Origin of the sequence: Streptomyces sp. NTH33, from assembly GCF_003236365.1 — a bacterium.
Classification (GTDB): domain Bacteria; phylum Actinomycetota; class Actinomycetes; order Streptomycetales; family Streptomycetaceae; genus Streptomyces.
In genome coordinates this window covers 1-40,815 of record NZ_POTZ01000007.1, presented here as the reverse complement: position 1 = coordinate 40,815, position 40,815 = coordinate 1, and the positions used below count along the sequence as shown (strand labels likewise).

Sequence of the window (40,815 nt, the reverse complement as noted above, 5' to 3'; positions counted from 1 at the left end):
ATCTGATGACGCAGGGCCAGGATCTCGACATCCTTCTCCCGGTCGCTCATCGGCAGCAGTCGCAGCATCGCGAAGGCGTTCGTCATACCCAGGTACACCAGTCTCAACAGCACGGCCGATCATCATGCCGCCTCCACCGTCCCCCGAGCGAGAGCACCGACGCGGGTGACCACGGTCGGCGCCGAAACCCACTCCCACCTGCATGGATGAGGTTATCGGCAGGGGCAGGCCGCAAACGCTGGACTATGCGCTGGTTGAGCCGACACGGAGCGCGGCGCCGGTGCTGCCACCGGTCCGTTTCTCCGGGCCGCTCGCCGAACCCGGCTACGCCTCTCGACGTACCGGGCTCTCCACGACCTCTGCTCACCGAAGACCGTACAGTCCCTCAGCCGGGCAGCGTTCTCCACCTCAGCTGGTTGATCTTCGGTGGCACCAGGCTGGCCGCAACCTTCCGGCGTCGCCGGCGTCTGTCGGCCGGGGCTACGGCTGGATGGCGTAGGCCTCGATCTCGGGCCGCACTGTCACCCACTGGGTCTCGGTGAAGGCCTCGATGTTCGCGCCCGGACCGCCGAAGCGGACACCGTTTCCCGATGCGCCGACGCCGCCGAACGGTGCGTTCGCCTCGTCGTTGACCGTCTGCTCGTTGATGTGTACCTTGCCGCTGTCAATACGGTCCGCGATCGAGAGCGCGGTGCCTACATCACCGAGCAGGCCGACCGACAGGCCGTACTTCGAGGAGTTCACCAGGTCCACCGCCTCGTCGAGGGTGCGGTACGGCACCACCGGCGCGACCGGGCCGAAGATCTCCTCCCGCCACGCACGCATCGAGGTCGACACCGCGCCGAGTACGGTCGGCCGGACGAAACGCCCGGTCACGTCGCCGCCGGCGAGAACCCTGGCGCCGTCCCGAACCGCATCGGCGACGATCGACCGGATCTGGGCTGTCTGGGTGTCGTCGATGATCGCGCCGAGCTGGACCTCCTCGCGGTAGGGATCTCCCACCGTGAGCGACGTCGCGATCCGGGCGAGCTCCGTCACGTAGGCGTCGTACTGCGACTCGTGCACCAGATGGCGGCCGGCCGTCTGACAGATCTGGCCCTGGTGGAGGAACGAGGCGTACGCGCCTGCTGCGGCCGCCCGCTCGATGTCGGCGCCGGGCAGGACCAGGATCGCGTTGTTGCCGCCGAGTTCGAGATGAGCCCGCTTCAGCAGCCGGGCGGCGGCCTCTCCCACCCGGCGTCCGGCCGCCGTCGAGCCGGTGAAGGAGACGACTCGGACCTCGGGAGCCTCGACGACGGCCGCGCCGACCTCCGCGCCGCCGGGAAGGAACTGCAGAACGCCGGCCGGCAGCCCCGCCTCCTCGAAGACGCGCTGCAGGACGACCCCGCCGCACACCGAAGTACGGGGATCTGGCTTGAGCAGCACTGCGTTGCCGAGTGCGAGCGCGGGCGCCACGGACCGGATGGCCAGCGTCAACGGGTAGTTGAACGGCGAGATAACCGCGACCACACCGGCCGGCACCCGTCGCGCGAGAGACCACCGCTCCTTGTTGCTCGGCAGCACCTGACCGTGGGGGTGACTCGGCAGCGCCGCTGCCTCCCGGCATTCCGCGACGGCGGCCAGTATCTCGCTTCGTGCCTTCGTCCAGGATCCGCCGGACTCACGCACGATCCACGGGGTGATCTTTTCGGTCTCCCGCTCGAACACGTCGGCCGCTGCCCGGAGGACCGACGACCGCGTCGCCGGCGGCAGCGCCGCCCAGGAGCGCTGCGCCGACCGCGCCCCGGTGGCCGCCGCCGCGACCTGGTCGACGGACGCGGTGCCCAGTGTTCCGAGTTGATCGCCGGTCGTGGCCTCGCGAGCGGCGAGGGCGGCACCCTCGCCGGGTTTCCACCCGTCCACACCGATCCGGCCAGTCCACATCTCGGGGTCGAGCAGGTCCACCGTTCCTCCTACCGGTTCTTCCATTGGGGCGCGCGCTTCTCCAGGAATGCGCGGACGCCCTCCGCGCGGTCCTCGCTCGTGTACGGATTCGGGCCGGCGTTCAGCCGCAGGGCCGACGGCATCGGAAGCCCCCAGCTCTTGGTCGCCATCTCCTTGTAACGCCGCAGGGACACCGGGGAGTTGGCGACGATCTCCTGGACATACGCCTCGACGGCGTCGGTGAACGTCTCACGCGGCACGACCCGGTTGATCAGCCCAAGGTCCCGCGCCTCCTCCACCGGAATCGTGCGGGCCGTGTACAGCAGGTCCATCGCCACGGCACGCGGGACAAGCCGGGGCAGTACGACCGAGCCGAAGTTGGCGCCCATGCCCCGCCGGGCCTCGGTCAGCCCGATGGTGGCTCCCTCCACGGCGATCCGCACGTCGGAGGCGAGCACGATCTCGCACCCTCCGGCGATCGCATGGCCGTTGACGGCGGCGATCACGGGTTTGTAGGTCTCGAGCATCACCTCCAGAAGGGCTCGGTAGGTGCCGGTCATCGGCGTGTGGACCTGGCGGCCCGCACGCGCGATGTCGTCCATCTCCTTCATGTCGCCGCCGGCGCAGAACGCCTTGTCGCCGGTGCCGGTGATGACGACCGCCCACACGTCAGGGTCCTCCCCCGCTTCGACGAACGCCTCGGTGAGCAGCCGTACCGTGTTCCGGCTCATCGCGTTACGGCGGTGCGGCCGGTTGATCGTGATCCGGGCGACCCGGTCGCGCACCTCGTAGAGGACCTCGTTCTCCTCGGCCGGTGTGAGTCCGTCGGTCATGGCCGGTCTCCTTCCCGCGCGGCCTGGATGACACCGGCCTCGATCAGCGCGTCGATCTCTTCAGTGGCAAGGCCGAGCGAACCGAGCACGTCCCCGGTGTCGGCGCCCAGCTCGGGTGCGTGGCTGCGGTGTGCGAGGTACTCGCCGTCGAACGTGATGGGAGTGTTCACCACCGTCATGTTCCGCAGTGCCGGGTGTTCGACGGCCATGACCTGGCCCAGGGCCTGGACCTGAGGATCCGTGAGTACCTGGTCGAGCGTGTGCACCGCGGAGTGCGGCACACCGGCCACCTCGAGCCGCTTCACCAGCTCGTCCGTCGTGAACCGCGAGGTCGCGGCGCCCAGCCGCTCGTTGACCAGGCGCCGGTTCTTCACCCGGGCCAGGTTGTCCTCGAAGTCTGGCTCGCCGACGAGTTCCGTCGCCTCGATGGCGTCGAGGAGCCGGTGGAAGGTGTCGTTGTTGCCCGCCGACAGGAAGATGTAGCCGTCCGACGTCGGGAATGCCCCGTTGGGTACGTTTCCCCTGAAGCCCGAGCCCAGGCGCTCCGGCACCGGCTCACCGGCCGCCACGCCCATCAGCGGGGCCGCTACCCAGGCGAGTGCGGACTGCAGCAGTGACACCTCGATGTGCACGCCCTCCCCGGTCCGCTCCCGGCGGCGCAGCGCCTCGAACACGCCGAGCGCCAGCCACATGCCCGTGCTCATGTCCATCATCGACAACGGCACACGGGCCGGCGGTCCGTCGTCGGAGCCGGTCATCGCCACGACGCCGGAGTAGGCCTGCAGCATCGCGTCGTAGGCCGGCTGCAGGTGGCGCGGTCCGGTCCGGCCGTAGCCGGTCATCTCGACGTAGATCAGCCGCGGGTTGAGCTCGTGGAGCCAGTCCCAGTCGAACCCGGCGGCGGCGAGGGCGCCCGGCCGGAGGTTCTGCACGAGGACGTCGGCCGACGCGATCAGGTTCTCGAGGACCTTCTTGCCCCGCGTGTCCTTGTAGTCGACGACGACGGACTTCTTGTTCCGGTTGAACGCGAGGAAGGTCACCGACACGCCGTCGCGTACCGGGGCCCAGCGCCGCGCCTCGTCGCCGCCGCCCCGCCGCTCGACCTTGATGACCTCGGCGCCGAAGTCGCCGAGTATCTGGCAGCCGTACGGTACGGCGATGCTGGTCCCGATCTCGACGACGCGGATGTCGTCCAGCGAATGCGCGGTCACGCCCGCACCCCTTCCCGCGCGGTGAGCCGCGCCTCGTACTCGTCCCGGGCCGCCGACCGCACCGGCTCCCGCCACGGTGACAGCGCACCCTCGTACACCGACGGCCCACACCGGAAGTGCTGGGCCTGTTCGAACGTCTCCACGAACGGCATGTCCATGGGGTACACTTCGCGGCCGGTCGGGCGCGGTCCCGCCGCCGTCACCTTCGACCACAGTTCGTGCCCGACGACTTCCTGCGCGATCACGCCGGCCTCGACCAGGGCGGGCACGGACAGGCCCGTCTCGATGCCCTCGGCCTCCATGAGGTGGGCGAAGTCCTCGGTCGGGATCATCCGGGTGGCACGGCCGTTGCCGCAGTAAGGGCAGCCGCCCATGCCGCCGACGGAGGTGTCGACCAGCACAGTGTGCCGGTCGTCCAGCTCCTGGATCGCGGTGTAGGCCGAGAGCATGGCCATCCCCCGGGCGTCGTGCAGGTGCAGGTGGAAGTCGCGGATCTCGGGCCAGGTCGCGAGGATGCGGCGGAACATCGACCGGACGGCTGCGGGGGTGTTCCAGCTCATCGGGTCGCCGAGGTGGATCCGGGTGACCGGGACTCCGGCCGCCGACCATGCGTCGTACTGCAGCTGGAGGAGCCGCATCCGCTCGTCCTCGTCGAACTCGCCGAGCCAGTTGGAGCCCCACGCCGCGTTGATCGAGATCTCCGCGTGGGTCGCCCCGGCCGCCCGCGCCGCTTCGATCATCTTGGGGATGGCGGCGATCTCGTCGGCCTGGCTGCGATTGATATTCCGCCGCACGAAGACGTCGCACAGGTGCACCTTGGTCCGGCCAAGCGACGGGTCCGGGAGGGTGAGCTTGTCCGCGTATGCCGCCCGGCGTTCGGCGCCTTTGGGATTCAGCGCGAGCGCGGTGTAGCGCACCCCGTCGACCGGGGTGAATCCCTTGATGACCTCCTCGACCTGGGCCATCTGCGGGACCCACTTGGGGCTGACGAACGCGCCGACGACGATGTGCCGGAGGCCGGTTTTCGACAGCGCGTCGAGGAGGCGGATCTTGTCGGCGACGGAAATGTCCGCGCTCTCGATCTGCATGCCCTCGCGCATGCCCTCCTCCTGCACGACGACGGTCGGTCGGCCGGTGGTCATCGGTACTCCTTCCTCGGGATGGATGCGGTGAACGCCGCACCGGGCAGGCCGGCGAGCGCATCGAACAGTCGGTCGGCTTCCGCGGCGCGCAGAGCGCCGGCCGCGCAGCAGTCGTCGAACTTCGCGCGCATCTCGGTGTCGGTGAGGGGGTCAGCCGACTGACCGTGTGTGACGTCGACCCGTTCCGACGTGGTCGTTCCGTCGTCGAAGGCGAGTTCCACGACGGTGTATCCGGTGGAGAATCCGGCCGGCCCCGTCGGCGGCACGGCGCTTTCCCGCACGGTCACCGAGCCCATCAGCGCCCGTACCGCGGGGTCGTTGAATCCCTCGTCCGTGAAGGCGCCGAGCGTCACGTCGCCGCGCAGACAGGCCGCCGCCAGTGTGTACTCGAGGCTGAACTTCGCCTGCGTCGGCGTCGTCGGTGCGCTGTCCCGCAGCGGCTTAGTGCCGCGTGGGTGGAGTGTCGCGGTGATCCGTGCGGGCGTCCGTCCGGCCGAGTGCTCCCGCAGTTGCAGGATCGCGTCGATGCCGCGATGGGTCGCGTAGCAGCTGGGGTACCGCTTGATTCCCCAGTCGCCGACCCAGGCGTCCGTCCAGTACTCGAGCCGCTCGAGGAGCGTGTCGGCCACGGAGCCCACCGGCGAGAGGTCGGGGTCGCCGTAGCGCTCGAGGAAACCGCCCGGGGCCTCGAGCTCGGAGGTGTTCGCGGTGAATCCGGCCTCGGCGAGTTCGAAGGCCATGACACCGTCGCGGGCGGCCGTGCCGGCGTGCAGCGGTTTGGTCATCGAGCCGAAGTTCGGGCGGCTGCCCGCCACCAGTGACGCGGCGATGCCGAGCGCGTTGCGGGCGACATCCACGTGCGCGCCGGTCAGCCGTACGAGGGCGGCCACCACGGCGAGCCGGCCGACGGTCGAGGTGGTGTGCCATCCGCGTGCGTAATGCACGTGCTGGGGCAGTACCTCGGCGACGGCGCGGAATGTCGCGGCGCCGACGTCGTAGGCCGCGACGAAGCGGTCGGCGGGCACGGCGCGCGACTCGGCCACCGCGACCAGAGCGGGCAGGAGCACGGCACTCGGGTGCAGCGGCATGCTGGGCGAGATGTCGTCGTAGTCGAGGAGGTGCGCGGCGGTGCCGTTCACCAGAGCCGCGAGGGAGACCGATGTGGCGGTTCCGGACGTCCAGAGGGTCGCGGGTCCGGTGCCGGCCTCGTTCTCGGCCCAGGTCCTGAGGATGCGCTCGCCCTCCGTGCCCGCGGCCCCGATCGACACGGCAACCGTGTCGACGAGAGCCCGGGACACCTCGGCGGTGTGGTCGCCGCGGGCGGTGTCCGCGCCCACGGCGAAGCCGGCCAGCACCTCGGTGACGCCCGTCTCCCCGAGTCGATGGGAAATGGCAGGTGTCGGTGTCATGGCGGTCAGAAGGACTTCGGCAGGCCGAGCGTGCCGTGGGCGATGCCGGCCAGCACGATGTTGTTGCTGATGGGCGCCGTCGACGGCAGTCGGGCCTCACGGAACTTACGCTCGATGCCGTACTCCTCCGCCGCCGCGTAGCCGCCGAAGGTGTCGAACGCGGCGTTGGCGGCCTGCCACAGTGCCTGCGAGGCCAGCAGCTTGGCCGCGTTGACCTCGAACCGGGGGTTGTCGCCGGCCGCGTACATCTCCGCCGCCCGCCAGCGCATCAGCGACGCGGCCTGGAGGTTGGTGTAGGCCTGGGCGATCGGGAACTGCACTCCCTGGTTCATGCCGATCTTGCGGCCGAACACCTCACGCTCGTTGGCGTATTCGACGGCGCGCCCGATGAGGTAGAAGCCGGCGCCGATGTACTCGCTGGTGACGATCACCCGTTCGGAGTTCATCCCGGAGAGGATGACGCGGAATCCCTTGCCCTCCTCACCGATGCGGTTGGCGACTGGGACCCGGAGGTTCTCGATCGCGAGCTCGTTGGTCTCGTGGTTGACCATGGTCTTGATCGGGGTGGCGCGGATCGTGCCGTCGGCCAGCGCCTTGCGGAGGTCCACGAGGAGCACGGTGAAGCCGTCGGTCGGCTTGGCGGCGTCCTCGCGCCTGGTGGTGCGGGTCAGCAGGAGCAGCAGGTCCGAGTGCTGCACGCGGGAGATGAAGATCTTGTTGCCGTTCACGACGTACTCGTCGCCCTCGCGGCGGGCGAAGGTACGGATGCGGGTGGTGTCGCTGCCGGCGTCGGGCTCGGTCACGCCGAACGACTGCAGGCGGAGCTCACCGGACGCGATCCGCGGGAGCCACTCGGCCTTCTGCTCCGGGGATCCGTGCCGAAGGATCGCCCCCATGGTGTACATGCCGGCGCGGGCGGCGCCGGCGTGGCAGCCGCGCCGTTCGAGCTGTTCCAGCACGACCGCCGCGTCGCGGATGTCCGCGCCGCCGCCGCCGTGCTCCTCGGGGATCAGCATGCTCATCCAGCCGGCCTCGTAGAGCGCGTTGACGAACTCCTCCGGGTACCGGCGTTCCTCGTCCAGGGTGCGCCAGTAGTCGTTGTCGAACGGCTTGCACAGGGCGTCGATCGCCTCGCGGATCGCGATCTGCTCCTCGGTCAGGCTGAACGCCGAGGACTCGATGAGGTCTGTCATGGGGCGCCCCTTCCGGTCTGTTGTCCCGCTCGTCAGCAAACCGGACCGTGGGAGGGCGGGGTAGCGAAGCTTTCACCGAGTGGAATTTGGCCGCGGCCGGACCCGTCGCTCGCATGCGGAAGGTGTGATCCCCGGGCCCGAACGCGCCGGCCGTGGAGAAGCGGGCATGGCACGGCCCCGCCGGCCCGGTTGCGCCGGGCCGGCGGGGCCGTGCGTCAGGAATGGTCAGCGGCCGAAGGCGGTCTTCCAGATCTCGGCGTCGGCCTCACCGTGCTTGACCTCCGCCTCGGCGGGCATGAGCCACACCTGGTCGGAGTCCAGAGCCGGCAGTTTGTGTCCGGTGGCCACCGGCGGGGCGACGTCCGCACGGACGGAATAGTCACCGACCTGGCTGATGACCTTCTGGCCACGCTTGGAGAGCGCGTAGTTGAGGAACACCTTCGCCGCCTCCGGGTTCTTCGCCGTCGCCGCCTTTCCGGCGAAGAAGCTGAACAGGACCAGGCCTTCCTTCGGCACGACGTACTGAATGGGCGCGCCGTCCTTGGTGACCGCCACGTTGACGGCCGCCGTCCCGGCCGTGGCCACCGCCAGCTCACCGCGGGCCAGCGCCTGTTGGCGCTCACCACCGCTGTCGAAGATCGTGGGCTTCAGCTCCGCGAGCTTCTTCCAGTAGTCGGGGTCGACCTTCTCCTGGATGAAACGGTTCAGCGCGATCGACGACCCGCCGGCGGTGCCGGTGACGAGACCGACCTTGCCGGAGTACTTCGGGTCCAGCAGGTCCTTCCAGGACCTCGGGGCGTCCTTCTTCGCCACCTGTTGCGTGTTGTACGCGAAGGTCACCACGACGTTGGCGAACTTGACGAAGGCGGCATCGTTCAGCAGCAGACCGTCCTGGCCCTTAACGGGCGCCGGTGTGTACGACGCCCAGATGCCCTCCTTGTCGAAGGTGTCGGCGACCGCGTAGTCGGAGGTGATGATGACGTCGGCCGGGAGTCGGCCGGCGCCGGCCTCGGAGCGTATGCGCTCGGACAGCTTGTTCGTGACGTCGCGGACGATCTTCACCTCGATACCGGTGTCGGCGGTGAAGGCGTCGTTGAACGCCTTCTGGTTCGCCTCCTGGTAGGAGGTGTACAGGGTGAGTGTCTGCTTCTTCGCCGCCTCGTAGGTCTTCTTGTCGGCGATGGTCTCTCCGTCGATGACGAGGCCGTTGCTGGAGTCGACCTTGGCGTCGTCACTGACGACAGCGCTGGTGCCGTCGCCGGCACCGCAGGCGGCGAGCCCGGCTGTCAGAGCGAGCGTGATCGCAGAGGCGAGCGCACCGTTACGGATTCGCATGGATCTGCCTTTCTTCGGGTTGGGTGGTGGGGATGCTCTATTCGTCGGATCAGGCGCCTGCACCGTTGAAGCGCCGCTCTCTGGCCGCGGCCAGCTGTGCGGAGACGGCGATCACGGCGATGACGACGACGAAGACGAGACTGATCGCCGCCGAGAAGCTGAGGCTGCCGTTCTCGAAACTTTGGAAGACAAGGATCGACAGCACCCGCGTGTCGGAGGTGTAGAGGAACAGCACGGCGCTCATCTCCCGCATGCCGAGCATGAGCAGGAGCAGAAGCGTCGACACGATGCCGGTGCGCATCAGCGGCACGGTGACGTTCCGGATGGCCCGGAACCGGCGGGCGCCCAGGAGGACGGCACTGTTCTCGAGGTCGGGATCCAGTTGCAGCATCGACGAGGACACGCTCCGGTACGCCTGCGGCATCGTCACCGCGACGGTGGCGACGGCCAGGAGCGCGATCGTCCCGTACAAGGAGACCGGGAGGATCAGCCAGGCCCACAGGATGCCCATGCCGAGCACGACCTGAGGGATGGCCAGCGGTGACATGCTGACCTGTTCCAGCAGTTGACCGAGCCGCGATGTCGTCCGGTAGCGGATGTACGATGTGGAGAACGCGATCGTCGTGCCCAGGACCGCGGCGACGACGGCCACCACGACCGAGTTGACGGTCGACGTGAGGAAGTCCTGCTGGCCGATGGCCTCGGACAGCCGTTCCAGCGTGAACCCGCGGCTGAACATGTCGGCGATGTGGTTGACGTACACCGATCCCGATGTCGAGGTGACGATCAGCGCGAGCACCGGCAGCACGACGGAGACCACGAAATACAGCACCGCGAATCCCGTCGCGACCCGGCGTCCCCACCGCAGTGGCACCGGACGCGGCCGGTTCCCCTTTCCGGAGAGCGTGGTGAACCGCTTCCGGTTGACCACCCGCTGCTGCAGGTAGGTCGCGACCAGCAGGGCGGCCGTGAGCGCGACGGCGATGCCCGCGGCGGCGTTGGCCCGCACGGGTGAGGCGGCCATCAGGTGGTAGATGTACGTCGGGAGGGTCTCGATGCCACCGGGGTTCCCGAGTATGGCGTTGACCGGGAAGTTCTCCAACGACAGGGCGAACGACAGGATCGCCGCGCCAGCGAGGGCCGGGACCGCCAGCGGCAGCGTCACGGTGCGCAGCATGCTCCACAGGCTCGCGCCGTGGACCGCGGACGCTTCCTCCAGATCGGCGTTCATCATGGAGAACGAGCTGTGCGTGAGCATGAACGTGTACGGCGCGTAGTAGACGCCGAGAACGAAGACGAGCCCGCCGTACGAGTAGACGTCGAACGTGACCGGGACGCCGAGGTCACGCAGGGCGATGTTGAGGTAGCCAGCGGTGGGACTGGCCAGGAGGGACCACGCCAGCGAGCCGACAATGGACGGCAGGAACATGGGCGCCATGCCCGCGATGAAGATGAAGCGCCGCCACGGGGCGTCGGTGCGCGCCGCGATGAACGCGAGGCTTGCGCCGATGACGAGCGACACGACCGCCGCGCCCGCGCCGATCCCCACCGAGTTCAGCAGGCTCCGTACCCCGTTCTGCGTCGCCAGGATCCCGAAGTTGCCGGACGTGAACGAGCCGATTCCCGCGTTTCCGGGACGGGGCACCTCGGTCGTCAGGGCTGCGACGACGATGAACGCCACCGGCAGCACGATCAGCAGCGCCAGCACCACGGCGATGATGCCGCCGGGGATCTCGCGACGGGCGCGCGTCAGCGCCGAGCGGGCCGAGGTCATGAGCCCACTCTTTCCAGGGTCGCGGCGGGCCGCGTCGCACCGGGAGCCGCGGGAGCCACAGCCGTCTCCGGCAGGACCTGGACCGCGGCGGGATCGATCGAGACCCACACCCGCGCTCCGACCTCGAACCGGGTGTTGCCGCGGGCCGAGGCGAGTACGTCGAGCTCGAGCTTCCCATCGATGCTCACCGCGTAGCGTGTGCTCGCGCCCTGAAAGCCGGCCACGAGGACGGTGGCGGGATACACGTTGCGGCCGGCCGGCCGCTCCGCGGACAGGCGCACGTCCTCGCTGTGCACGCACGCCTTGAGCCCGCCCTTCCCGCGGCCGGGTTCGGGAGCCGTCGACGTGATCGGCAGGCCGCTGCCGGCCAGGGTCCAGGTCCCGGTCCCGGTGCTGGCGACGTCGACGTCGAGCACGTTCGCCACACCGAGGAAGTGCGCGATGGAGGCGCTCGCCGGCGAGTTGTACATCGCGTCGGGTGCGTCCATCTGCACGATCACGCCGTCCTGCATGAGCGCGATGCGATCGGCCAGTGCGAACGCCTCGAGCTGGTCGTGGGTCACATAGACAGTGGTCAGGCCCAGCCGGAGCTGGATCTCGCGCAGTTCGACCCGGAGCCGATCGCGCAGCCGCGCGTCCAGGTTGGACAACGGCTCGTCGAGCAGCAGCACCGAAGGCCGCATGACCAGGCTCCGGGCGAGCGCGACCCGCTGCATCTGGCCACCGGACAGCAGGCTCGCCCCACGGTCCGCGAAGCTTTCCAGGCCGACGAGCTCCAGGGCCTCGGCCACCCGCTGCTTGATCTCGGCCTTGGCGACCTTCTGCAGTTTCAGGGAATAGGCGACGTTCTCGAACACCGTCATGTGCGGCCAGACGGCGTATGACTGAAAGACCATGCCCACGTTGCGCTTGTTCGGCGGGAGGTTGATCCCGGCCTCGGCGTCGAACACCACGGTGTCGCCGATGGTGATACGTCCCGCCGTCGGTTCCTCCAGCCCCGCGATGCACCGCATCGTGCTCGTCTTGCCACAGCCGGACTTGCCGAGCAGCACGACGGACTCACGGTCACCGATCTCAAGATCCATGTTCTTGATCGCAGCGACGCCGCCGTACCGCAGCTGAAGGTTCTCTATGGTGATCTTCATCCTGATGGGGAGGCCTCTCTACGCGTAGAACGTCTGGGCTTCGATGAGCACCGGCTCATCGGCGGCGAACGCCTTCGTCAGCGCGTCGCGGAAGTCCGCCTCCGTGGAGACGGACTCGGCCGCGACGCCGTAGCCGTTCGCGAGCCTGACGAAGTCGATGTCGGGCAGCTCGAAGCCGGGGAGTCCGGTGGCTGAAAGCCGTCGTCCGAATCCCTCGAGGGCACCGTACGTGCCGTTCCGGAGGATGACGAAGGTGACCGGAATCCGGTACCGGGCCGCCGTCCACAGACCGACCAGCCCGAAGTTCGCTGAGCCGTCGCCGATGGACGCGACCACGTGTCGTCCGGGCTGTGCGAGCTGCACACCGACAGCAGCCGGCAGCCCGAACCCGAGGCCGCCGGCGGCCGCCGAGTAGAACGAGCCCTGGTGCCGTATCGCGACGTTGGACCAGAACGCTTCTGCCGTCGACGTGGATTCGACCACGTGGATCGCGTCTTCGGGGGCCAGCGCGGAGATCGTGCGGAACACCGTGTCCGGGTGCATGCGGTCCGGGCAGTCGAGCCCGGCGGTGCGGTCGGCGCGCGTCGGAGGAGGCGTGCTCCGGGGTGCGACCGAGTCGGCGAGGCGGGCCACGGCATCGTCGACCGGGGCCAGGTAGGCGTCCCCGAACGGTGCGCGGGTCACCTCCGACGGGTCGTCCGAGATGTGGATCAGCCGCGAACTGTCGGCCAGATACCGGCCCGGGTGCTGGTGGTGGTACCGGAACACCGGAGCGCCGAGGACGAGCACCACGTCGTGGCCGGCCAGCAGTTTCGCGATCCCGGTGACGTTCGCCGGCAGGACGCCCTGGAACAGTGGGTGCGTCGTGGGGAACGGGCAGCGCGCCGGGGACGGCGCGATCCAGACCGGCGCGCCAAGACGCTCGGCCAGCCGCACGGCGTCACCGTTGGCATGTCGCGCGTCGACCTCCGGCCCAAGGACGAGCACCGGACTGCGGGCGGCGTCGAGACTCGCGGTGATCTCGGCGAGGTGCCGGTCGGCGAGCGCCGTCGCGTCGGTGACGGCGCGCCGGACGACGAAGTCGGGGTTCTCGCCGGCGTCCTGGTCCCAGTCGTCGTAGGGAACAGAGATGTGAGTTGGGCCCTTCGGAGCGAGGTTGGCGAGGTGAATCGCCTGGGCGAGGGACCGGACGACATCGCCGGAACTGAGCGGCTCGGTGCTCCACTTCGACAGCGGCCTCGGCAACTGGGCGGCGTCATGACTCGCGACCATGACCTCCTGGCCGACCGTGTCCCGCACCTGCTGCCCGGACAGCACCACGACCGGCGACTTCGAATAGACAGTGTTGGACAGCACGCCCATCGAACTGCCCGTGCCGGCAGCCGAGTGCAGACTCACCAGGGGCGCCCGGCCGCTCGCCTGGGCGTAGCCGTCGGCCATCGCCATCACGGCGCCTTCGTGCAGACCGAGGATGTAGCGGAAGTCGCTCGGGAAGTCCTGGAGGAAGCGCAGCTCGTTCGAGCCCGGGTTACCGAACATCATGGTCATGCCGTGACGGCGGAGCAGACTGAACGCCGCGTCCCGAATGGTCGTCATTGATCTCCCTCTCACACGGGCCTGGTGCGCCTCGTTTCGGCAAGGTTAAGAGCGCGTCATATCCGGCCCAACAACGAAATCTTGAACCCTGCATAGATGACATCTATGTTGCATGCCATGGCCAGCTACGACCTCGGGATGGTCCGCGCCTTCGTGCTCATCTATGAGACCGCCAGCGTCACCGCCACAGCCGAGCGCATGTACATCAGTCAGCCGTCGGTGAGCTACGCCCTGCGGCGGCTGAGGAACCTGTTCAATGACCCGTTGTTCCTGCGGCGCGGACACCGGCTGGAACCGACCGCCGTCGCCGAGGACCTCTACCCCCGGCTGCGGCAGCTCATCGAGTCCATGGACGACGTGATGTCTCATGCGTCCCGCTTCCGGCCCGAGAACTCGACGAGGACCTTCCGCCTGCGCCTGACCGATGTGGGGGTGACCGGGCTTCTGCCGCGGATCCTGCACCGGATCCGGGCCGAGGCGCCGCAGGTGGTGATCGATGTTGGAGCGCTGACCATCTCGACCGTGGTCCAGGAGCTACGGTCCGGACAGGCCGACGCGGTCATCTGCGCCACCCGGATCGACGCCCCCGACCTGCTGCGCGAACCGCTGTTCACCCAGGCCTACGTCGGCGTCTGCGCCCCCGACCACCCCCGGATCAGCGCTGCCCCCACCCTCGCGGAATTCGAGGCGGAGAAGCACGTCGGCGTGGCCGCGGAAACCGGCCATCGCTCCTACGACCTGCGGATCAGTGAGCTCGGGATCGCCCGGTCGGTCTCGGTCGTCGTGCCGTCGTTCCCCGGGCTGCCGGCCGTCCTGGCCGACACCGAGCTGCTGTCGTTCGCACCCGAGATCGTGGCGCAGCGCTTCGAGTCCAACGGCCTGCTACGGAAGTTCAAGCTTCCGTTCGACGTGCCGATCAGCGAGTCGGCGCTCTACACGGTCCGCCGGCAACTGCCCTCCGCGGAGTTCGACTGGTTCCGTACGTCGCTCATCGAAGCGTTGCGGTGACACCGGGAGACGCGGCGTGGCCGTACCGATGCGCCAGGTCCGCGCTGATGGCACGTGCGGCGCCGAGCACGCGCGGCACAACCGTCCGCGGGTCCGGGATCCGCGTCTCGGGGAACGAGACCGCAACACTGGCGGCGACGCCGCCGTCTTCACCGAAGACCGGCGCTGCCACCGAGGTGCGTCCGGGCAGGCCGTCGTCGCGGGAGACACCGAAGCCCTGACGGCGGATCTCGTCAAGGAGGCCCCGCAGGCCGGGCAGCGTGGCGGCGAGCTGATCGGAGTGCGCCGCCGCGTCGCACAACTCCCCCCAGGCGTCGTCGCTGTAGGCGAGCAGCACCAGCCCGCAGCCGGTTGCCTGCAGCGGCATCCTCCGGGTCGCCCGGGACGAGCCGGGCGTGGATTTCACCCGGGTGATGCGGTCGGCGAACATCGCGTTCGCTCCGTCGCGCACGCCGAGGTACGCGGTGCCCCGCGTCACGAGGTGCAATTCCACGAGGTAGGGCTGGGCGAGCTCCCGCAGCCGCCGCGGTTGCGGGGCGCCGATGCCGAGCCGCCAGATACGCGGCCCGAGGCGGTATTGCCCGCGCGCCACGCGCTCGGCGGCTTCCCACTCCACGAGAGCGGACAGCAGCCGGTGCACGGTCGCGGGAGGCAGCCCGGTGTCCGCGCAGATCCCCGCCACCGTCATCTCATGACCGCCGGCAAGACAGTCCAGGATCTCGAACGCGCGGCCGAGGACGGTCCGCTTGGCATCGTCGTGTTCCACTGCGTGATGGGCCATCAACTCACTCCTGTGGTGAACGTTCCGTCCTGCGGGTCAGGGCCGGCTGTCCTTCGCGGGGCGGTCTGCCGCCTCGGCGACGAGGCCGGGTATCAGGCCGCCGGACCGTAGCCAGCCGGCCTCCGTGGGTGTGTCGATCCGGGCTCGGGCGATCACCTCGTCCACCACACCGTTGCCCCGGTGGATGCGTACCGTTACTGTGCCGCCCGGGACGGAACCGGCGTCCATGCCGATGAGATCGAGCGTCTCGGAGCCGCTCAGTGACGTGACCGTCTGCGGGTCGATCTGCAGGGGAAGGACGCCCAGGGCCACGAGGTTGGTGCGGTGGATCCTCTCGAAGCCCGCGGCGAGCACGGCGCGCACGCCCAGGAGACGGGTGACCTTCGCCGCCCAGTCACGTGCGGAGCCCGCCCCGTAGGACGCGCCCGCCACGACCACGACGGGCTCGCCCCGACGACGGTAGCGGGCGGCGGCCTCGTGCACCGGGACGATGTTTCCCTCGGGGAAGACGCGGGTGAGTCCACCGGGGTGACCGGGTGTGAGTCTGTTGTTCAGCCGGTGGTTGGCGAAACCGCCGCGGAGCATGACGTCATGGTTGAGGCGCCGGCTGCTGAAGCTGCCGAGCTGGTCCGGAGCCACGTTGCGCTCGAGCAGCCAGCGTCCGGCCGCGGAGTCGGGGGCGATGCGTGAGACGGGGGAGATGTCGTCCGTCGTCACACCGTCGCCCAGCAGGAGCAGCTGCCGGGCGCCGAGCAGGTCGCCGTGGACCGTGCCGACCTGCCCGAATCCCGCGGCCGCCAGGTCGGCGAACGGCGGGCGACGGATGCTGCCGCTCACGTCGCCCCAGAGGCGGCCCCTCTCACCGGTGGAGTCGGCGGAGTGCAGGGATTCGGTGAAGTGGGGGGAGTCGGTGGGGACGTGTGGGGCGACCGGCAGCAGTCGTGCGGCGGCGCCCAGTGCCGCACGCGCCACGGGGCTTTCCACGAGGCTGTCGATCTCCTGGGCGGAGGGCCACAGTTCGTGGAGGTGGACCGGTCGTCCGGCAGCGTCGAATCCGAGAGGATCTCTCTCGAGGTCGACCAGGACGGATCCGGCGAGCGCCGCGGCCACCACCAGCGGTGGTGAGGCCAGATAGGCTGCCGGCACGCGGGGATGGACGCGGCCGGGGAAGTTCCGATTGCCGGACAGGACGGCGGCGACGGCCACGTCCCGTGCCACGATCTCTTCCTCGGTGTCGCCGGACAGGGGACCGGAATTCCCCATGCAGGTGGCGCAGCCGTGCCCCACCACATGGAAGCCGAGCCGGTCCAGGGCCTCCTGCAGCCCGGTGCCGGCCAGCATGCGGGAAGCGGAGTGCGAACCGGGCGCCAGGGAGGTCTTGACCCATGGCGGCACCGCCATTCCGCGTGCCACGGCGTTGCGGGCCAGCAGCCCGGCGGCCGCCATGGCACGGGGGTTGGACGTGTTGGTGCAACTGGTGATCGCGGCGATCACGATGTCGCCGTCGCGCAGCCGCGTGCGGGCCCTGGCTGCGTCCGTCCGCGGGGATCCCGTACCGGCCGGCACCTGGTCCAGGCGGAGCCGCTGATGGGGCCGGGCCGGGCCGGCCATGGAACGGCCCACCGAGCTCAGGTCCAGGTCGACGGTTGTGGCGAACCGCGGCTCCGGAGCGCCGGGCGTGGCGAGCATGCCCTGCGCGGTAAGGAACGCCTCGGCCAAGGCGACATGTTGCTCGGGGCGTCCGGTCGCGCGGAGGTAGGCCAGGGTCGCGCGGTCGGACGGAAAAAACGCCATGGTGGCACCGTATTCCGGCGCCATGTTGGCGATGGTCGCCCGGTCGCCCACGGTGAGGGTTCCGACCGCGGGGCCGGTGAACTCTACAACACGGCCCACGACGCCGATCGCGCGTAGCATCTCGGCCAGGCGGAGCGCGATATCGGTGGCGAGCGCCCCCTCACCGAGCCGGCCCGACAGACGTACGCCCACCACCTGCGGGGCGGGGAACGTGACCGGCTGACCCAGCACGGCGGCGGTGGCCTCGATGCCCCCGACGCCCCAGCCCGCCACGCCCAGCGCGTTGATCATGGTGGTGTGGCTGTCGGTGCCGAGCACGGAGTCGAATCCGGCGAGCCGGCGCCCGTTCGCCGGCTCGCCGAGGCACACCACTTGCGCCAATACCTCGAGATTGAGCTGATGGCAGATGCCGAGCCCGGGCGGGACGACCCGCAGGCGGGGAATCCGTTCGGCGACCTGGTCGAGGAATTGGTACCGGTCGGCATGCCGTTCCCGCTCGAGCCGCAGATTCCGCGCGGCGGCGCCGGCATGACCGTACTCGTCGACCTCCAGTGCGTGGTCAACCACCAGGTCCATGCCGATGCGGGGTGCGACCAGGGCCGGATCGCCTCCCGCCGCGGCGACGGTCTCTCGCAGGACGACAAGGTCCGCGAGGACCGGTATGCCGGAGGCGTCCTGCAACAGCACCCGCTGGGGGCGCAGCGCGACGGTGCCCGGCAGGGTGGTGATGTCCGTCGCGGCGGCGACGAGGTGGCGTAGTTGTTCCCGTGCTTCGGCGGGGGACTCGGTCCGCAGGATGTGCTCCGCCAGGATCCGCGACGAGTAGGGCAGCTTGCTCAGCGGACCGGCTCCGGCCTCCTGCGCGGCGGGCAGGGAGACGAAGTCCACCTCCGGGTGGCCGGGGAGCGGCCTGCGCAGAGTGGTGGTGTCCACGACCGGGCCGACGGTTCGGGTGTCAGCGTTCACTTGTGCCGCTCCCTGGAGGTGGACTTCGGTTCACGTGGCGCAGGGCCTGTGTACGTGGGCAGCAGCGGCGGCGGGATTGGGCCCTTGATACGGCGTCCGGCGCCGTGTTCCTCCCAGGCGTGCGCGAGGATACCGACCGAGCGGGAGAGGACGAACAGACCGCGGGCGAGCTCGGGTTCGAAGCCCAGCTCCGCGTGGACGACAGCGGTCGCTCCGTCGATGTTCATCGGGACGGGGCGGGGCCGTCCGGTGGCGAGTTGTGCCTCCAGCTCCAGCGCGACCTCCAGGTGGCCGCCGTCCACCGTACCCGCGTCCGCCTCGGCCCGTACGGCCTCGAGGAGGGGGTCCCGGCGGGGGTCGCGCGGATGGAAGCGGTGGCCGAAGCCCGGCACGAAGCGGCCGGCCGCCTTGTACTCGGCGAGAAGTTCCGCCACCGCCTCGGGGACGCTGGTACGGCCGCTGTCGCAGGACCGCCGCAGTGACACCAGGATCTCCAGGCACTGCTGGCCGGCACCACCGTGCACGTCACCGAGGAGGTTGACACCGGTGGCCACCGCGCCGTTCAGCCCGACACCGCAGGTCGCCGCCATCCGGGCGGCGGCGATGGACGGGGCCTGCGGGCCGTGGTCGACCGCGGCCACCAGCGTCATTTCGAGAAGCCGAGCCTGGTGGGGAGCGGGCAGCTCGCCGCGGAGCATCAGCCAGATCATTTCGGCGAAGGAGACCTCGCCGATCAGCGACTCGACCGGGTAGCCGCGTAGGCGGACGACACCCGGCTCGATGTCGGACACGGAGGTCGACCACCAGTCGGTCACCGCCCGGCTGTCGACCGCGGCCCGGGCGGTCGCGCGTGCGTCGTTCATACGGCCCTCTCCTCGCGGAGCCGGGCGATGCCCGCGTCGTCGTAGCCGAGGTCGCGCAGCACCTCGGCGGTGTGCTCGCCGAGCAGGGGAGGTGGTCCGGCCGGCCGGACTGCGGCACCGTCGATCTGCGTCGGCAGGCCGACGACCCTGAGCGGGTCCTGGCGGGCCTGCTCGTCGGCCTCTGTGCCGGCCTGCGGCAGGGGGAGCTCGGTGACCAGACCCCGGTGGGCGATTTGCGCGGAGCGCAGCGCCTGGGGCACGGTGACGACCGGGGCGGCGGGCACACCGGTGGGCAGCAGGATCTCGTCCCATTCCTGGGCGGTGCGGCTCTTGAGCGTGATCTCCAGTTCGGCGCGGAGGGCGTGCCGGTTGCGCTTACGGTCGTCCCTGGTAGCGAACCGCGGGTCGGTGCGGAGTTCCTCCCTCTCCAGGACCCGGCACAAGGTCTCGAACTGTTCCTGCTTGTTGGCCGCGATGTTGAGGGCGCCGTCCGCCGTCCGGAACGTCCCTGAGGGGGCTGACGTGACGTTCTCGTTGCCCATCGGCCCAGGCTCCCGGCCCGCGACGAGATGGTCCGAGACGACCCAGCCCATTGCCGTCAGTGCGGCGTCGAGCATGGAGACGTCGAGGTAGGCACCTTCTCCCGTACGGCGCTGCCGCAGCAGTGCGGAGGCGACCGCGAACGCCGCGGCCAGCCCGCCGAAGCTGTCGCAGACCGGGAACCCGACCCGCAGGGGGGCGGATTCCGGTGTCCCGGTGATGCTCATGATCCCGGACATGCCCTGGATGACCTGGTCGTAGGCCGGACGCTGGGCCAGGGGCCCGGTCGCCCCGAAGCCGGAGACGGCGCAGTAGACCAGACCGGGCTTCAGCTCGTGGAGCCGCTGCCTGCCGAAGCCGAGACGCTCAAGCACACCGGGGCGGAAGTTCTCAAGCAGGACGTCCGCCCGGTCGAGCAGGCGGGTGAAGACCTCCTTTCCGGCCTCGCTCTTGAGGTTCACGGTGACCGAGCGCTTGCCCGCGTTCTGCGCGAGGAAGGAGACACCCAGGTTCTCCCGGCTCAGGTCCGGATCGGCGCCGAGCTGGCGGGCGAGGTCACCTGTCCCGGGCACCTCGACCTTGATGACGTCGGCCCCCATCAGAGCCAGCTGATAACCGGCGAAGGGACCGGCCAGGACGTTCGTCATGTCAAGTACCGTGACGCCGGCGAGCAGCCCTTCGGCCATGACTGATCAACTCCTCACAAAGCATGGTTGGTTCTGGTGCTGGCCCGGGTCGTCAGTGGATGACGGCCGAGAGGAACTGACGAGTCCGCTCCTCACGCGGTGAGCCGATCACCTGGTCGGCGGGACCGCTCTCGACGATGACGCCGTCGGCCATGAAGACGATGCGGTCGGCGACCTCGCGGGCGAAGCCGATCTCGTGGGTGACGACCATCATGGCGCGGCCTGTGTGGGCCAGCTTCTTCAGGACGTCGAGGACTTCGCCGACCAGCTCGGGGTCGAGCGCGGAAGTGGGCTCGTCGCACAGCATGAGCGGCGGGTCCATGGCGAGTGCCCGTGCGATGGCCACCCGCTGCTGCTGACCGCCCGAAAGCTGGGACGGGTAGCGGTCCTGGAAACCGTCCATTCCCACACGCTGCAGGACGTCGACCGCGATCCGGCGGGCCTCGTCGGGCGCCGTCCTCTTAACCCGCACCGGTCCTTCGACCACGTTCTCCAGAACGGTCATGTGGGGGAAGAGGTTGAAGCGCTGGAAGACCATACCGATGTCTCTCCGCTGAGCGGCACGTTCGGACTCCTTGAGAGCCTTCCAGCCGCCCTTGGTCTTCTTGACGCCGATGTACTGGCCTTCGTAGGTGATCGATCCCTCGTCGACCAGTTCGAGCTGGTTGATGCACCGCAGGACGGTGGACTTGCCCGAGCCGGACGGGCCGAGCAGGCACACCACCTCGCCCGCACGGACCTCCAGGTCGATGCCCTTGAGAACGTGGTTCTGCTCGTAGCGCTTGTGGACGTCCCGCATGACGAGCAGCGGCTCTTCGGTTCTGGGAAGGGCGTCGGACGTGGTGGTGGAGCTCATCGACGGCTTCCCTTCGCGAGGCGGCGCTCGAGGTAGCGCTGCAGGACGGTCATGACGGAGACGATGACCAGGTACCAGAAGGTGGCGACGGTCAGCATCTCCAGGGTCTTGTAGCTGACCGAGCCGATGTCGTTGGCCACGGTCATCAGCTCGCCGCCGGCGATCACCGACACCATCGCGCTGGCCTTGAGCAGCGAGATGAGCTGGTTGCCGGTGGGCGGAATGATCGTACGGAGCGCCTGCGGGAGGACGACGCGCCGCAGGATCTGGCGACGGGTCATGCCGATGGCCTTGGCCGCTTCCTCCTGGCCGCTGTCGACAGCCTGGATGCCGCCCCGGACGACCTCCGCCATGTAGGCCGCCTCGTGCAGGGACAGTGCCAGGACGGAGGCGGTGAACACGGTGATGGCCGAATTGGTCGGCACGGAGAACAGCATGACGTCCGTGAACGGGACACCCAGGCCCAGCCGAGGGAAGAGAAGGGCGAAATTGCCCCAGATCATGATCTGGACCAGCAGCGGAACGCCGCGGAAGAACCAGATGTAGAACTCCGCCAGTGCCGTCAGCACGCGGTTGCCGGACATCTTGGCGATCGCGATGCCGACGCCGAGCACGGTCCCGATCACCATGCTGACGAAGGTCAGCTCGAAGGTCTTGAGGAGGCCCTTCAGGATCATCGAGTTGGAGATGTTCTTGACGATCAGCCCGTAATCGATGTTCTTGTTGTCTGCCAGCAGGGCGAGGATCCAGGCGGCGACGACGAGGCCGACGACGACGAAGACGATCTGGCCCGGTGACCGGACCGGTTTGTACTCGCTGCGAGGCGGCACGGGCTGTGTCCGCACCGACTTGAGAACTTGTGTGCTCAAGACTGTGTCCCGTTTCGGAGATGGAGTGGATGCGGAATCGGGGGGTCTCGAAGGCGCGGCGGCCGACCGGTTCGCGTCGGGCGGTCGGTCCATGGCGACGGAGGCGCGCGGTCAGACGGGGTAGCTGCGCGTCGCGGGCGCCCGGTCGACCGGCATGAACATCCAGTCGAGGTGGGTGTAGTCCTCGGGGTCGTGGTCCTTGAAGAAGTGGTTGCGCAGGTGGCGTCCCACGCCCTCGAAGTGGAACAGCTCACCGGCCGTACGAGCCAGTCGCTGCACGTTGCCGGCATGTGCCAGACGACGCTCCTCGTAGCGCACGAAGGCGTCCTCGGGAGTGTCGGCCCGGACGTACTCCTCGGCCATGACCAGGGCGTCGTCCAGCGACTGCGCGCCGCCCTGTGCCAGGTACTGCAGCATCGCGTGGGCCGCGTCCCCGATCAGGGCCACATTGCCGTCGACCCAGCGGTCCGCGGGCTCACGGTCGTACATCGGCCAGCGGATGGACCGGTTGAGGTACTGGCCCGCCGCGCGGACATGGTCACAGCATGCGCCGAAACGCTCATCGAGCTCTTCCTCGGTGCCCCAGTCGTCGTGGTCCGGCGAGTAACGGTCGGAACGGAAGACCGCGACGTTGTTGTAGAGCTTGCCGCCCCGCAAGGGGTACTGGATGAGGTGCATCGCCGGCCCCAGCCAGCAGAGCACTGTCGGCGACTCGGCGGCCTCCTCACCCACGACCTCAATCGGCACGGTACCGCGGTAGGCGACGTACTTCGACGGAACCAGTTCGTCGGGGACGATGGACGGCCGGACCGCGGAGCGCACCCCGTCGGCGCCCACCAGCGCCTTCGCCAGATAGGTCGAGCCGTCCGAGCAGACCACCCGCACCCGGCCGTCCGTCACCTTGTGCACGGACTCGACGCCCCGGTTCGTTTCCAGCGTCACCGAAGGTTGCTCCTGGCAGGCCTGCAGCAGGCAACCGTGCAGGTCGGCGCGGTGGGTGACGATGTACGGGTATCCGTAGTGCTCGACGAACCGCGGGCCCAGGTCGATCGACGCGATCCGCTGCCCGGTGACTGCGTCCATGTACAGCTTGCGCTGCGGGAAGACGGCGTCCTTCATCACGGCGTCCAGGACACCCAGCCGGTCCAGAACCGCCATCGCGTTGGGAGCGAGCTGGATGCCGGCGCCGACCTCCCCGAACTCCGCGGCGCGCTCAAGCACATGGACGGCCTTGCCCGCCCGGCCCAGGCCCAGGGCGGCCGCCAGACCGGCGATTCCCCCGCCGACGACCAGGGTCTCGACCTCGATGGCCGCTGCGTCCTCACTCACTTGCACACTCCTCGTCCACGGCCCCGGGCTCGGACGAGCGTTTCAGGGTCGTTCTGCATAGTGGAAGCTGATTCTGCAACTGAGCTAAGCATGGGCGGCCCGTGTCGTCAACGGTGAAGTTGGCGGAGACCTGCAAGTCCTTGAGGCGAGAGCACAGGAAAAGGGGCCCCCGGAGCCGAGTTGGCGCCGAAAGGCCCCGCGGTCCTGCTGCCGGGGAGAAGGCGGCCCGCTACCGGGGAAGCAAAGCGGTGATCGCCGCGGAGGCGGCCTGCAGCTTCGTCACAGCAGAAGGCAGCAGTTCAGCGGGGACGCGAGAAGTCGGATAGGTCATGCCGATCGCGTACTCGACCGTGCCGAGCGTTCCCCGCACCGGTACCGCGGCGACGCTCACGCCCGGCTCGACCACCCCGTCGTGATGGGCGAAACCGTGCTCCCGGTCGGAGTGCAGCTGTTCGATGAGCGCGTCGGCCATGGGCGCGCCACCAGGGCCTCTCAGGCCGCTTGGCAGCAGCTCCCGCACGGCCGCGTCGTCGTGGTCGAACAGCAGGCAGCGGCCCATGGCGCCCATCCATACCGGAATCGCATGCCCGGACCGGTCGCCCACGCGCAGCATGTGGGGGCCTTCCGCGGTGAACAGGGTGACTGAGAACGATTGTTCGAGCACGGAGAGGTGCACGGTCTCCTGCGTCTCGTCGGCCAGGTCGCGCAGCACGGGGCGGGCGCGTTCGACACACTGTTCGCGGGAATTGCCGATCTTCAACAAGGCCGGCCCGGGTAGGTAGGCCTTGGTGTCCGGGTCCTGAACCGCCAGGCCGTGGTGGGTGATCATCTGAAGCAGGCGGTGCGCCGTGGAGGGGGCCACACCCAGTTCGGCGCTGGCCTCGTTCACCCGCACGCCAGTGGGGCGCGCGCTCACGAGGAGGAGAAGGCGCAGGGCCTTGTCCACGGAACCGATGGGATAGGCCGGGGCGGCGGGGGACGTGTCCTGAGAAGGCGACATGGAACCTTTATAGAGGACGCGGCACCCTCTTGACACACCTCGAGGCGCCTGAAATTCTCCGCTCCAGAACACGAGGCCATTTCGCAGAATGCTTGGAGTGGTTGTGACAACCCATACCGTTGGGCCGGAGTCACCGGCCACGCCGGAGGAGCGCTTCTATACCGAACTGAAGGAGAACCACCTCTCTCCCCTCTGGCAGCTCATGGGGGGAATCGGCGAGAAGCCCAGCACCACCATGCGTCCTCACCTGTGGCGATACGCCGACGCCAGGGACCACCTCATGAAGGCTGGCGAGATCGTCTCCATGGAGGACGCCGCGCGCCGCGTCCTCGGCTTCCGCAACCCCGGCTGCCCGCCGGGGCAGCGCACCGCCGCCACGGACAGCCTCTGGGCGGCCCTGCAGCTCGTGCTGCCGGGAGAGATCGCGCCGCCGCACCGCCACACTCCGTCCGCCCTGCGCTTCATCATCGAAGGCGAAGGCGCTTACACCGTGGTCAACGGGCAGCGTGTGCCCATGGAGGAGGGCGACTTCCTCCTGACGCCGGGCGGCCACTGGCACGAGCACGGTCACACCGGCGAGGGTCCGATGATCTGGCTGGACGGCCTGGACTCACCCCTGGTGAACAAGCTCAGCCTCTACACCATCCAGGAGACCGAAACCCTGCAGCCGGTGCAGCGGCCGGTGCCGGAGCAACTCCTCAACGGGACCGTCGCGCCCGCCTGGGACGCGGCACCGGCCGACGTCGCCCAGCCGCTGATGTTCAAGCTCAGGGACGCTCTCGAAGCCATCGACCACCTGCGCGCCCTCCCAGGCGACCCGTACGACGACATTGTCGTCGAGTACCGCAACCCCCGCACCGACGGGCCGGTGATGACGAACATCGCGGCCTACCTGCAGCTCATCCGCCCGAGGGTCGACACCAAGTCCCACCGCCACACCCACGGAACCGTGTATCACGTGGTGCGCGGCTCGGGACACTCCGTGATCGACGGAGAGCGGTACGAATGGACCAAGGGCGACACCTTCGCCGTTCCGCTCTGGAGCGAGCACAGCCATCACAACCCGGAGGGCGAGGACGCCCTTCTCTTCTCCTACACAGACAGGCCCGCTGTCGAGGCGCTCGGCCTCGGGCGGACGGAGGCGAGCGCGTGAAGCTCTACGTATTCGATGACTACCGTCTCGGGGTCGAGGCACACGACCAGACCCTGGTCGACATCACTGGCCTCGTCTCCGAGCACACGGCGCCCAAGGAGCGGATGAACGCCCTCATCGAGGCATGGCCCGAGGTGAAGGGCGAGGCCGCACGGCGCGCGGCCGCCGGCGGCGGCACGCCGCTGTCCGACGCAAGGATCCGCGCCCCTCAGCCCCAGCCCCGCGACCTGTTCGCCGCTCCCGTCAACTACCACAAGCACCAGGCGGAGATGGGTGGCGAAAAGGGCGTCTACCAGGACCGCAAGATCCTGACCGTCGAGGTCCGCAAGGGCTTCCTGAAGGCGGTGACCTCCATTGTGGGGCCGGACGGAGCGATCGAACTGCCCTGGCCGGACCGGCGGTTCGACCATGAGGCGGAGATCGGCGCGGTTATCGGCCGGGAGGCGAAGGGTGTGTTGGAGGAGGATGCCCTGGACTACGTCTTCGGCTACACGCCCCTGATGGACATCACACTGCGCGGCGACGAGGACCGCTCGTTCCGCAAGTCCATGGACACCTTCACCCCGATCGGCCCGTACATCCTGACCGCCGACGAGGTGGAGGACCCGGAGGACCTGGACTTCTGGCTCACCGTCAACGGAGAGCTCCGGCAGAAGTCGAACACCTCCTACCTGATCTGGTCCATCGCCAAGCTCATCGCCGCCTATTCCGAGGTCATGACCCTCCAGCCCGGCGACATCATCGCCACCGGCACCCCGGAGGGCGTGGGCCCCATCGTGCCCGGGGACACGGTGGTCCTCACCATCCCGGCGATAGGCGAGCTGACGATGGAGGTCAAGGCCCGCTGACGCAGGCCAAGGCCCGCCCGGGCAGGCACGGGCCTCAGGGTCCGGCGGGGGCACTGTGCCCGCTGGTCCTTCTACGAACACAGGACACCACACCCACCAAGAGTCGACGGACTTCTTCGACGGCGAGGAGCCACCGCAATGACCACCGCCCCCAAGAGTCGTGCCACCGCACGTTCTCACCTTGCCCTTGGCGCTCTGCTCGCAGCCTGCGCCCTCCTTGCGACCGGCTGCGGCGGAAGCAGCGAAGCCGCGGGCGCGTCGACCGACAAGGCGACCGACCCCGCACTGCACGAGCGTCTGCCCTCGTCCGTCAAAGACTCGGGTGTCCTGAAGATAGGAACCGTGACCTCGACCTCCCCGCTGACCGAGAAGCCCGGCAGTGAGGTGACGGGTCTCATCCCGGACCTCGCCCATGCAATGGCCGCACGCCTGGGCGTGCGGGTGGAGTTCGTCGAGTCGCCCATGGCTAACCAGGTCTCGGCACTGAAGTCCCACCGTGTGGATGTCACCTGGAGCGCGATGACCCCGACCAAGGAGCGGGAGGAATCGGTGCACATGGTGCCATTCATCCGCACCGCCAGCGCACCGATCGTCCAGAAGGGGAACCCGGCCGGCATCAAGGACGCCACCGACCTGTGCGGCAAATCCGTGGGCATCGTCCGGGGCGGCAACAGCCACATGGCACTCAACGCCTTCCAGAAGAACGTGTGTGAGAGCAAGGGCCTCAAGCCCATCAAGCCGAAGCTGTACGACAAGAGCGCGGACGGGCTGCTGCAGCTCCAGAGCGGCAAGATCGACGCCTTTGTTGGCATCGGCATTCAGCTCAAGCACGTCGCCGAGACCGCGAACGGAGGTTCCACCTTCGACTTCGTCGACAAGGCGATCGACCGGTCCGTGCTGACCATCTGCGTCGACAAGAACGACACCGAGCTGGCGAACCTGCTGCGGGACACGCTGCGCAAGGTGATAGCGTCCGGAGAATACCAGAACATCCTCAAGAAGTACGGCGGTGAGGGCGACGCCCTCACCGAGAAGGAGACCGAGCTCGACCCTGCCGTGAACTCCTGAGTCCGGCTCTGCCGTGAACTCCTGAGAGGCTGTTGTCTTTCCGGGCTTGAGGACGGCGTTTTCGCTGGTCGGGCATAGCGGCGGCGGTCTGGTGGGAGTGGTGGCCTGTCGTGTCGTCGTTCCCGTGGAGGTCGTGGATGCCGTCGGTGGTGGGGTTGCTGGAACAGCACGAGCTCGCTGCCCGTCGTCGTGTGGACGAGCTGCGGGAGGAGGCCGACCGCATCCAGGCCGAGTTGGCCGCGGCCGAGCAGGAGTGGCAGGAGTGGGCGATCGCCCGCAGGCGGGTCGATACGGTGCTGGCCCCGGACCGCGGCAACACCATCGACATGGAGGTCACCGGGGGTCTGCGGGACGCGGACACGCGGTCGGCGGCCGGGGATGCGGCGAAGCCGAAGTCGCAGGTGCCGGTGTGGCGTGAGGGGCTGGCCTGGTCGGTGCTGTCGGTGGACTACCAGCGCATCCTGCAGGTCCTCGCCGATCGGGTCCGGCTCCATCAAGGGCCGCTGTCCTGCCAGGAGATGGCCGCCGCGTTCGGTATGGACGTGGTGCCGGCGCGGGTGGAGGCGCTGCGGTCGAAGGCGAAGCGCCTGGTCGCGCGCGGCTGGCTGGCCGAGCCGGCGCCGGGCCGGTTCACGCTGGCTGCGGGCGTGTCCGGGCCAGGCGGCGGGTCATGAGCAGGGTCATCGACCAGTAGACCATCGCCTCGGCGCTGGTGGTGCGGCGTTCGACGTCGCGGACCAGGCGGCGACTGCGCATCAGGTGGGCGAAGAGGCGCTCGACGATCCACCGCTTGGGCAGCACCACGAACCCCTTGACGTCGTCGCTGCGCTTGACGATCGCCAGGACCAGGGCGAGCCTGGCCAGGCAGTGCTCGACGAGGTTGCCGGTGTAGCCGCCGTCGGCCCAGATGAGGGCGAGGCGGTGGTGGGTGTCGGCGACCTGCCGCAGCAGGTCCTGGGCGGCGGTGCGGTCGCCGATGTCCGCGGCGGTGACCATGACGCCCAGCAGCAGGCCAAGGGTGTCGACCACGACGTGCCGCTTGCGGCCGTTGACCAGTTTGCCGCCGTCGAAGCCGCGGCTGTCCGCGCCGACGACGGCGTCCGCCTTGACGGACTGCGAGTCGATCACCCCGGCCGTCGGCTCCGCATCCCGCCCCAGCATCGTGCGGACCTGCGCGCGCAGCCGGTCGTGGAACTCCTTGATCAGGGTGTGGTCGCGCCAGCGGCGGAAGAATGCGTACACCCGGTCCCACGGCGGGAAGTCGGCGGGCATGGCCCGCCATTTGATTCCGTTGTCCACGAGATAGCGGATCGCATCCAGCATCGTCCGGTGGCAGTACCCCTCGGGCCGGCCGCCCCGGCCTTGCATCCAGCCCGGCACCGGCAGCAGCGGCCGGACCTCGGCCCACTCCGCGTCCGTCATGTCCGTCGGATACCGGCGCTGCCGCTCGGGCGGCCCGTCGGCCGCGTTGCCGTACACGTGCGCGAGGCAATCACACGATGGAGCAGCCGAGTTGGACTGCCCGGCCATCGGCACGGAAGACTGCGGCATCGGGGCCTCCTGTTGCTCTATGGATTCGACACCCACGAGCTGTTCAGGAGGCCCCGTCTTCATGCGCTGGCCACGGCAGGATCACCCAACCGGGAACCCGCGTTCGACCGCCACCGCTCAAGATCGAAAAGACAACAGCTTCATAGACCGCGAGACAGCCCTCGCCCTGGCCCTGGACCTCTCCCGCCGCAGTACCCCCGCCGACGGGGGATTCTGCACCTACCAACCCGTCGTCGACGGCGGATCCTGCCCCTGGAAACTCGACTGCGAGAACTGCGACAACTTCGTCCTCTCCGGCGCAGACCTCCTCTACTGGCGACGCAAAGCCGAACAGTGGCGCTCCATCGCCGAGAACGCCCCAGACGACGCAACCGCCGACTACCTCCACACCGTCTTCGAGCCCACCGCCCAGGCCATCAAAGGACTCGAGCAGGCCCTGGCCGCCCTCGGCATCCTCGACGAAGCCCTCACCCTGGACCTGCGGCGCCCCCAGGACTACCTCCACCGCACCTGGAGCACCGCCTTCCGCGCCCGAGACCTTGCCGCACTGCAGGCCCCCGACCACGCCACAGGACAGCCATGAGCAGTTCCCGCACCGACGCGGCCGTCCAAGCCCGCCGCCAAGCCACCCAGGAGATGCTCGAACGCCTCCAGACCGCCCTGGCGGGCGCAGCACGCGACCATACGCCTGTCACCGTCGCAGCCCTTGCCCGTACCGCCCGCGTCTCACGCACCTTCCTCTATCAAAACCAGCAGGCCAGAGCCCTGATCGAGCAGGCCAACCGAGCAAGCAGACCCCATCCCGGAGTCTCCAACAGCGGCAGCCGCGCACAGTCCGCCTGGAAGGAACGTGCACTCAACGCCGAAGACGCACTCACCCAAGCCCAGCGCGAAATCCGCACCCAGCGCACCCGCATCGCAGAACTCCTCGGCAAGATCCGCGACCTCGAACACGATCTCCCCGAAGGCTCACTTCAGCGCATCGTCACGGAGAACACCACGCTGAAGCAGCACGTACGACAACTCACCCAGGACAACCAGCAGATCCAAGAACGACTGACCAGCGCCCGCCAGAACAACCGCTTCATGGACAAACGCATCGCCGACCTTGAAGCCCAACTCGCTCCGTACCTCACCACCCCGCCCCCGCGCCCCTGACCCAGCCTCGGATCATTGCCAAACGAGAGGGTCCTCGCCGACGACCGTCAGATCCAGTCGATGCCCAGCTTCCGCAGTGCGTCGCACTGTTCCTGTGTGAGTTTGCCGCGGCGCTGCTTGGTGTTGGAGATCCATACGCCCAGCTTCACGAGCATCGGCTCCGCCTCGCCGTCGACCGTGATCTCTTCGCTGTGGCCACGCGGGACCGACCGCTGGCCCTCCCTCTCGACCCACTGCGCGAGGGCCGCCAGGCCGCGCTGGAATGCCTGCTGCGCCTTGCTCGGCTTTGCCGAGCGCTTGGCCTTCGGGGCCGGAGACGGAACCTCAACGGGCTTCAAGCCCAGCTTTGACAGCCGCTCCTGCTGCTCGCTCGACAGCTGCGCCCAGGCGGTCGGCTGGGTCTGCCGCTGGAGCCATCGTCCGATGTCGTCGCCGTCGAAGGTCACGCCAGGTGCGATGTCGGGAAGGTGGCCGTCGGCGTCGACGAGGTCGGCGAGGACGCGGTAATGCCGTTGCCAGTCGAGCGGCCACGGGCAGTCCCAGTCCTCATCGATGGCGGTCAACTGCGCGGACCGCACCGCGGCGCGCTCGGGGTCCTTCCCGAGGCCGCCTTTCCGGCGGAGGTTGGCCATGTGCTGGCCGACCGGGACGAGGCCCTCGGCTTCGCTCTCACCCCAGACGGCGTCCTGCCGGGGGGCGAGGTGGCCTGTGGCCTGCCGGTAGGAGCGCAGCGCGGCGAGCTTGGTCTCCCACGCCTCTTCGCCCGGCTCCCAGACCATGCCGGCCTCCGGCGCGTCCAGCAGGGTCTTGCGCCGCTCCTCCAGCTCGCCCGCCCGCAGCGCTTTGCGCTGCTGGTGGACCCATCGCCCAAGTGGAAACGCCTTCGTCGCCCCGACTTCGACCTCAACGTCGTAGGGGACGGCGTAGAGCCCGGTGATCTCGTTCTCCGCACGCCAGCGCAGCAGGGCCTGGTAGCCCTCCAGCCACACCAGGGACTCCGGCCGGTACACCCGCGTGCGCAGGAAGGCCGCGATGGTCGCCGCGTCCCTGGGGGAGGAGAAGTGCAGCAGCGCCGACTCGACCGCACCGTCGGTGTCGTCCTGCTCCTGGTCCGCGCCCACCGCGCCGCCGGCCTCGACGATCCGTCCTTCCTCATCGCGCCGGATGTGTACCTTGCGCTTGCCGCTGGTGAGCGCGCGGGAGGCGAGCTGCTCGACGAGTCGTTCGTCATGACTGCGCAGGCCCTGGAGGACGGCTACAAGGGGGCGGAACGAGGCGCTGGCGACCATGTCGGTCGGGTCCTCGCCGGGCTCCAGGAACACCGGCACGATGATCCGCGCGACTTTGGTGGAGCCGTCCTTGTTGAGGCGGAGCGCGCGGCCGATGTTCTGCACGATCTCTACCTGCGAGCCGCGGGTGTCGGCGAAGCAGACGGCCTCGACTCCCCGTTCGCCGGTGATGTCCACGCCTTCCCCGAGGACGCGAACGCTGGCGAGGAAGGCGCGGTGGACTCGGCGGCCGGCCGCGTCGATGCCGTTGGCGAACTGGCGCAGGACCTCGCGCCGCTCGGACACGAGGTGGTCGCCGCACAGCCACGCCGACCACACCCGGTCCGGGGGTACGTGGCGTCCGGCCTCCAGCTCGTAGAACTCCGCGTCGATTGACGATGCGGGGAGCCGGTCCGCGGCCGCCAGGTCGTCGTGGGAGGCGTCGTTGATGTACAGCTCCGCAGCCGTCTGGGGCAGTTTCTCCGCGAACACGGCGGCCTCTTCCACCTTCTGGTGGAACGTCATGACGGTGCGCAGGTTCCACCTTGCGGCGTGCTCCAGGAGCGCCGTCTGCAGCAGAGCGAGGCGCCGGCCTCGCTGTGCTTCCTCCGATTCCCCGAGGACGGGGGAGGGGTCGCGGATCTCCAGGACGTCGATCTCGAACCCGGCGAGGATCTCGCGCTCGATCGCCTCCGAGAGCCCGAGCTCGGCAAGCCAGGGCCCGTAGGTTTCCGAGACCTGGCCCATTGACGCGATCTCGAGTTCCTCGCTGTCCGCGACTTTCTGCGGCCGGGGGGAAGCCAGGATGCGTGGGGTGGCAGTGAGATAGAGCCGGAAGTCGGCGGGGATGCGGGCGTTGTCGTGGATCGCCGCCCATGGCCTGCCAAGATCGCCTGCGGTTGAGTGGGCCTCATCGATGATGGCGAGCGAAAAACCGTCCATCCGCTGCCCGTACAGGCGCTCTCCACCCGCCAGAGCGGCCTCCAGCGGCCCGCGAACGCGCCCCTGACCCATCGGGTCATCGAAGTCCTCGCGGTCCACGAGAGAGGCGTACGTGGCGAACACGATGACCGGCCCGTGCCCGGCCCACAGGGCGAGCTGGATCGGGTTGGTGGTGGTGCGCACCCCCAGCTCGTTCAGCACGGGGTCGTTCTCCAGCGAGCACACCGCCACCATGGGGGTGCGAATCTGAATGAGGGTGTCACTGGTTCTGCGGTGGGTGTCACTGGGTGGCTGCGGGCGTCTGGTCTGGGGTGATGCAGCGGGTGGTGTCATCGGGGTGATGCGCTGTTGGTGACACGGGGATGAGTGTCCGCTGGTCGGTGTGGTGCAGATTCCGGAGCGGTGGGGGAGTATAGCGCTCGGCTTGCCGCGTGTTTCCAGGATTGGTTTGTCTGTCCCGGATCGTGTGAACTGCCGGACTGTGTCTGGGGGTTGACGGGGAACGTGCTTGATGTGCGCCGGTACGCGGCGTCGGTGCCAGGGGGTACGTCATGGCCGGGCCGGGTGAGAACGGGGCAGGGGCCGAGGAGGTCTCGCTGGTGTCGCGGGCGCTGGGGCGTGAGCAGGCGCTCGCACGGTTGCTGGCGCTGGACGGGCGCGGGGAGTTGACCACGGAGCACGCGCAGCTGGTCGCCAGGTCGGCGGGGGTGTCGCTGCGGACGGTGTGGCGATGGCTGGACGATGGCCGCCAGGGGCGCATGGAGCCGGCCGGGCGCCAGCGGTTTCGGATCACGGACGAGTTGCATGGACGTCTTGCGGCGTGGTGCGGGAACGCGGCCGCGCTGCACCGGGAGCTGGTGGGCGAGTATGCCGCAGCCGTCGCCGAGGGACGTGAGGTGGATCCGGTGCCGTCGTTGGCGACGCTGCACCGGGCGATTCGTCTGGATCTGAACGCCGGGCAGCGTGCGGCCCTTGTCGGTGGGGAGCGCGCCAGGCGCCGTCATGATGTGCATCTGCGGCGTCCGCGTCAGTGGCGGAATGCCTGCTGGGAGGCGGATCACAAGCATGTGCCGGTCGAGGTGTTGCTGGACGGCGAGTTGGTGTTCCCGTGGGTGACGTGGTTCATCGACTGTGCCACCGAGACGATTCCGGGCGCGGCGGTCACCCCGCACCAGCCCTCCAGAGACGCGATCCTCGCCAGCTTGCGGATTGCGCTCTCGCGCAATGAGGACCCCACCGGCCCGTACGGGCCGATCGGCGGCCTGCCCTCGCTGGTGCGCATCGACCGCGGCGCCGATTTCCTCTCGGCCACCGTCGCCGACGCTTTGGGTCACTTCGCCGTGCCAGTGCAGCCGCTCCCGCCGTATCGGCCGGATCTGAAGGGATCGATCGAGAACTTGAACAGGTGCGCGGAGAAGATGCTCTTCGCCTCGCTGCCCCGCTACACCCACGCCCCGTCCACCCGGCTGCGCCCCGGCGCCCGCGGCAAGCATGCCATCGCCGCGGAGCCGCTGCCGTTCGCCGAGTTCGTCCGCCTGCTGCTTCAGTGGGTCACGTGGTGGAACGCAGAGCACACCTCGCAGGCCCTTGGCGGGCGTACGCCGCTTGAGGCGTGGCGGGACGATCCCACTCCGATCGAGGATGTGGACCCGGGCCTGCTGTACCGGTTCACGCTCGCCGACGACGGACGTATGCGCACGCTCACCACCAGCGGGGTGCGCTGGAGGAATCGGTATTACGTGGGGGAGTGGATGCACGGCGGCGCGGATGCGGGGACGAAGGTCCGCCTGCGCTACATCCCGCACCACGACCACGAGATCGAGGTGTTCGAGGCTGCGTCCGGAAAGTACCTGGGGCCGGCGCACCCTTCGGATGAGGCCACGCCCGAGCAGCGCAGGGCACACCGGCGGCGCAAGGATGCCGAGAAGCGGCGCCTGGCCCGCGCCTTGTCTGCCGCCTCCGAGCACACCCGCACTCGGTACGCCGCGGTCACCGAGGCCAAGCCGCCCGAGCGGCTGGGCTCGTTGAGCGCGGCCGAGGCCGACCGGGCCGCCGATCAGGAGCGGCTGAAGGATGCGGCCGAGTGGGCGCTGCCCGATCTGATCCCGCCCGCCGCGCCTCCGGCCGGGTGGCGTACCCCTGCTTCCCTGACCGCGCTGACCACGCCAGGCCGGCCCGCCCCGGTCCCGTCCGGGAGTGATGGCGCTTTTGCCCCGGACGGCCCGGACGGGCGGGCTACACGTCTCACCACCGATGAAGACGGAGGCGCCTCGTGACCGCGGCCACCTACCAGTACGTCGACCTGCCCGACGCCTGCGTGGTCACCACCCGCGCGCTGCTGGCGGCCCGGGAGAACATTACCGACACGGTCGCCGCGCGGGCCATGATGTGCATCCACGGTGGTGCCGGCTTCGGCAAGACCCTCGCCGTCAACACCTGCCTGCGCGAACTCGAACCCGGCGAGGACGTCCGCAAGATCACCTTCCGGGCCCGGCCCACCGCCCGCGCGGTGCGCTACGAACTGTTCACCGCGCTCGACCTGGCCGGCGAACCACCGCGCCATCCCAGCGAGTTCGACCGCCTGCTGAAGACCGCCCTGGCCGAACGTCCCCGCACCTTCCTCGTCGACGAGGCCCAGTGGCTCAACGGGGAGGCGTTCGAATACTTCCGCTACCTGTGGGACGAACCCTCAACCCAGCTCGCCATCATCTTCGTCGGCGGCGCGGGCTGCCACACCGTGCTGCGCCGCGAACCGATGCTCTCCTCCCGCGTCTTCATCTGGCAGCAGTTCACCCGCCTCACCCCCAGCGAGGTCCTCGAGGTGATCCCGCTGTTCCACCCGGTCTGGGCCGACGCCGACCCCGACGACATCACGTTCGCCGACAGCCACGCCACGCACGGCAACTTCCGCGCCTGGGCCCAGCTGACCGCCCACGCTCGTACCGCCCTGGCCCGTACCGGCCGTGCCCGCGTGGACCAGGAGCTGTTGCGCTGGGCCTTCAGCCGCCTCGCCTGACCACCATGCCATTGCCGCCCGTCACCGTCGTCATCGACCGCCACGACGACGCGCTCTACACGCACACCGCCCTGGCAGCCCACCACTTGCCGTCCGGCCGGATCACCCTGCACCCCGGCCCGGGTACCACCAGCGAGACCGGCCTCGCCCACGACCTTCTCGCCGCCCTGGGCAAACCGTCCCTGCTCCCCGGCCGCTTCCCCAGCGGTCGTCAGCCTGCCTGGGAAGCCGCCACCGCTTGGATCACTGCCCTTCCCGTCACTCGGCTGACCGTGCTGCGCGCGCACCGCCTCACCGCCCGCCGCGCGATGCGCCTCCTGAAACTGCGCACACTCACCGGGATCCACCTGACCCTGGTCTGTCACCGCCCCCACCTGCCCGCCGCCCTGCACCAGGCCCTGCAGACGGCCGACCACACCATCACCACCGACTTCCAGGCCGCCCGCCGCCACTACTACGGCACGCCCTGCGCCGAACCCCTGCCTGCGGACCAACCGGCCCGGCCAGCCAGCCGATGGCTCACCCTGCCTGCACTGGACCGCCTCGTCTCCTACGACAGCCCTGCCCCCTGCGCCGCCGTGTGCACGCCGCCGCCGATCGTCTGGCGGCACCGTCCGCCGCCCGCGCCTCTCACCCCACACACCGCCCAGCGAGTCGCCCACCGGCTTCACGGGGCGAGTGCGCACCCTCGCCTGGCCGCGACCATTGCCGCCGCATTGTTCACCGGCGCGTCCCTCCAGCAACTCGCTACCGCCCGCCCCCGCGACTACGACGACGACGCGGCCACGCTCGCCCTGCACGACCGCGCCCGCTACACCGACGGCTGCGCCGCCTACCCCGTACCGCCCTGGGCGGGCGTCTTCCTGCGGGCCGCGGCCTGCTTCGCCCGACTCGTATCCGGGCAGGACCAGGAACTGCTCGCCACGCCAGGCAACCGTGCACTCCTGCTGCGCGTGGCGGAGACGGCCAGGCTGCGCCCGCCCCAGCCGCCCGCGGCCCGCCGTCAAGGCCCGGCCGGCCGTGTGGAGTGGGACTGGCGCGAGCGGCAGGAGGCCAACAGGTACGAAGCGATGCTGGCCGTACGCGCTAGGCCCTCGCGGCGCTGAACGCCCTGACGCGTCCGATCGGCCATGTGCCCGATCGAAAGGGCGGGCTCATCCGATCGAGAAGTCGGCGAACTCGAGGTCACTGAAGGCGATGTGCAGTCCGTGGGCGCGTCGGCCCCCGTCGCGGAAATATGCGTGCCCCAGCGCGCGGGCCAGGATCGCCAACTGCTGCTGCTCGCCCGCGCCGGCGTCCCGGGCGGCGAACAACTCCCGGGCGACCTCTCCCGGCAGGTACTGGGTGATCCACCGCACCCGCGGATCGTCCGAGGACCCTGCCGGTGCGGCGAACCCGAACCGCGCCCTGGTGTGGAAGACGAAGCCCTCCGCTTCGGCCTGGGCACGCCGGCGGGCCCGTATCCGGGGCTGCCACCGGGCCAGGACGGCTTCCTCGATCGCCCCCACCTGCAGCGGGCCCGGCGGGCGCCGCGCTCCGGGCTTCTGTGTCACCCACCGCTGCACGGTGCGCTGTGACACGCCCAGCACGGCGGCCACCCTCCGGGTGGAATGCCGGTGTGTCGCCAGCAGAAACCGCAGACGGGCCTCGGTGCTTGAGGGAACGGGCCGGGTGCGTAACGCGTGCTCCAGCCCTTGCTCGATCTGCCCCACGTCCGCCTCCCCAAGCGGCCAGCCGACAGGGCCGGCATCCTGCGGCCCATAGCGTCAGTTCTCCCACGCTGCCCACTCTTGACCGCCGGTTCCGGTATTCGCGAGACAGCACCAGCCGGCGTCGGCTACGAGAGCCCGAGGAGCGCCGACGACAAGGCTGCTACGTCCACCCCACCCCGAGCTCGGCGAGTGCGGCCCGCTGCTCCTGGGTGAGCTTGTCGCGCCTCGCGCGGGTGTTCGAGACCCATACGCCCAGCTTCACGGTCACCGGCTCCGTCTCGCCGTCGACCGTGATCTGTTCGCTGTGACCCCTTGGCACCGGCCGGTACGAGCCCTCCCGTTCCACCCACTGCGCGAGGGCTGCCAGGCCGCGCTGGAATGCCTGCTGCGCCTTGCTGGTGCCTTTCGCCGCACGCCCGGCTGCCGGGGCGCCAGGCGGCGCCGGGGCGGGCTTGACGCCCAGCCTCTCCAACCGTTCCTGCTGCTCGGTGGACAACTGCGTCCAGGTGCCCGGCTGCTTCTGCCGCTGAAGCCACCGCCCGATGTCATCGCCGTCCATCAGCACGCCGGGGGCGATGTCGGGCAGGCTGCCGTCGGCGTCGACCAGGTCCGCGAGCACGCGGTAGTGGCGCTGCCAGTCCAGGGGCCAGGGGCAGTTCCAGTCCGGGTCGATCGCCGCCAGCTGCTGCGCGCGCACCCGGGCCCGCTCCGGGCCCTTCCCAAGGCCGCCCTTGCGGCGCAGATTGGCCATGTGCTGCCCGATGGGCACCATCGCCCCGTCCTCGCCCCAGACCGCATCCTGCCGGGGGGCGAGGTGCCCGGTGGCCCGCCGGTAGGAGCGCAGCGCGGCGAGCTTGGTCTCCCAGGCCTCCTCGCCCGGCTCCCACACCATCCCGGCCTCCGGCGCGTCCAGCAGCTCCTTGCGGCGCGGTTCCAGCTCCCCCGCCCGCAGGGCCTTTCTCTGCTGGTGCACCCACCTGCCCAGCGGAAAGTCCTTCGTGACGCCGACCTCGGTCTCAACGTCATACGGGACGACGTGCAGGCCGGTGATGCCGTTCTCGGCTCGCCAGCGGATGAGGGCCTGGTAGCCCTCGAGCCACACCAGGGACTCCGGCCGGTAGACCCGCGTGCGCAGGAACGCGGCGATGGTGGCCGCATCGCGCGGTGTGGAGAAGTGCAGCAGGGCCGATTCGGCGGCGGCCTGGGTGTCGTCCTGTTCCTGGTCCTCCCCGTCGCCGCCGGCGCCGATGATCCGCCCGTCCTTGTCGCGCCGGACGTGCACTGTGCGCTGTCCGCTGGTGAGGGCGCGGGAGGCGAGCTGTTCCACGAGTCGTTCATCGTGCGAGCGCAGGCCTTGGAGCACAGCGACCAGTCCCGCATACGAGGAAGAGGCGACCATGTCGGTAGGGTCCTCGCCGGGCTGGAGGAAGACGGGCACGATGATCCGGGCGACCTTCGTGGTGCCGTCCCGGTTGGGCCGCAGCGCCCGGCCGATGTTCTGCACGATCTCGACCTGGGAGGTGCGGGTGTCGGCGAAGCAGACGGCTTCCACGCCCCGCTCGCCGGTGATGTCCACGCCTTCCCCGAGCACGCGGCAGCTCGCCAGGAACGCCCGGTGCACGCGCCGGTTGCCGACGTCGATGCCGCCTGCGAACTGCCGCAGCACCTCGCGCCGTTCGGTGACGAGGTGGTCGCCGCACAGCCACGCCGACCACACCCGGTCCGGGGGTACGTGGCGGCCGGCCTCCAGCTCGTAGAAGTCGGCATCGATCGACGAGGCGGGGAGCCGGTCCGCGGCCGCCAGGTCGTCGCCGGTGGCGTCGCCTGCGTACAGCTCGGCTGCGGTCTGGGGCAGCTTGTCCGCGAACGCGGCTGCTTCTTCCACCTTCTGGTGGAACGTCATGACCGTACGCAGGTTGTACGCCGCTGCGTGTTCCAAGAGTGCGGTCTGCAGCAAGGCGAGGCGTCGGCCCCGCTGCGCCTCCTCCGATTCCCCGAGGACGGGGGAGGGGTCGTGGATCTCCAGGACGTCGATTTCGAATCCGGCGAGGATGCCCCGCTCGATCGCCTCCGAGAGCCCGAGCTCGGCCAGCCACGCGCCGTACGTCCCGTCCGGGTCGTCGGCCATGCTCGCGATCTCCAGCTCCTTCCCGTCCGTGCCCTTCTGCGGGCGGGGCGCGGCGAGGATGCGCGGGGTCGCGGTCAGGTACAGCCGGAAATCCGCCGGGATCCGCTGGTTGTCGTGGATCGCCGCCCACGGCCGCCCGAGATCACCCGCCGTACCGTGGGCTTCGTCCACGATCGCGAGGTCGAACCCGCTCATCTGCTGCCCGTACAGGCGCTCCCCGCCCGCCAGGGCGGCCTCCAGCGGCCCGCGAACCTTGCCCTTGCCCTCGGGTGCGTCGATGTCCTCGCGGTCCACCAGCGAGGCGTACGTGGCGAACACGACCATCGGTCCCTTCCCGGCCCACAGCGCGAGCTGGATGGGGTTGGTGGTGGTGCGTACCCCCAGCGAGTTGAGCACGGGGTCGTTCTCCAGCGAGCACACCGCCACCATCGACGCCCGGTGGCCCACCAGCCGCCACGCCTGGGCGGTCTGCACGAGCAGGTCCAGGGTCGGAACGGTCACCAGGATCCGTCCGCCCGGGAAGCACTCCAGTGCACACGCAGCGGCGGTGATCGTCTTCCCCGATCCGGTCGCGGACACGATCGTGCCCCGGGCCCCCTGAGGGGACACAGATGATCTTGCAGGGAATCCCACCCACCGACGGAAAGCCGCTTTCTGGGCCACCTGGTGTTCCCGAAGCCGAATACCCAGCATCTCCCCGCTCCTCCTCTGCCTTCTTTTCCGCTCGCTTCGGAAATCACAGGGACGGCGTGAAAGGCGGCACAGACACCGTGCCGTCCTCGCTCACGACGATCCGCTCGGCGAGCTCGGCCAGGACCTGAGAGGGGCGCAGCCCCGCCCGGTAGGCCACCGCCCGGACCAGCCGACCGGGCGCGGCGGACAGCCAGACCTCCGCCCGCAGCTCATCCGCTTCCTCCCCCTGCCGTTCCCCCAAGGCGGCCTGTCCCGCAAGAGCACCAGCAAGCCGTTCCTCACGCTCGCGAGCCCACACCGAGCCCTGAGCGTCCCGTTCCGGCTCGTACACGCCCCAACCGGCTGCAGCCATCAAGTCCCTGACGCGCCGCCACTCAGCGTGCTGGGCCAGCCAAATGACAGCCAACCGCTCCCGGTCCATCTCGAACTCGTAGAAGGAACCGTTTCCCCTCAACTGATCCGCGGTTTCCCGCTCACGGACAGCGGCCTCCGCGACCTTTTCCGCAACGGCGGCGACGTCCAGGCCATTCGCCTGACGCCGGACCTGATCCCGCGCCACGTCCTGAGCACTCCACATGCGTTTTCCCTTTTCCGAAAGGCGCGGGCATCTGGGCCCACATCGGGTGGTTGAGGGGTGTCCCGTATTTCCACCAACACTACATGCTGCATCAAACTGATGCACCCACTACACCGGCACCCGAAACGAACGAGCAACCCCTCACCCTCGCAGCCAGCCCGGCCTGCATCAGCGGGCCCCAACAATCCTGGAGGCGCAGCCGGAAGGACCGTCAGGCGGGGGAGTGCAGCGGATCCGCCGGCCCGGGCTGCAGCGCAGCGGAAGCCCAGTAGCGAGACGCAGTCTCGCCGCTCCGGGAGCGCAGCGGACGGAGCGTCAACCCCGATGCGTAGCATCGGGGTTGCGCGGGTGGCGCAGCCACCCGCCAGCGCTCCCGCGGAGCGGGAGCGCAACACCTCCGCGCAGCGGAGGTGTTCGCTTGCACATCGCGCAGCGATGTGGCACCCGC

General features: G+C 69.5%; 33 protein-coding genes. 10 read left to right on the top strand and 23 right to left on the bottom strand.

The window, feature by feature from the left end; translation table 11 throughout:
- Positions 1 to 480 precede the first annotated feature (480 nt).
- The 10 genes from C1I97_RS01535 to mdlC form a co-directional block, all read right to left on the bottom strand.
- Positions 481 to 1,944, bottom strand: coding sequence for an aldehyde dehydrogenase family protein (locus tag C1I97_RS01535; protein WP_111001403.1), 1,464 nt, complete (start codon positions 1,942 to 1,944; stop codon positions 481 to 483).
- Between the two features lie 8 nt (positions 1,945 to 1,952).
- A complete protein-coding gene (locus C1I97_RS01530; protein ID WP_111001402.1) occupies positions 1,953 to 2,756 on the bottom strand; it encodes an enoyl-CoA hydratase/isomerase family protein in 804 nt (267 codons plus the stop codon).
- Complete coding sequence (locus tag C1I97_RS01525; protein WP_111001401.1) at positions 2,753 to 3,967, bottom strand: CaiB/BaiF CoA transferase family protein; 1,215 nt, start codon at positions 3,965 to 3,967, stop codon at positions 2,753 to 2,755. The genes C1I97_RS01530 and C1I97_RS01525 overlap by 4 nt, the downstream gene beginning before the upstream one ends.
- Positions 3,964 to 5,109, bottom strand: coding sequence for a citramalate synthase (locus C1I97_RS01520; protein ID WP_111001400.1), 1,146 nt, complete (start codon positions 5,107 to 5,109; stop codon positions 3,964 to 3,966). The genes C1I97_RS01525 and C1I97_RS01520 overlap by 4 nt, the downstream gene beginning before the upstream one ends.
- Positions 5,106 to 6,518, bottom strand: coding sequence for an MmgE/PrpD family protein (locus C1I97_RS01515; RefSeq protein ID WP_111001399.1), 1,413 nt, complete (start codon positions 6,516 to 6,518; stop codon positions 5,106 to 5,108). Before C1I97_RS01515 ends, C1I97_RS01520 begins: the two co-directional genes overlap by 4 nt.
- A gap of 5 nt (positions 6,519 to 6,523) precedes the next feature.
- Positions 6,524 to 7,711, bottom strand: coding sequence for an acyl-CoA dehydrogenase family protein (locus C1I97_RS01510; RefSeq protein ID WP_111001398.1), 1,188 nt, complete (start codon positions 7,709 to 7,711; stop codon positions 6,524 to 6,526).
- Between the two features lie 225 nt (positions 7,712 to 7,936).
- Positions 7,937 to 9,046: an ABC transporter substrate-binding protein gene (locus C1I97_RS01505; protein WP_111001397.1), complete on the bottom strand. Its 1,110-nt coding sequence runs from the start codon at positions 9,044 to 9,046 to the stop codon at positions 7,937 to 7,939.
- A gap of 49 nt (positions 9,047 to 9,095) precedes the next feature.
- Positions 9,096 to 10,820 (bottom strand): ABC transporter permease, encoded by a 1,725-nt coding sequence (locus C1I97_RS01500; RefSeq protein ID WP_111001396.1) that lies wholly within the window; start codon positions 10,818 to 10,820, stop codon positions 9,096 to 9,098.
- Complete coding sequence (locus C1I97_RS01495) at positions 10,817 to 11,965, bottom strand: ABC transporter ATP-binding protein (protein ID WP_111001395.1); 1,149 nt, start codon at positions 11,963 to 11,965, stop codon at positions 10,817 to 10,819. Before C1I97_RS01495 ends, C1I97_RS01500 begins: the two co-directional genes overlap by 4 nt.
- An 18-nt stretch (positions 11,966 to 11,983) precedes the next feature.
- Entirely contained in the window at positions 11,984 to 13,561 is a 1,578-nt protein-coding gene (mdlC, locus tag C1I97_RS01490) for a benzoylformate decarboxylase (protein WP_111001394.1), read from the bottom strand.
- Positions 13,562 to 13,678: 117 nt separating this feature from the next.
- Between mdlC and C1I97_RS01485 the strand changes: the two genes are divergently transcribed.
- Positions 13,679 to 14,569: a LysR family transcriptional regulator gene (locus C1I97_RS01485; RefSeq protein ID WP_181446510.1), complete on the top strand. Its 891-nt coding sequence runs from the start codon at positions 13,679 to 13,681 to the stop codon at positions 14,567 to 14,569.
- On the opposite strand, the gene C1I97_RS01480 is transcribed toward C1I97_RS01485, so the two are convergent.
- From C1I97_RS01480 to C1I97_RS01445, 8 genes are all read right to left on the bottom strand, one after another.
- A complete protein-coding gene (locus C1I97_RS01480; protein ID WP_111001392.1) occupies positions 14,550 to 15,350 on the bottom strand; it encodes an IclR family transcriptional regulator in 801 nt (266 codons plus the stop codon). The genes C1I97_RS01485 and C1I97_RS01480 overlap by 20 nt on opposite strands.
- A gap of 36 nt (positions 15,351 to 15,386) precedes the next feature.
- On the bottom strand, positions 15,387 to 18,110 hold the full coding sequence (gene acnA / locus C1I97_RS01475) for an aconitate hydratase AcnA (RefSeq protein ID WP_258382368.1): 2,724 nt from the start codon (positions 18,108 to 18,110) through the stop codon (positions 15,387 to 15,389).
- A complete protein-coding gene (locus C1I97_RS01470; protein ID WP_111001391.1) occupies positions 18,107 to 18,973 on the bottom strand; it encodes a citryl-CoA lyase in 867 nt (288 codons plus the stop codon). The genes acnA and C1I97_RS01470 overlap by 4 nt, the downstream gene beginning before the upstream one ends.
- Positions 18,970 to 20,199, bottom strand: coding sequence for a CaiB/BaiF CoA transferase family protein (locus C1I97_RS01465; RefSeq protein ID WP_111001390.1), 1,230 nt, complete (start codon positions 20,197 to 20,199; stop codon positions 18,970 to 18,972). Before C1I97_RS01465 ends, C1I97_RS01470 begins: the two co-directional genes overlap by 4 nt.
- Positions 20,200 to 20,251: 52 nt before the next feature.
- On the bottom strand, positions 20,252 to 21,055 hold the full coding sequence (locus tag C1I97_RS01460) for an amino acid ABC transporter ATP-binding protein (protein WP_111001389.1): 804 nt from the start codon (positions 21,053 to 21,055) through the stop codon (positions 20,252 to 20,254).
- Positions 21,052 to 21,924 (bottom strand): amino acid ABC transporter permease, encoded by an 873-nt coding sequence (locus C1I97_RS01455; RefSeq protein ID WP_181446509.1) that lies wholly within the window; start codon positions 21,922 to 21,924, stop codon positions 21,052 to 21,054. The genes C1I97_RS01460 and C1I97_RS01455 overlap by 4 nt, the downstream gene beginning before the upstream one ends.
- A 111-nt stretch (positions 21,925 to 22,035) precedes the next feature.
- Positions 22,036 to 23,253 (bottom strand): FAD-dependent monooxygenase, encoded by a 1,218-nt coding sequence (locus C1I97_RS01450; RefSeq protein WP_111001387.1) that lies wholly within the window; start codon positions 23,251 to 23,253, stop codon positions 22,036 to 22,038.
- A 229-nt stretch (positions 23,254 to 23,482) separates the two neighbouring features.
- A complete protein-coding gene (locus C1I97_RS01445) occupies positions 23,483 to 24,199 on the bottom strand; it encodes an IclR family transcriptional regulator (protein WP_220040765.1) in 717 nt (238 codons plus the stop codon).
- Positions 24,200 to 24,356: 157 nt separating this feature from the next.
- On the opposite strand from C1I97_RS01445, the gene C1I97_RS01440 reads away from it, so the two are divergent.
- The 4 genes from C1I97_RS01440 to C1I97_RS01425 all read left to right on the top strand — a co-directional run bounded on the left by C1I97_RS01440 (position 24,357) and on the right by C1I97_RS01425 (position 27,996).
- Positions 24,357 to 25,406 (top strand): cupin domain-containing protein, encoded by a 1,050-nt coding sequence (locus tag C1I97_RS01440; RefSeq protein ID WP_220040764.1) that lies wholly within the window; start codon positions 24,357 to 24,359, stop codon positions 25,404 to 25,406.
- Positions 25,403 to 26,254 (top strand): fumarylacetoacetate hydrolase family protein, encoded by an 852-nt coding sequence (locus C1I97_RS01435; protein ID WP_111001384.1) that lies wholly within the window; start codon positions 25,403 to 25,405, stop codon positions 26,252 to 26,254. Before C1I97_RS01440 ends, C1I97_RS01435 begins: the two co-directional genes overlap by 4 nt.
- A 138-nt stretch (positions 26,255 to 26,392) precedes the next feature.
- Positions 26,393 to 27,322 (top strand): transporter substrate-binding domain-containing protein, encoded by a 930-nt coding sequence (locus tag C1I97_RS01430; protein WP_111001383.1) that lies wholly within the window; start codon positions 26,393 to 26,395, stop codon positions 27,320 to 27,322.
- Positions 27,323 to 27,459: 137 nt separating this feature from the next.
- The gene (locus C1I97_RS01425; protein ID WP_111001382.1) at positions 27,460 to 27,996 is read left to right on the top strand and encodes a hypothetical protein; all 537 of its coding nucleotides are present in this window, start codon (positions 27,460 to 27,462) and stop codon (positions 27,994 to 27,996) included.
- Here C1I97_RS01425 and C1I97_RS01420 read toward each other — a convergent pair.
- Complete coding sequence (locus tag C1I97_RS01420; RefSeq protein ID WP_111001381.1) at positions 27,953 to 28,873, bottom strand: IS5 family transposase; 921 nt, start codon at positions 28,871 to 28,873, stop codon at positions 27,953 to 27,955. The two genes, C1I97_RS01425 and C1I97_RS01420, sit on opposite strands and share 44 nt — an antisense overlap.
- A 61-nt stretch (positions 28,874 to 28,934) precedes the next feature.
- Here C1I97_RS01420 and C1I97_RS01415 point away from each other — a divergent pair, with 61 nt between their 5' ends.
- Positions 28,935 to 29,456 carry a hypothetical protein gene (locus tag C1I97_RS01415; protein ID WP_258382367.1) on the top strand — a complete coding sequence of 174 codons (522 nt, stop codon included), beginning with the start codon at positions 28,935 to 28,937 and terminating at the stop codon, positions 29,454 to 29,456.
- Positions 29,453 to 30,031: a DUF6262 family protein gene (locus C1I97_RS01410; protein ID WP_181446507.1), complete on the top strand. Its 579-nt coding sequence runs from the start codon at positions 29,453 to 29,455 to the stop codon at positions 30,029 to 30,031. The genes C1I97_RS01415 and C1I97_RS01410 overlap by 4 nt, the downstream gene beginning before the upstream one ends.
- Before the next feature lie 47 nt (positions 30,032 to 30,078).
- Here C1I97_RS01410 and C1I97_RS01405 read toward each other — a convergent pair whose 3' ends face one another.
- Positions 30,079 to 32,475 carry a DEAD/DEAH box helicase gene (locus tag C1I97_RS01405; protein ID WP_258382366.1) on the bottom strand — a complete coding sequence of 799 codons (2,397 nt, stop codon included), beginning with the start codon at positions 32,473 to 32,475 and terminating at the stop codon, positions 30,079 to 30,081.
- A gap of 317 nt (positions 32,476 to 32,792) precedes the next feature.
- On the opposite strand from C1I97_RS01405, the gene C1I97_RS01400 reads away from it, so the two are divergent.
- From C1I97_RS01400 to C1I97_RS01390, 3 genes are read left to right on the top strand one after another with little or no spacing between them, the layout of a single operon-like run.
- Positions 32,793 to 34,517, top strand: coding sequence for a Mu transposase C-terminal domain-containing protein (locus C1I97_RS01400; RefSeq protein ID WP_111001379.1), 1,725 nt, complete (start codon positions 32,793 to 32,795; stop codon positions 34,515 to 34,517).
- Positions 34,514 to 35,257: an ATP-binding protein gene (locus tag C1I97_RS01395; protein ID WP_111001378.1), complete on the top strand. Its 744-nt coding sequence runs from the start codon at positions 34,514 to 34,516 to the stop codon at positions 35,255 to 35,257. The genes C1I97_RS01400 and C1I97_RS01395 overlap by 4 nt, the downstream gene beginning before the upstream one ends.
- Before the next feature lie 5 nt (positions 35,258 to 35,262).
- Positions 35,263 to 36,363 carry a hypothetical protein gene (locus C1I97_RS01390; RefSeq protein ID WP_111001377.1) on the top strand — a complete coding sequence of 367 codons (1,101 nt, stop codon included), beginning with the start codon at positions 35,263 to 35,265 and terminating at the stop codon, positions 36,361 to 36,363.
- Between the two features lie 48 nt (positions 36,364 to 36,411).
- Here the strand turns inward: C1I97_RS01390 and tpg are convergent, their stop codons facing one another.
- The 3 genes from tpg to C1I97_RS01375 form a co-directional block, all read right to left on the bottom strand.
- Complete coding sequence (gene tpg, locus C1I97_RS01385) at positions 36,412 to 36,969, bottom strand: telomere-protecting terminal protein Tpg (RefSeq protein ID WP_111001376.1); 558 nt, start codon at positions 36,967 to 36,969, stop codon at positions 36,412 to 36,414.
- 160 nt (positions 36,970 to 37,129) lie between these two features.
- Positions 37,130 to 39,790: a DEAD/DEAH box helicase gene (locus C1I97_RS01380; RefSeq protein ID WP_111001375.1), complete on the bottom strand. Its 2,661-nt coding sequence runs from the start codon at positions 39,788 to 39,790 to the stop codon at positions 37,130 to 37,132.
- Positions 39,791 to 39,833: 43 nt separating this feature from the next.
- Complete coding sequence (locus C1I97_RS01375) at positions 39,834 to 40,367, bottom strand: hypothetical protein (protein ID WP_111001374.1); 534 nt, start codon at positions 40,365 to 40,367, stop codon at positions 39,834 to 39,836.
- Between the last annotated feature and the right edge of the window lie 448 nt (positions 40,368 to 40,815).

Bases quoted from the DNA above. Each gene is read 5' to 3' on its own strand.
- C1I97_RS01530 (WP_111001402.1), bottom strand. From the start codon at position 2,756: ATGACCGACGGACTCACACCGGCCGAGGAGAACGAGGTCCTCTACGAG.
- C1I97_RS01520 (WP_111001400.1), bottom strand. From the start codon at position 5,109: ATGACCACCGGCCGACCGACCGTCGTCGTGCAGGAGGAGGGCATGCGC.
- C1I97_RS01515 (WP_111001399.1), bottom strand. From the start codon at position 6,518: ATGACACCGACACCTGCCATTTCCCATCGACTCGGGGAGACGGGCGTC.
- C1I97_RS01510 (WP_111001398.1), bottom strand. From the start codon at position 7,711: ATGACAGACCTCATCGAGTCCTCGGCGTTCAGCCTGACCGAGGAGCAG.
- C1I97_RS01505 (WP_111001397.1), bottom strand. From the start codon at position 9,046: ATGCGAATCCGTAACGGTGCGCTCGCCTCTGCGATCACGCTCGCTCTG.
- C1I97_RS01500 (WP_111001396.1), bottom strand. From the start codon at position 10,820: ATGACCTCGGCCCGCTCGGCGCTGACGCGCGCCCGTCGCGAGATCCCC.
- C1I97_RS01495 (WP_111001395.1), bottom strand. From the start codon at position 11,965: ATGAAGATCACCATAGAGAACCTTCAGCTGCGGTACGGCGGCGTCGCT.
- mdlC (WP_111001394.1), bottom strand. From the start codon at position 13,561: ATGACGACCATTCGGGACGCGGCGTTCAGTCTGCTCCGCCGTCACGGC.
- C1I97_RS01485 (WP_181446510.1), top strand. From the start codon at position 13,679: ATGGCCAGCTACGACCTCGGGATGGTCCGCGCCTTCGTGCTCATCTAT.
- C1I97_RS01480 (WP_111001392.1), bottom strand. From the start codon at position 15,350: ATGGCCCATCACGCAGTGGAACACGACGATGCCAAGCGGACCGTCCTC.
- C1I97_RS01470 (WP_111001391.1), bottom strand. From the start codon at position 18,973: ATGAACGACGCACGCGCGACCGCCCGGGCCGCGGTCGACAGCCGGGCG.
- C1I97_RS01465 (WP_111001390.1), bottom strand. From the start codon at position 20,199: ATGGCCGAAGGGCTGCTCGCCGGCGTCACGGTACTTGACATGACGAAC.
- C1I97_RS01460 (WP_111001389.1), bottom strand. From the start codon at position 21,055: ATGAGCTCCACCACCACGTCCGACGCCCTTCCCAGAACCGAAGAGCCG.
- C1I97_RS01430 (WP_111001383.1), top strand. From the start codon at position 26,393: ATGACCACCGCCCCCAAGAGTCGTGCCACCGCACGTTCTCACCTTGCC.
- C1I97_RS01425 (WP_111001382.1), top strand. From the start codon at position 27,460: ATGCCGTCGGTGGTGGGGTTGCTGGAACAGCACGAGCTCGCTGCCCGT.
- C1I97_RS01420 (WP_111001381.1), bottom strand. From the start codon at position 28,873: ATGCCGCAGTCTTCCGTGCCGATGGCCGGGCAGTCCAACTCGGCTGCT.
- C1I97_RS01415 (WP_258382367.1), top strand. From the start codon at position 28,935: ATGCGCTGGCCACGGCAGGATCACCCAACCGGGAACCCGCGTTCGACC.
- C1I97_RS01410 (WP_181446507.1), top strand. From the start codon at position 29,453: ATGAGCAGTTCCCGCACCGACGCGGCCGTCCAAGCCCGCCGCCAAGCC.
- C1I97_RS01405 (WP_258382366.1), bottom strand. From the start codon at position 32,475: ATGGTGGCGGTGTGCTCGCTGGAGAACGACCCCGTGCTGAACGAGCTG.
- C1I97_RS01400 (WP_111001379.1), top strand. From the start codon at position 32,793: ATGGCCGGGCCGGGTGAGAACGGGGCAGGGGCCGAGGAGGTCTCGCTG.
- C1I97_RS01390 (WP_111001377.1), top strand. From the start codon at position 35,263: ATGCCATTGCCGCCCGTCACCGTCGTCATCGACCGCCACGACGACGCG.
- C1I97_RS01380 (WP_111001375.1), bottom strand. From the start codon at position 39,790: ATGCTGGGTATTCGGCTTCGGGAACACCAGGTGGCCCAGAAAGCGGCT.
- C1I97_RS01375 (WP_111001374.1), bottom strand. From the start codon at position 40,367: ATGTGGAGTGCTCAGGACGTGGCGCGGGATCAGGTCCGGCGTCAGGCG.